The 57671-nt window shown below is 71.7% G+C and carries 30 protein-coding genes (1 of these 30 running past the window's edge); 11 read left to right on the top strand and 19 right to left on the bottom strand.

The genetic code is table 11. The features are described from left to right. A protein-coding gene (locus ABGB21_RS28700; RefSeq protein WP_347680420.1) for a cellulose binding domain-containing protein crosses the window boundary here: on the top strand, window positions 1-113 show its final stretch. 1603 nt of this gene lie to the left of the window's left edge; the window shows 113 of its 1716 coding nt (coding positions 1604-1716); its start codon lies beyond the left edge, outside the window; the stop codon is at window positions 111-113. 411 nt (window positions 114-524) lie between these two features. On the opposite strand, the gene ABGB21_RS28695 is transcribed toward ABGB21_RS28700, so the two are convergent. Next, window positions 525-3065: a tetratricopeptide repeat protein gene (locus tag ABGB21_RS28695; protein WP_347655691.1), complete on the bottom strand. Its 2541-nt coding sequence runs from the start codon at window positions 3063-3065 to the stop codon at window positions 525-527. A gap of 311 nt (window positions 3066-3376) precedes the next feature. On the opposite strand from ABGB21_RS28695, the gene ABGB21_RS28690 reads away from it, so the two are divergent. Further along, the gene (locus ABGB21_RS28690; protein WP_347680418.1) at window positions 3377-5617 is read left to right on the top strand and encodes a S8 family serine peptidase; all 2241 of its coding nucleotides are present in this window, start codon (window positions 3377-3379) and stop codon (window positions 5615-5617) included. Between the two features lie 191 nt (window positions 5618-5808). Continuing rightward, window positions 5809-6270 (top strand): hypothetical protein, encoded by a 462-nt coding sequence (locus ABGB21_RS28685; protein WP_347680416.1) that lies wholly within the window; start codon window positions 5809-5811, stop codon window positions 6268-6270. Window positions 6271-6347: 77 nt separating this feature from the next. Here the strand turns inward: ABGB21_RS28685 and ABGB21_RS28680 are convergent, their stop codons facing one another. Next, window positions 6348-7532 (bottom strand): benzoate/H(+) symporter BenE family transporter, encoded by a 1185-nt coding sequence (locus ABGB21_RS28680; protein ID WP_347655690.1) that lies wholly within the window; start codon window positions 7530-7532, stop codon window positions 6348-6350. Window positions 7533-7589: 57 nt separating this feature from the next. Here ABGB21_RS28680 and ABGB21_RS28675 point away from each other — a divergent pair, with 57 nt between their 5' ends. The 3 genes from ABGB21_RS28675 (at window position 7590) to ABGB21_RS28665 (ending at window position 14196) form a co-directional block, all read left to right on the top strand. Beyond that, the gene (locus ABGB21_RS28675) at window positions 7590-8150 is read left to right on the top strand and encodes a helix-turn-helix domain-containing protein (protein WP_347655689.1); all 561 of its coding nucleotides are present in this window, start codon (window positions 7590-7592) and stop codon (window positions 8148-8150) included. 242 nt (window positions 8151-8392) lie between these two features. Beyond that, window positions 8393-9679 carry a hypothetical protein gene (locus ABGB21_RS28670; RefSeq protein ID WP_347655688.1) on the top strand — a complete coding sequence of 429 codons (1287 nt, stop codon included), beginning with the start codon at window positions 8393-8395 and terminating at the stop codon, window positions 9677-9679. Beyond that, window positions 9679-14196, top strand: coding sequence for an FtsK/SpoIIIE domain-containing protein (locus tag ABGB21_RS28665; RefSeq protein WP_347655687.1), 4518 nt, complete (start codon window positions 9679-9681; stop codon window positions 14194-14196). The genes ABGB21_RS28670 and ABGB21_RS28665 overlap by 1 nt, the downstream gene beginning before the upstream one ends. 157 nt (window positions 14197-14353) lie before the next feature. Here ABGB21_RS28665 and ABGB21_RS28660 read toward each other — a convergent pair whose 3' ends face one another. The 3 genes from ABGB21_RS28660 to ABGB21_RS28650 are packed head-to-tail and all read right to left on the bottom strand — an operon-like array spanning window position 14354 to window position 16024. Then, window positions 14354-14659 (bottom strand): hypothetical protein, encoded by a 306-nt coding sequence (locus tag ABGB21_RS28660; RefSeq protein WP_347655686.1) that lies wholly within the window; start codon window positions 14657-14659, stop codon window positions 14354-14356. 22 nt (window positions 14660-14681) lie between these two features. Then, window positions 14682-14987 (bottom strand): hypothetical protein, encoded by a 306-nt coding sequence (locus ABGB21_RS28655; protein ID WP_347655685.1) that lies wholly within the window; start codon window positions 14985-14987, stop codon window positions 14682-14684. A gap of 23 nt (window positions 14988-15010) precedes the next feature. Beyond that, on the bottom strand, window positions 15011-16024 hold the full coding sequence (locus ABGB21_RS28650; RefSeq protein ID WP_347655684.1) for a hypothetical protein: 1014 nt from the start codon (window positions 16022-16024) through the stop codon (window positions 15011-15013). A gap of 142 nt (window positions 16025-16166) precedes the next feature. Between ABGB21_RS28650 and ABGB21_RS28645 the strand changes: the two genes are divergently transcribed. Next, window positions 16167-31511, top strand: a complete 15345-nt coding sequence (locus tag ABGB21_RS28645) for a hypothetical protein (RefSeq protein ID WP_347680414.1) — start codon at window positions 16167-16169, stop codon at window positions 31509-31511. Window positions 31512-31542: 31 nt separating this feature from the next. Here ABGB21_RS28645 and ABGB21_RS28640 read toward each other — a convergent pair whose 3' ends face one another. The 12 genes from ABGB21_RS28640 to ABGB21_RS28585 form a co-directional block, all read right to left on the bottom strand. Beyond that, window positions 31543-32103: a sigma-70 family RNA polymerase sigma factor gene (locus ABGB21_RS28640; protein ID WP_347655682.1), complete on the bottom strand. Its 561-nt coding sequence runs from the start codon at window positions 32101-32103 to the stop codon at window positions 31543-31545. A 32-nt stretch (window positions 32104-32135) separates the two neighbouring features. Continuing rightward, window positions 32136-34748, bottom strand: coding sequence for a right-handed parallel beta-helix repeat-containing protein (locus ABGB21_RS28635; RefSeq protein ID WP_347680412.1), 2613 nt, complete (start codon window positions 34746-34748; stop codon window positions 32136-32138). 34 nt (window positions 34749-34782) lie between these two features. Beyond that, the gene (locus ABGB21_RS28630; RefSeq protein ID WP_347680410.1) at window positions 34783-36390 is read right to left on the bottom strand and encodes a S8 family serine peptidase; all 1608 of its coding nucleotides are present in this window, start codon (window positions 36388-36390) and stop codon (window positions 34783-34785) included. Beyond that, entirely contained in the window at window positions 36387-38069 is a 1683-nt protein-coding gene (locus ABGB21_RS28625; protein ID WP_347680408.1) for an RICIN domain-containing protein, read from the bottom strand. Before ABGB21_RS28625 ends, ABGB21_RS28630 begins: the two co-directional genes overlap by 4 nt. A gap of 194 nt (window positions 38070-38263) precedes the next feature. Next, complete coding sequence (locus ABGB21_RS28620) at window positions 38264-39001, bottom strand: SDR family oxidoreductase (RefSeq protein ID WP_347655678.1); 738 nt, start codon at window positions 38999-39001, stop codon at window positions 38264-38266. Between the two features lie 94 nt (window positions 39002-39095). Continuing rightward, complete coding sequence (locus tag ABGB21_RS28615; protein ID WP_347680406.1) at window positions 39096-39725, bottom strand: helix-turn-helix domain-containing protein; 630 nt, start codon at window positions 39723-39725, stop codon at window positions 39096-39098. Window positions 39726-39867: 142 nt separating this feature from the next. Next, entirely contained in the window at window positions 39868-40920 is a 1053-nt protein-coding gene (locus ABGB21_RS28610; RefSeq protein WP_347655676.1) for a branched-chain amino acid ABC transporter permease, read from the bottom strand. After that, window positions 40917-41789: a branched-chain amino acid ABC transporter permease gene (locus ABGB21_RS28605; RefSeq protein ID WP_347680404.1), complete on the bottom strand. Its 873-nt coding sequence runs from the start codon at window positions 41787-41789 to the stop codon at window positions 40917-40919. The genes ABGB21_RS28610 and ABGB21_RS28605 overlap by 4 nt, the downstream gene beginning before the upstream one ends. Before the next feature lie 71 nt (window positions 41790-41860). Beyond that, entirely contained in the window at window positions 41861-43105 is a 1245-nt protein-coding gene (locus tag ABGB21_RS28600; RefSeq protein ID WP_347680402.1) for an ABC transporter substrate-binding protein, read from the bottom strand. Between the two features lie 54 nt (window positions 43106-43159). Beyond that, the gene (locus tag ABGB21_RS28595) at window positions 43160-43852 is read right to left on the bottom strand and encodes an ABC transporter ATP-binding protein (protein ID WP_347655673.1); all 693 of its coding nucleotides are present in this window, start codon (window positions 43850-43852) and stop codon (window positions 43160-43162) included. Continuing rightward, window positions 43845-44561 (bottom strand): ABC transporter ATP-binding protein, encoded by a 717-nt coding sequence (locus ABGB21_RS28590; protein WP_347680431.1) that lies wholly within the window; start codon window positions 44559-44561, stop codon window positions 43845-43847. Before ABGB21_RS28590 ends, ABGB21_RS28595 begins: the two co-directional genes overlap by 8 nt. 131 nt (window positions 44562-44692) lie before the next feature. After that, window positions 44693-46369, bottom strand: a complete 1677-nt coding sequence (locus tag ABGB21_RS28585; RefSeq protein ID WP_347655671.1) for a tannase/feruloyl esterase family alpha/beta hydrolase — start codon at window positions 46367-46369, stop codon at window positions 44693-44695. 405 nt (window positions 46370-46774) lie between these two features. On the opposite strand from ABGB21_RS28585, the gene ABGB21_RS28580 reads away from it, so the two are divergent. Together ABGB21_RS28580 and ABGB21_RS28575 are read left to right on the top strand one after the other, a co-directional pair. Next, on the top strand, window positions 46775-48478 hold the full coding sequence (locus tag ABGB21_RS28580; RefSeq protein ID WP_347655670.1) for a carboxylesterase family protein: 1704 nt from the start codon (window positions 46775-46777) through the stop codon (window positions 48476-48478). Between the two features lie 151 nt (window positions 48479-48629). Then, window positions 48630-50255 (top strand): long-chain fatty acid--CoA ligase, encoded by a 1626-nt coding sequence (locus ABGB21_RS28575; RefSeq protein WP_347680400.1) that lies wholly within the window; start codon window positions 48630-48632, stop codon window positions 50253-50255. A 123-nt stretch (window positions 50256-50378) separates the two neighbouring features. On the opposite strand, the gene ABGB21_RS28570 is transcribed toward ABGB21_RS28575, so the two are convergent. Then, complete coding sequence (locus ABGB21_RS28570; RefSeq protein ID WP_347680398.1) at window positions 50379-54101, bottom strand: carbohydrate-binding protein; 3723 nt, start codon at window positions 54099-54101, stop codon at window positions 50379-50381. Between the two features lie 313 nt (window positions 54102-54414). On the opposite strand from ABGB21_RS28570, the gene ABGB21_RS28565 reads away from it, so the two are divergent. Both ABGB21_RS28565 and ABGB21_RS28560 read left to right on the top strand, forming a co-directional pair. Further along, a complete protein-coding gene (locus ABGB21_RS28565; protein ID WP_347655667.1) occupies window positions 54415-55260 on the top strand; it encodes an SAM-dependent methyltransferase in 846 nt (281 codons plus the stop codon). A gap of 152 nt (window positions 55261-55412) precedes the next feature. Then, a complete protein-coding gene (locus ABGB21_RS28560; protein WP_347655666.1) occupies window positions 55413-56447 on the top strand; it encodes a DUF808 domain-containing protein in 1035 nt (344 codons plus the stop codon). Window positions 56448-56560: 113 nt separating this feature from the next. Here the strand turns inward: ABGB21_RS28560 and ABGB21_RS28555 are convergent, their stop codons facing one another. Next, a complete protein-coding gene (locus ABGB21_RS28555) occupies window positions 56561-57469 on the bottom strand; it encodes a phosphatase PAP2 family protein (RefSeq protein ID WP_347680396.1) in 909 nt (302 codons plus the stop codon). Window positions 57470-57671 lie beyond the last annotated feature (202 nt).

Here is a 57671-nt window from a genome sequence, read left to right as displayed (position 1 = left end):
ACAACGCCGCCATACCGCCGGGGCGCTCCACCACCATCGGCTTCCAGGCCAGCCACAGCGGCAACAACGCCGCACCCCGTGACTTCACCCTCAACGGCATCGGCTGCACCTGAGCCACCGGGAGTCGGCCGGCGCCCGGCAGGACTTTCGCGCTGGCCGGGTCGGCAGCCCGCCGGACCCGGCCGTTCGCCGGCCGCCGGGTGTCCGTACCGCGCCTTCCCCGGTTCAACCGGTCCGGTCGGGCTCGGCACGTCTCAGTCTCGACCGAGCAGAACTCCCGCAACTGTTGGCTCCTGGTGGCCGTGGCGACGCCGGCGACGGTGACCCGGCACACGTCGGTCATCGGGTCGGCCGTCCGGACGTCCCCGACCCGGGTCTGGACCGCCGAACACCCGGATGCCCCGGTCGGGCGGCTCCAGATGTAGGCCGTCTGGGTCACCCGGTTGTCACGCGGCCGGGCGGACGCGGCCGATCCGGCATCAGCTCCTTCACCGCCCGGTCGCCGGTGCGACCACGAACCGCGATCAGCGGTGCCACCGCCTGTGGCCGGCGCCCTCCGTACCCGCCGCGCGCCCGGTGGCACGGACCAGCCGGTCCCGGGCCCGGTCCGCGTCGGGATGGCCGAGATCGTCGAGGATGTGCAGGGCCCGCCGCCAGGTACGCACGGCGCCCGCCCGGTCTCCGGAGGAGGACCGGCTGTCACCGAGCCGGGTCAGGGTGTCGGCCTCGTCGAACCGGTCGCCGATCTGCGCGAACAGGCCCAGCGCCCGGTGGTAGCAGAAAGCCGCCCGACCGTGCTGGCCGAGCCGGTCGTGGATGAAGCCGAGACTGTCCCAGGTGTTCGCCTCGCCGTGCCGGTCGTCGGTCCGGCGCAGCAGCGCCAGCGCCTGCCGGCAGTGGTCGAGCGCCGGCCCGTACTGGCCGAGCTGGGCGTGTGCCCAGCCCACCCCGTTACGCGCGCTGGCCTCCCCGGCCAGGTGACCGGCGGTCCGGTACAGCTCGAGGGCCCGCGTCGCGTGGTGCAGCACCTCGGTGTGCCGGCCCAGTCGGTCCAGCAACGCGCCGAACGCCCGGTGGGTCCGCGCCTGCCCGGTGTGGTCACCGAGTTCGCCGAAGAGCGCGAGCGCCGCGTGGTAGTGGCCCTCCGCCTCGTCCGGACGTCCCAGCCGGACCAGCACCCGGGCGAGATCGCGGTGCGCGTTCGCCTGCCCGGTCCGGTCGTCCGTCCGCCGGGCCGCGGCCAGGGCGGTCCGCTGGGCGTCGCCCAGGTCCGGCCAGTGGCCCCGACGTTGGAGGAAATCCACCAGGGTCCGGGCCAGCCGCCAGGTGTGTCCCTCGAACCCGGAGCGCTCGGCGTGGGCGATCGCCGCGAGCAGCACCCGGTGCTCGGCGTCGAACCAGGCCAGCGCGTGACCGTGGTCGGCGATCTCCTCCGGTTCGACCCCGGGTGGCACGTCGGACAGGGCGATCGGGTCCCAGCCGGGCTGCAACAGCAGTGCGGCCGCGTTGGCCGTGTGCAGGTAGTGGTCCAGACCGCGCCGGATCGCCGCTCGTCGGGTCTCCGCCGCCTCGACGCTCTCGGCCAGCTCGGCCGCGTACCCGCGCAGCAGGTCGTGGGCCCCGAACCGGCCCGGTGCCGGTTCGCTGATCAGGTGGGCGTGCGCCAGCTCGGCGAGCAGCCGGCGTACCTGGTCGCGGGGCAGCCCGGCCAGGCTGGCCGCGGCGGGGATGCCGATCTCCGGCCCCGGATGACAGCCGAGGAGCCGAAACAGGCGTGCGGCCGGCGGGGTCAGACTCTGGTAGGACCAGGAGAAGACCGCCTGTACGTCGGTGCCGGCGTCACCGCCGTCGAAGGCGTCGAGCAGCCGGGGCGTCCTCCGCAGTTCGGCGGCGAGGGTGGCGAGCGGAAACGTGGGATGTGTCATGCCCCGGGCGGCGACCACGGCCAGCGCCAGCGGCAGCCGGGCGCACCGCTCGATCATCTCGTGTACGGCCTGTGGTTCGCCCGTCAACCGGTCCGCGCCGAGGCGCCGGGCCAGCAGCTGCCACGCCTCGTCGGGGCTGAGCAGGTCGACGGTGAGCGGTCGGGCGCCCTCGGTGGCGACCAGGCCGGCAAGGCGGTTGCGACTGGTCACCAGCACCAGACAACTCGGGCTGCCGGGCAGCAGCGGACGGACCTGTTCGACGTCACGGGCGTTGTCCAGCACGATCAGCATCCGACGGCCGGCGAGCAGGCTCCGGTAGAGCCCCACCTGGGCGGGCAGGTGGGTGGGGATGCGGTCGGGTGGTACGTCGAGGGCCTCCAGGAAGCCCCGTACCGCCTCGGAGGGGGTCACCGTCGAACCGGTGGGGTCGAATCCCCGCAGGTTGACGTAGAGCTGGCCGTCCGGGTACCGGTCGGTGGCCCGGTGCGCCCAGTACACGGCCAGGGTCGTCTTGCCGACCCCGGCGGTGCCCGACAGCACCACCGGGGTCGCGGCCGGCTCACCCGGGCCGTCCGCCCCGTCGGCGGTGGACGGGCCGCCGCAGGCGGCGTCGAGCTGGGCGAGCTGCGCGGCACGGCCGACAAAGCCGGTCAGCGCCGGCGGTAGCTGGTGCGGCACGGGAATCCAGGTCCGGACCGCATCGGCGCCCGGGGCGCGGTCCGGAGCCGGCGCGACGGCGGACCCGGCGTCCCCGGTGGCCTCGTCGGCGGGCTCCAGCTGACGGCGACGCTCCTCGACCCGGTCCCGCGCGGTGGCCAGCGCCCCCTGCTCGGCGCCGGTGGCCCCGAGCAGCCGGATCAGGACGTCGAACCGCTCGGTCGACGGCAGGATGTTCCCCGCGAAGTACTCCCCGATGACCCCGTGCGACCAGCCCGTCCTCGCCGCCAACTGCCGGTACGTCAGCGGCGTGTCGCCCCGCTGGCGGGCATGGCGGCGTCGTAGCTGACGCAGCAGCAGGGCCAGTTCCTTTGTCGTCCGCACCTCGGCGGCCCCGGGCACGACCGCGACCTCGGAACGGTTCGTCCCGGGTGCCGGATGGAACGTTCGTCGGGTGTCCGGACGGACGCGTTGGTCGGTCATGACCTCTCCTCGCTGCGCTCGTCGAGGCCATGACCTGGTCGCCTGTGCTGGATGATGACCTCGCTCCGCTCGGTCATACGGCCTCCGCCTGCTGGCCGCCCGGCACCTCCGGGCACTGACATCCGGAGGGTAGTCGGCATTCTCCCCTATCAATACGACGTCGCCGGATATCCGTCAGTCCGGAACTCTAAGAATCCATTGAGATCGATGACCCATGGTGTCGGTGGTACGGCTGTCGGGAGATCCAACCCACCGTACCGCCGGACGCGTCCGGGCCCCCGACGCGTCACCCACGTTCCGGGGAGGCGACCATGGCATCGACAGGACATCGCAGGACCTCCTTACCCCGGTCCGGCATCCTGGCCGCGGCGACCCTGCTGGCCCTCGTCACGACCGCCACGCCCGTGATGGCCGCCCCGGCCGAGGGGGTGGTTCACGCCGCCGGCGGTCCGACCGCCGTGGCCGGCTCCTACATCGTCGTCCTGCGGGACTCCGCCGTCACGGCCGACGCCGTGGACGGCACGGCACGGTCCCTCGCGTCGCGGCAGGGCGGCGGCGTCGGTCTGGTCTACCGGCACGCCCTACGCGGCTTCGAGGCCCGGCTCTCCGAACGCGGCGCCCGCCGGCTGGCGGCCAACCCGGCGGTGGCCTCGGTGACGCAGAACCACTTCGTGTCCACCGCGGACACCCAGAGCCCGGTGCCGTCCTGGGGCCTCGACCGGGTCGACCAGCGCACGCTGCCGGTCGACAACTCGTTCACTTACCCGGACGTCTCGCCGGCGGTCCGGGCGTACGTCATCGACACCGGGATCAACCTGACCCACACCGACTTCGCCGGTCGGGCGGTGTCCGGCTGGGACTTCGTCGACAACGACGCCGACGCCACCGACTGCGAGGGCCACGGTACCCACGTCGCCGGCACGCTGGGCGGCTCCTCCTTCGGAGTGGCCAAGAACGTGCAGCTGGTGGCGGTACGCGTGCTCGACTGTGCCGGACGCGGGCACATCGGGCAGGTGATCGCCGGTATCGACTGGGTGACCGCCGACCACGACCCCGGCGAGCTGGCGGTCGCGAACGTCAGCCTCGGCGGCCCGTCGTACCCGCCCGTCATCGAGGCCGTGACGCGGTCCATCGCCGACGGTGTCACGTACGCGGTGGCCGCGGGCAACGACAACGGCGCCGACGCGTGCCAGACCACCCCGGCCGCCGTCCCGGCCGCGATCACGGTGGCCGCCACCGGTCCCGACGACGCCCGCGCGCCGTTCTCGAACGTCGGTACCTGCGTGGACCTGTTCGCGCCGGGTGTCGGCATCACGTCGGCGTACGTCGGCGGCGACACGGCCACCCGCACGGCCTCCGGGACGTCGATGGCCACCCCGCACGTGGCCGGGGCGGCCGCGTTGATCCTGGCCGACCACCCGACCTACCCGCCCGCGCAGGTGACCGCGGAACTCCTGGCCGACGCCACGCCGGGCGTGGTGACCGACGCGGGCGCCGGCTCGCCGAACCGACTGCTCCACGTCGACCACGTCACCCCGGCCGACGACTTCGCACTGGCGGCCACCCCGGCGAGCGGCACGGTGACGGCCGGTGGCACCGTCTCCACCACGATCACCGGCACCGTCACGCGGGGGTCGACGCAGCCGGTCTCCCTGGTCGCCACCGGCCTGCCCGACGGCGTCACGGCGACGTTCCGGCCGGCGACCATCTCCTCGGACGGGACGACCACACTCACGATCAGCACGGGTCCGGAAACGATGGCCGGCGACTACACCGTCACGGTGATCGGAACGGGTACCGGCGCGACCCGTCCGACGCTGTTCCGGCTGCGCGTCGACGGCGTCCCCGGCTGTGTCGCCGCGAACGGCACCGACACGACACTGTCCGGGAACTGGGCCGCCGAGGTCCCGATCACGATCAGCGGCTGCGCCGGCGCCGCCGCCCGCAACAGCACGGTGGAGGTGCACATCGACCACAACGCCATCGAGGACCTCGACGTCCGGCTGATCGCGCCCGACGGCACCTGGTACTACCTGTTCTTCCGTACCGGCGGCACGACCGACGACGTCGACTACACGTTCACCTACGACCTGTCGTCCGAGACGGCGAACGGCACCTGGCTGCTGTGGGTCAACGACTCCGGACCGATGGGTTCCGGTTTCCTCGACTCGTGGAAGCTCAACCTGGCCGGTGCCGACCTGCCGGCACCGGCGTGCGGCGGCCTCGCCACCGCCGACGTGCGGATTCCGGACGAGGGCAGGGCCGATTCACCGATGAACGTGGCCGCCTGTGGCCGGGCACCGTCGGCCACCAGCTACGTCGAGGTCAAGGTCCGTCACCCGTGGGCCTGGGAGCTCCGCGTCTCCCTGCTCGCACCGGACGGACAGGAGTTCGTGCTCCAGAACTCCAACGGGATGGGGGTGTCGAACGTCTACCAGACCTTCATCCTGGACCTGTCGGCGAAGCGGACCCAGGGCGTCTGGCGGCTGCGGGTCCAGGACCAGTACGGAGGCAACGAGGGTGTGATCGAGGGCTGGAAGCTGACCCTCTGACGGCCGTCTGAAGCTCCGGGTCGGCAGCGTCCCGACCGGCCTCGCCGGTCGGGACGCTCGCGTAGGGACCGCCGTCGGCACGGCGAACAGTTCGGAACACGACCGAACGCCGTACGCCTTGCCGGCATCCGACCCCGACCCGAATCCTTGGGATCGACAGTCATCGGCAACGGGGAACAGGGGGAACACGGATGCGGGTATTCGCTCGTAGGCGGGGCGTGGTGCTGGCGGCGGCCGTACTCATGGGTGTCGCCGGTCTGCCCGTGGCGACGCCGGCGGCAGCGGCGCCACCGCCGCTGGAGTGGGAATGGAACGACGCGGTCCAGGTCGGCGGTTTCCCCGGCGCCCCGGACCTGTTGTGCTCACAGATCGACTACGGCACGGCGTGCTTCCTTCCCTACGGCGACCAGTTCTACGTCCAGGACGGGCTGGCCGACGGTGCGTCGGTGGTCGCCGAGTGGCGGGTGTACGTCGACGGCAGCGTCTACCGCCGGGGCCGTTGCCGAATCAGCCTCGGCGCCGGGAAGGTGGGCGTCTGCAACAAGGACCTGCCGGAAAACCGGGAGATGGAGATCCGGGTACGCCGCTACGACGGTGACACCGGGCTGTTCGTCAGCCCCGACGGCGTCTGGTGGCACGGGTCCACGAGCTGAACTGATCGAATCGGTCTTCTCGTCGCCCGCCCCCGCACCGCCCGAGGCCGGAACAGCCCCCCGTCGGCCGGTCGGGGTCAGTCACCCGGGAGGGCGGCGGCGTTCATCGTGGCGGGACGGCGGGGCGTCACCAGTAGGGTGGCCAGCCCGGCGAGCAGACCCCAGAACGCGGCGCCGACGCCGAGCACGGCGATCCCCGACGCGGTGACGACAAACGTCACCACGGCGGGCAGCAGCCCGGCCGGGTCGGAGACGGCGTTACCCAGTGCCGTGCCGAGTGCCGGCAGCAGCGCCAGGCCGGCGACGGCGATCACCAGCACCGGCGGGGAGAGCAGTACGAGCGCGGTGGCGAGGCCCGCCCCGAGCCCGAGCAGCACCTGGCCACCCGCCAGGGCCAGGGTGGCGAGCCAGCGCCGGCCCGGGTCGGGGTGTGCCTCGGGGCCCGCGGTCAGGGCGGCGGTGATGGCGGCGAGGTTGACCTGGTGGCCGCCGAACGGGGCCGCCGCCGCACTGACCAGCCCGGTCGTGACCAGTGCGGGCCGCAGTGGCGCCTCGTACCCGTAGCTGGACAGGACGGCGGCACCCGGGACGTTCTGGCCGGCCATGGTGACCAGGAACAACGGGAGCGCGATGCCCACCACGGCGCCGAGGTCGGCGGTCGGCACGGTCCAGGCCAGGGCGGGTCGCAGCGTGGCATCGGCCAGCGCGCTGTCCGGCCCGGTCAGGGCGATCGCCGCCACGGCCGCGACCAGCGCGCCCGGCACCGCCCAGCCGCGGGCGAAGCGCAGCAGCACCGCCCACGTCACGACCACCGGCAGGGCCAGCGCCGGGACGTCCACCAGGGCCCGGACCGGAGCCGTGCACAGCGGCACGAGGATGCCCGCGAGCATCGCGCCGGCCACCGGTCGCGGGATGGCGGCGATCGCCCGGGCCAGCCACGGCACCAGGCCCGCGACCACGGTCAGCGCCGCGCAGACGAGGAAGGCGCCGACGGCCGAGGAGAAGCCGCCCGCCACCGGTCCGGCCCCGACCAGCAGGGCCGCGCCCGGCGTGGACCACGCGATGGCGATGGGCATCCGGTGGCGCACGGCCAACACCGCACCCGCGACTCCGATGCCGAGGCAGGTGGCGAGCAGGCCCGAGGCGGCCTGGGCCGGGCTGGCGCCCACGGCCTGCAACCCGGCGAGCACCAGCGTGAACGAACTCGCGTAACCCACGATCGCGCTCAGCAGGCCGGCGACGACCGGTCGTGCCCAACCCATCAGCACTCCTCCCAGCGTTCCGTAAACGGAACGGACGCCGGGTGGCACGATACGCAGATGACCGCGCACCAGACAAGCCCTCACCACCACGGGTCGGCAGTCGGTCGGCGGCTGCGCGAGTTGCGTGAGGCGCGTGGCCTCACCCTCTCCGAACTGGCCCGGATGGCCGGCGTGGGAAAGGCGACCCTCTCGGGGCTGGAGAACGGCAGCCGCGATCCCCGGCTCGAAACCCTCTACGCGATCGCCGCCGCGCTCGGCGTGCCGATGAGCGCGCTGACGTTGGACCGCGGCGCCCCGGTCTCCACCGCCGCACCGGTACGGGGCGAGGCGGTGGTGTCGACGTTGCTGGAGGTCTTCGAGGAGCCGGCCGCCACCTACGAGTTGTTCGCCCTGCGCATCGTCGACGGCGTCGAGCAGGTCTCGCCCGCCCACCCGGCCGGCGTGACCGAGCACCTCACCGTCTTCAGCGGCCACGCCCGGGTCGGGCCGGTCGACGCGCCCGTCCCGGTGGGCCCGGGTGAGCACGTCTCCTGGGCCGCCGACACCCCCCACCTCTACGCCGCGGCCGGGCCGGACGAGGTCCGGGCGACCCTGCTGATCCGTACCCCCCGCCGCTGAGCCGGCTGCGGGCTCGCTATCCGCACCTGGCGGACCGTCGAGAGCTCGCCGGTCGGGCGAATGTCACCAGGAGTTCATCGACTGGACGACCTGCCGGGGACAGGCCCCGGTCGGGCGGCTTGAACTGCGGATCTGCTGTCCCCGGCCGGACGTCGGCAGCCAGAACGGCCATCGGCCCGTGGTTACCATCGGGGCACGGCTGTGCCGCACCTGGGCGCGCTACGGGCGAAGGAGAACCACGGTTGAATCCGCCGTCCTTCAGCGGCCTCGGCCGCTTCCTGGACACCAACCGGCAGACGCTGCTGGCCGTACTCACGGTACTGGAGCTGCTGATCCTGCTGGTGGTGCTGCTGCGGTGGTTCGACCGCCGGTATGGCCTGTGGGGCACCGGACGGCGTGTCCGGCGAGCCATCGTCGGCGCGGCCAGGGATCTGGTGGCGCCGGTCGTCGGTTTCCTGCGCCGTCGGCGAGGGATGCGGGTGGTCGGCCGACACCTCGCCGGATCGGGGCCGGTGCCGGCGGCCCGGGCCGGGATCGTGTCGGCCCGATCGGCGCTGGCCGAACGGGACGACTTCTGGCCGTACCTGGTGCTGTTGGGCCCGGGCGAGATCAGCGTACGACTCGCCGGTCCGGGGGCGGAGGCGGACGTGCCACCACCGGCAGCGGAATCGCCCTGGCAGGCCACCACACCGCGCAGTTGGCGGGCCCACGTGCCGCTGCCCCCGGCCCACGGACCGGTGACCGGCGACCTGTTGCCGCTCGCCGTGGGCGTCCGGGCCAGCACGCTGGTTCTGCTGGATTTCGCCCGCTGCCCCGGCATCGTGTCGGTGCACGGTGCCCCGACGCCGGCGGAGCGGCTGGTGTCCGCGTTGGTCGTCCAGCTGGCCGCCCTGCTCGACGGGCACGGCGTGCAGCGTCTGATCGTCGCGACGGAACCCGGCGACGGTCTCGAGGCGACCGACGCCGACCGGATGCCGCTGGCCGAGGCGCTGACGACTCTCGCACGGCGTGCGGAAGAGCCGGCCGGCCGTACCGTCCTGGTCTGCCGGCGGCCTGATCCGCAGACGGCGGCGCAACTCGCCACGCTGGTCGCCGACGATCCCGGGCTGCTGGTGCTGGTCGACGGCTACCTGCCGGGCTCACGCTGGCGACTGCGGGTCGACCTGGCGGGTCGGGTGATCGCGCCGGAACTGCGACTCGACGCGGATTCCGCGCCGCTGACCCGCCGCCTGCGACCCGCCCACCGGTCCGCGCCCGTCGTCACACCGGCACCGGCCTGGGCCGAGGAGGCCCCCTCCGGGTCCACAGCCCTCGGCGCCGCCTCCTCCGTTCCGGCGGAACCGGCGGTGCCCGGTCGTGCCCGGCCGACCCGTGTGCCGTCACCCGCCACGCTGCCGGCCGTCCCGCCACGGCCCGTCCCGCCGGTCCCACCCGTCGCCAACGACGACCTGATCGAGCAGGCACACGACGAGCGGCGAGCGATGGTCCACTCCGGTGTCGAGCCTGCCGAACGAACCGGAGACCGCTGATGCGCCTGCTGCTGACCCTCGTCTCCGCCGGAGCCGAGCGGGACGTCGCGATGGACGTCGGGGTGGACACGCCGGTGGGTGCGCTCGCCGAGCAGGACGGCGCCCCTGGTGACTGGTATCTCGACGGGGCACGCCTGGATCCGACCTGGACGGTGAGCCGTGCCGGGCTGGTCTCCGGGGTCCGGCTCGGTGCCGGTACGTCGGTGCCGACCGGCGGCGTACGGGACCTGCCGGGCGACCGGCGGACCCACTGGCTGGAGGTGCACGGCGTCGGCGGTCCCGGCGCCGGACGGATCTGGCCGGTCGGCCTGGGCTGTCACGACATCGGCTCGGCAGCGGGGTCCGCGATCGACCCGGGCGGCACCAGGGTGCCCGCGCACGCCGCCCGGCTCACCGTCGACGAGCAGGGCCGCGCCTGGGTCGCCGCCGGTGAGGGGGCGGTACGCCTGGCGCTGCCGCAACTACCGCCGCAGACCGATCCGGTGGATCCACCCGGCTACCCGGATTATCCGGAGCAACCACGCGCGTCGGATCCTCCCGCCGGACAGCACGGCGGGCCGGAGCCCTGGGAGCAACAGCGGGACGGTTCCCGCCGCTGGCCGCCCGGGGTGGATCTGGCGGTAGGTGGGAGCCTGCTGCGGCTGGTGTCGCGCCCGGCACCGGACGCCGCGGTGACCCCGGCCGTGGATGTGCCGATGCTGGACTTCAACCGGCCGCCGCGGATCGTGCCGCCGCTGCTCTTCGCCCGGCGACGGCTGCCGACCCCACCGACCCGGCCGACCCGCCGCCCGATCCCGCTGTTGATGATCCTCGCGCCGATGGTGCTGGGCCTGGCGTTCGTCTTCCTCTTCAAGTCGTACTTCTTTCTGCTGATCATGGTGCTCAGTCCGGTGCTGGCCTTGGCGAACTGGTTCACCGACCGGCGCAGCGGCCGCAAGCGGTACCGCAAGGATCTCGCCGAGTACCGCCGCAAACACACCCGGATGATGCGGGAGCTGACCGCGGCGGTAGCCGAGGAACGGCTGGCTCGGTGCGAGGCGTCCCCCGATCCGGCGACCGTGCTGCACACCGCGGTCGGTCCGGGTCGACGGCTCTGGGAACGGCGCCGCCGCGATCCCGACCACCTCGTGTTGCGGGTCGGCACCATGGACCAGCCGTCACTGATCGAGGTGGAGGATCCGGCCCGCAGCGAGGTGGACCGCCAGCTGCGGTGGATCGTGCCGGACGTGCCGGTCACCGTGGACCTGGTCGACCGTCTGGTGGTCGGTCTGGCCGGCGCGGCGGAGACCAGGTACGCGACGGCACGCTGGCTCGTCCTCCAGGCCGCCGCCCTGCACAGCCCCCGCGACCTGCGCATCCACGTGTTGACCGAGCCGAACGGGAAGGATCGGTGGAGCTGGGTCCGGTGGCTGCCGCACACCCGGCCGCCCGAGGACGGCGTCCCGCCCGGACGGCCCTACACGCTGGTCGGCAACGACCCGGAGACCGTGGCGAACCGGGTCGGCGAGCTGGTGTCACTGGTCACCGCGCGGACCAGGGCCCGCGGCTCGCAGCTCGGTCAGGTCCTGTTCAGCGAACCCGACGTGGTGCTGGTCGTCGACGGGGCGCGCCGGCTGCGCGACGTGCCCGGCATGGTGCAGGTGCTCACCGAGGGACCGGCGGTGCGGGTCTTCGCGATCTGCATCGACGCCGAGGAACGGTTGCTGCCGGAGGAGTGCACCGCGGTGCTGCGCGCCGACGCGGACGGGCTGACCGTACGGCAGACCGGCATACCCGAGGCCACCGGAGTACGCCCCGACACCGTCACCCCACGGTGGTGTGACGGGGTGGCCCGGGCGATGGCACCACTGCGGGACGTCACCCCGGACGAGACGGCCGGGCTGCCCGACCGCAGCCGGCTGCTGGAACTGCTGGACACCGTCCCACCGGACGGCACCGAACTGGCCGAGCGCTGGTCCCGACAACCCGCGTCCACGAGCTTTGTCATCGGCAGTGGCTTCGACGGGACGGTCGCGCTCGACCTGGTCCGCGACGGGCCGCACGCCTTGATCGCGGGCACCACCGGCGCCGGCAAGTCCGAGCTGCTGCAGAGCATGGTGGTGTCGCTGGCGGCGGTCAACCGCCCGGACGAGTTGACCTTCGTGCTGGTCGACTACAAGGGCGGCAGCGCGTTCCACAGTTGCGTACGGTTGCCGCACACCCTCGGCATGGTCACCGACCTGGACAGCGCGCTGGTGGTCCGGGCGTTGGAGTCGCTCGCCGCGGAGCTGCGCCGCCGCGAGGAGATCCTTGCCGAGGTCGCCGCCAAGGACCTCGTCCAGTACCGGACGATGCGGGGCCGCGACCCCTCGCTGCCGGCGGTGCCCCGACTGGTGCTGGTCATCGACGAGTTCGCCACGCTCGCCCGAGAGGTCCCGGACTTCATCCCCGGCCTGGTCAGCATCGCCCAGCGGGGCCGGTCGCTGGGCATCCATCTGATCCTGGCCACCCAGCGCCCGGCCGGCGTGGTGACCACCGACATCCGCGCCAACACCAACCTTCGCATCGCGCTGCGGGTCACCGATCCGATGGAAAGCTCCGACGTGATCGACGTGCCGGATGCCGCGATGATCCCGGTGGCCACCCCCGGACGCGCACTCGCCCGGCTCGCCCACCGGTCCACCCTGCCCTTCCAGACCGGGTACGTCGGTGCCGTGTTCCGGGGTGCCGACGCCGATGCGGCGCAACCCCGGCCGACCTCGCCGGTGCACGGTACCGAGTTGCCCTGGTCCCGGCTGGGCCGGGCGCTGCCGCCGCCGGTGGAACCGACACACGGGAGCGCCGCGCCGGACGAGTTGGCCGCCACCGACCTGGACGTACTGGTGGACGCCATCGACGCGGCCGCCCGGGAGGTGGGCTGCGCGCGACAGCCGAGTCCGTGGCTGCCGCCGCTGCCACCGGTCGTGCTGCTGGACGACCTGACCCCGCCGAAGCCCGGAGCCGGCCCCGGTCTGCCGCCGGTGCCGTACGCACTGGCTGACCTGCCGGATCAGCAGAGCCAGCCGGTGCTGACCTGTGACCTGTCCGCGCTCGGACATCTCTACGTGCTGGGCGCCTCCCGTACCGGCCGGTCACAGCTGCTGCGTACGCTGGCCGCGTCACTGGCCCGGTCGCTGTCCTGCGCCGACGTGCACCTGTACGCGGTCGATGCGGCCGGCGGGTCGATGGTGGTGTTGTCAGAGCTTCCGCACTGCGGCGCGGTGGTGCCCCGAGCCGACCTGGAGCGACTGGAGCGGCTGGTTGGCCGGCTGCAGGGCGAGCTGGCCCGGCGGCACGAACTGCTGGCCCGGCACTCCTGCGCCGGGCTCGACGAGTTACGGGCGGCGCTGCCGCCGGCGGAGCGTCCGGCGCACCTGATGCTGCTGGTGGACGGCTGGGATTCGCTGGCTGCCGTCCTGGCCGACCACGACGGCGGCCGGCTGCTGGACCAGTTCCTCGGCCTGCTGCGGGAGGGGCCGGCCGCCGGGCTGCACCTGGTGATGTCCTCCGAGCGGTCGCTGTTGACCGGACGGGTGGCGAACCTCAACGATCACCGGATCATGCTGCGGATGACCGACCGCACCGACTACTCGGCGATCGGCGTCAACCACCGCCGGATACCGGAGGTGGTGCCGCCCGGACGTGGCTGGCGTTCGGCGGACCAGGCGGAGATCCAGATCGCTCTGCTGGATCCGGACCCGTCCGGTGCGGCGCAGGTCGAGGCGATCCGCCGGATCGCCGCCCGGGCCACGGCCCGGGACACCGGGGTGCCGACGCAGCGCCGACCGTTCCCGGTCGCCGGACTCCCCGCGTCGGTCACCTTCGCCGAGGCGTTCGCGCAGGTCCCGGAGGAGCAGCGGCGGCCACTACGGGCGCTGCTCGGGATCGGTGGTGACGCCGCCGCACCGGTTTACGTGGACTTCGCCGGTCAGCAGGCGACCTTCCTGGTCGCCGGTCCGCCCGGTTCGGGCCGCAGCAACACCCTGGCCACGCTGGCGGTGTCGCTGCTGGCGGGGGGCAGTGCCCTGGTGATCCTGACCCCCCGCGAGTCGGTGTTGCGCCGGCTGGCGGTACACGGCCGGGTACGCGCGATCGAGGGAGCGGCCCCGGACCCGACGCACCTGACCGCCGCGGTCGAGGAACTGGGGGGCCCGTTGGTGGTGCTGGTCGACGACGTCGACCTGTTCGGCTTCGCCAACCCGGTGGAGGCGGTGCTGCGCCAGGTGGTGGCCACCGGCCGGGATCGTGCTCTCGGTCTGGCGTACGCGGGGACGGCCGAGACCCTGACCCAGTCGTTGGGCGGGTGGATCGCCGAGGCCCGGCGCTCCCGGCAGGGTGTGCTGCTCGCACCACAGTCGGCGATCGAGGGTGACCTGGTCGGTGCCCGGGTGCCGCCCGGCCTGCTGCGCGCCGGCAGCCGCCCCGGACGCGGCTATCTGCCGGACCCGGCAACCGCCGCACTGACCACGGTCACCATCCCGCACACCGCCCTCCGCTGACGCCCCACCTTTCCGGTCCGTCGATCATGAGGTAGCCGCCGTTCGGAGATCGACATCCGCCGCCCACCTCCTGATCGATGCCGGAAGGAAGCTCGACTCACCGGCACTCGACGCTGGGCGCGGCCCGGGTGCCGGTCACGGCCCCCGGGCCGCGTGGTCACTGTGCGGGCGGCGGCGTGGACAGCGCCTGGTCCATGTCGCTGAGGTTCTTCACGATCGCCGCGAAGCTCGCCGCGAAGGTCTCCAGGTTGCTGACCGCCTTGGTCAGCGAGGCGGTGAACTCGGTGTACTGGCTGCTCATAACCGGGCTGGACTGCTGCATCCAGAGGCCGCCCTGGCTGGTCAGCAGCTCGGTGACGCTGGTGTTCAAGCCCTTGAGCACGTCGGCGATCTCCGCGCCCTCGGTGGTCAGCCGCCCGGAGACGGTGTGGATCCGGTCGTAATCGACGTTGACTTCTGCCATCGGATGCCTCCGGTTCGGCGGATCAGGCGGAGCTGCTGGACGCGGTGATCTGCTCGTCCATGGTGCGCAGCTGAACGGTGATGTTGTGGAACTGCTGGGCGAACGACCGGATGCTCTCGATCGCCGCGGTCAACTCGGTGTTGAAGGTCTGGTACTGCCCACTGAGCGTGGGGCTGGACTTCTGCAACCACAGGCCACCGTCGCTGGTGAGCAACTGGGACACCGCGGCGAGCAGATCCTCCAACCGGGGCACGGTCTGCGTGACGGCCAGGTTGAGCTGTTCGTTGACCGTCTGCACCTTGGCGAAGTCGACGGTGATGTTGGGCATGGCGCTGCTCCAGACGAGGTTGGTCAGATGGTGACGGTGGTGTACGGCATGGAGTCGTCCTCGGGTGCCTCCTCCGACACGAGGCTCCACTCCCCGGTCTTCGGGTTGCCGTGGTAGACCTTGGTGCCGTCCGGGCCCACCACCGTCTTGGTGCCGCTGTCCGGCCCGGTCACCACGATGTCGGTCGTGGTGGTCCCACCCTCGTGGTCGACGGTGACCTGATGCGATCCGCCGTCGGCCCCCGGGGTGACGGTGCTCGTGGTGGTGCCCTCGCTGGTGGTGGAGGTCACCACGAACGAGCCGTCGTCGTTGGTCTTCTTCTCGATCTTTTCCTCGGTTCCGTCGGCATGGGTGATGGTGGAGGTGTAGTCGATGACGTCGGTCCGCCCGTCGCCGTCGGTGTCGCGGTACGTGAACTCGGTCTTCTCGGTGTAGGTCAGCCCGTCACCTGAGGTGACCGTGGTGGTTTCGGAGATGACGTTGCCGTCGTCGTCCAGGACCGCCGTGGTGGTGTTGCTGCCCACCGGTGAGGTGCCGTCGACGGAGGTGGGTGCGTCTCCCGGTTCTGGCACCGGGTCTCCGCTCCACACCGGCACCGAACCGTCGACCAGGTTGCCGTCCTTGTCGTAGTACTGGAAGGTGATCTCCCGGTCCTTCAGGTCGAGGTATCGCTCGTACGCGGCGGTGTCGGCCTGCCAGCCGCTGATGTTCGCCCGCAGCCGGTCCAGGTTGACCTTGCCGGCGATGTCGGCGTCCAGGTCGAAGTAGGCCTTGGCGATGCCGTCGAAGGTGTTGGCCAGCTCGTCGAGCAACTCCATGGAGTCCTTGAACGGGGTGTGGCAGGCGGAGAAGAAGGCACTCAGCGTCGCGTACAACGTCGAGTTGCCGACCTGGCTGGAGTCGACGACGGCCCCGTCGGAGGTGACGATCGCCCGACGCGAGCCGGTCTCCACGTCAAACTGGATCTTTCCCTTCAGCTCGCGCAGGCTGCCCGCGAGCTTGTGCAGCAACGCGTAGTCGAGCACCAGGTCGGCCATCGTGCACCCCTCCGCCAGCTCGTCGACATGTGCCGTCTGTGAGGTTCGACGCGGCCGGGGCGGTGAGCGGTTCACCGTGAACCTCCGCGCGGGTGCGTCGCGTCGAACAGGACGAGGTGTCCGGGGCGGCGGGAGGGGTGCGGTGGCGGTACGGCCCGGTGACTGGTCGGCACTCACGCTGTCCGGTGACCCCACACCCGGCGATCCGGACGTGCTGCTGCGGGTCGCCGGCTACCTGGACGTCATGGCCGGCCATGCCCAGACCGCCGACGACGGGCTCGCCGCGGTGTTGCGGCAGAGCGGTGAGGGTGCGTTCGTCGGCAAAACCGCGGACTGGCTGCGCGAGCAGGTCAGCAAGGAGATGAGCGGCTTCATCGCCGGGGTCCGTACCGCCTTCTCCGCCGCCGGGCCGGCCATCCGCACGTACGCCGAGGCGTTGCGCGAGGCGCAGGCCAAGGCGGACCGGGCACTGAGTGAAGCGGCCGGGGCCGGCGACGACGAGGAACGAATCAAAGCCCTCAGGACGGAGGCGGAGAACGCCGCGGCGGACGTGACAACCGCGGCGGGTACGGCCCGGCAGGCCATTCTCGACGCCACCGGACACATCAGGTCCCCGGTGACGCCCAAGTCCGCCTGCGAGATCTTCTGGGAGATCTTCACCTGGCTGACCCTCGTCATCACCGTGGTCGCCATCTTCGTCGGCGGGCCGCTCGGCCTGCTCGCCTTCGCGATGAACGCCGCCCTGGCGGTGAAGGCGACCCTGGACTTCGCGACGGGCAAGACGAACGCACTGGGTCTGGCGCTCGGCCTGCTCGGTCTGCTCGGCCCCAGTACCCGGCCACTGATCGCCCTCGGCGACCTGACCAAGCTGGCCGGCAGCGCCTGGCGCAGCATCACCCAGATCAGCCGAAACAGCTTCACCCTGGCCCGGACCGGCATCAACGACTTCTGGCGGACCGTGTCGACGCTGAGCATCAGCGGCATCATGCGCGGCATCGGGGACCTCGGCGTCACCGTGGCCAACTCGGTGAAGGTCGGCGTGCTGTCGATCCCGCGGATCGTCGGTTCCCTCGATGGCCTGGCCGTCCGGGGGTTCGTGACTCTGGAGAAGTTCACCCTGGTCACCGTTCCGACGGCGGTCACCAGGCTGGGCAACATCGCCAATCAGGGCCTGACCAGACTCGCCGGTCTGACGGTCGACGCCGGCCGGTTCGTCGCCGCCAACGCCGTCAGGTTCGGCAACCTGATGGTGCGGGAGTTCGGCGGCTGGAAGTGGCTGCGGATCTTCCTGCCGCTGGCCGGTCACGAGATCGGCGCCGTCGGCGTTTCCGGGGCGTTCAAACTCGGCGTGCTGGGTCGCGGGCTCGGGATGACCCGATTCGACGGACTGGCCGCGCTCGGCGGTGGCGTCCGGCTCGCCGACGGCCTCACCACGGTGAATGTCGTCAAGCCCGGGAGCCCGCCGCCCGCCGGCGGAATCAACTTCAGCCCGGGCGGGCTGCACCTGCCCGACCTGGTCGAGAAACCACTGATCGGTGCGCCGTCGATGCCGGAACTCAGCTTCTCGGCCCGCGGTATCGACCTGTCCGCGACGCGTGGTGTGCTCGGCGCGCACGACCTGGCGGGGCTGCGCGGTGCCGCGCACGCGGTCGACCTCGGCGCGCTCGCTCGGCTCGACGTACCGACAGGCAACCCGACGGCGGCACTGAACCAGGTCACCATGCCCACAGTGGGCATGCCCGGCTCGGTGACCCTGCCGAACATGCAGATCGGCAACCTCAGCACCACGCTGCAGCGGACCGTCGGCGGCGTGGACGGGCTGGCGAACTTCGGTCATGCCGAGCTGCGCAACCTGCACATGGGTGAGGTCAGTGCGGTCCGGGTCTCGGAGACCGGGGTGGCGTTCAACCTGGGGGCCCCGGAGAAGGCGTTCGGCGCCGCCCCCCTGGCCACCCCCACCCCCACCCTTACGTCCGCGCCGTCGGTCTCCGTCTCCCAGCCGGCGCCGACGAGCGCCGCAGGGCCGGACGTCGTCGCACCGGCACCCACGCAGCTCGGTAAGATCGCCGACCCGACCACCGTCCACCAGGCACTGAATCTGCTCGACGGGCCGAAACCGAGCGCACTCACCGCCCTGACCCGGTTGGATCCGCCGTCGTCCACCGCGCCCACCGGTCTGAGCCGTGATCTTTCGGTGCCCGCACCGCCCCGCGTGGAGTCGGTCGGCGGCCCGTCACCGCAGCAGCTCAGTCACCTGCACGCGCTCGCACAGCTGAAGCAGGCACATCACGCGCTGGCCAACGCCTCCGGGGACGCGCTGGCGGTGGCCCGCGCCGAGAAGGACGTCCGAGTCGCCGAGGCGCTGGTGCGTCGGGCCGAGAGTGGGCTCAAAATCGAAGCCCGGGAACTCTCCCTCAGTGTCGACCCCCCACCGACCCACCCGACCGGTGTGGTCGCGCCAGACCTCGCGGCGGCCAAGGCAGCGACGGCCCCCGACCTTGCGGCGGCCAGTCCCGCTGCGGCGGCGGACGAAGCGATACGGGCTCTGCAGATCCGCTTGGACAACCTGCGCGGACCCGACGCCCCCCGCGCCGACCTGGCCGCGCTGGAGCTGGAGGCCCGGTTCGCGCAGCTGCGCCCGTCGACCTCGGCCGACCTCGCCGACCTGCCTGCGGTGCCCACCCACCAGCCCGGCACCAGCATCGCCGAACTGGAGAGCCGGCTGGCCGGACTACGCGGCACCGACGTATCCGCCCCCGCAGCCCGCCAACTGGAGTGGGAACACCGCCTCAACCAGCTCCGTCCGGGCGGGGCGGCCGAGAACCGCCCGGTCGATCCGGCGATGTTCCCGGACGTCCCGTCCATCTCCCCGATGGAGGCCACCGCCCGGGCCACCGCCGCCGAACGCCTCACCGACCTGGAAACGCAGTTGGCCGACGTCCGCGCCGAGGAGGTCTCCTCCGGCGCCGGGCCGGGGCGGTTCGACGACGCCGGGGCACCGGCCACACCGCGCGCCGACATCCCGGGTCGGTCGGAAACCCCTGACCAGGTGGGTACGCCAGGGCGAACGGAGGGGGGCATCGGCGGCGACGGAGTGCTCGACCTGCCCAGCGTGCCGCGGACCGACCCGGCGGCCACTCCAGGCCCGGAGGCACTCAGCCGACGGTTGACCGAACTCACCGCCGACGCCCGCGGTGTCAAGCTACCCGAGCAGGAACTGAGGGTGCTCAGCACCGAGGTCCGTACCGCGATCGAGCAGGGGCGGCACGGCGACGCGGCCCGAGGACTGAACACGCTGCACGACCGGATCGACCGACAGGCACTGTTCCAGCGGCTCGACTCGTACCGGGCGCATGTCGACGCCGGGCACCACCGCGCAGCGCAGCTGGGCATGGACAAGTCGACCTGGTTGCGCCACGCCATCGACATCGAGCGCGCGACCGCGGCCGGGCACACCGACGAACTGCACCGGCTGCTCAACGCCTACGAGAACGGCCTCGCCGGCAAGCTGGCCGAGCAGAAGCTGAACGACCAGGTCGTACCCGATGTCACTCCCGGCCGTGCCTCCGACGGAGCCGGGTCCGCGGGCGACCTGGACGGATTGCTGGCCCGGCTCGACGTGCTCCGTGGCGACCGTGTTCCCGACCCGCGACTCGCCGGTCTGGAGCTGGAGCTACGCTTCGCCGGCCTGCGCGGCGCCGACGGCCCCGATGGGCCGCTCCCCCAGCTGCCCGACGCACCGACGCTGCCGCCCGGCGCGCTCGACGACCTGACCGACCGGCTCGACGCCCTGCGCACCCATCGGGACGAGTTGATCGGCATGCCGGCGGCCGAGCGTGCCGGGTGGAACGCCGAGTTCGCCCGGGCCGGCGACGCAGCCGCCGACGCGGACGTGTTGGCCCGGTACGAGGCGCGCGTCGCGGCCCTGGAGCGGGAGGCCCGCCTCGCGGAGCTGCGGGGCGGCAGCGGTCCGCTCTCCGCCGACGAGTACCGGAGTTGGCAGGACGCGCTCACCCGGGCCGGCGACAATCCGGCCGCCGTCGACGATGTGCTGTCCCGGTACGTCACCCGGTTGGACGAGCACCGGCTGGACAGCACCGCCCAGATCAACGCGGCGCTCACCTCCCCCGACCATCTCCGCCCGCTCGACTCCCGGCTCGACGAGGCACTCGGCGGTCTGTCTGAGAGCCTGCGGGACACGACCGCGGCGCGGCACACCACCCTCGGGGACCGGTTGGCGCAGCTGCGGGGACCGGACGGCGCGTCGGTACCCGGGCGGGCCGCCGACAACCTACCGACGTCCGGGCCGCGGGCCGGGGACCCGACGATCAGCCACCAGCTCGATCAGCTGCCGAGCGTGCCCCGCGACCTGCCGACGACCCGCACCGACTCCGCCGGCACCGCACCGGCCCGGACCGACCCGTCCGCGTCGACCCGCCCCGGTGCGTCCAGGTCGGACACGACGACTGTCACCGGACCGGCGGACACCCAGTCGCCGACAAAACCGGCGGCGACGTCGCCGGTCACGAAACCGGCGGACTCCCCGACCGGGACCACGCCGGTCGACCGGCCCACCGTGACGCGGCCGACCTCGGCGAAACCGGCGGACGGCCCCTCGGTACGGCCGACACCGACCGGCGGCGGCGAGGTTCTCGAACTACCGGCGCCCCGCCGCCCTGCCGACGACGCGGCCACCGCGCCGCCCGCCGAGAAGATGACAATGCCGCCGCGTGACCTGCTCGGCGACGGCAGACCCGGCGGCCCGACCCGGGTGGTCGAGGTGGACACCGAGCGGTGGAGGCCGCTGAAGGACGCGTTCCGCATCGAACCACCGACCACCGGCGGCCAGCCACCAAAGGTCACCCGACCGCCGGCCAGCGGCGAGCGGGTCGGCGTCGGCTATCGACTCACCGTCACCGAGCAGGACATGCACTTCGAGCTGAAGCTGCGCCTCGACGCCGCGCCCGGCGTCACGGCGCAGGAAATCGCCGAGGTGAAAGCCCGCACCGTCGAAGGGTTGCGGCGCTACGTCAACGCGCCCCGGCAACAGCTGCCCGGGTGGGATGTCCCGATCCGGGTGACCGTGGACTTCGACGACCCGGTCCATGCGCGGGGCGTCATCACGGTTGCCCCTGCCGGCGCCCAGATGTCCCAGCAGACCTGGGCGGCCGGCGCGTCGCCCGCCAAGTACGCCCACGAGATCGTGCACCAACTCGGCGTGACGGACACCGGCTCACCCTCGAACGCCCTGCTGCGCAGCACCCACCAGGCAGAGCACGGCGACCTGATGGGCAGCCACCCGCACGACGTCGAGGATTTTGTGCTGACTCCTCGGGCGCTCCGCCAGATCGCCGAGGTGCTGTCGCCGTACTTCTCGGGTTCCACCGCACCGCGTCCGGTGCCGGCAGCGCTCGCCGGCAACGTCGCCGAGGAGTTCTGGGCCTCCGGCCTGGACATCGCTCCCCCGGTCACCACCGGCGAAGCCACGGTGCCCGCCCCGGCCGGGACGGTGTCGACGCCGTCGGCCACCGCGCCGGCCCCGCTACCGACCGTCATCGGAAGCGGCACGACACCCACGATCACGGTGACCGCGCCGGGTGAGACCATCCAGATGACGGTCCTGGAAGCGACGACGACGGTCGACAGCCCGTTGCCCGGCCTCTACAAAACCCGGCCCGACCTGCTGTACACACCCGACTCCATCGACGACCTCGACAGCCTGATTCGCGGCGTCGAGCAGAGCGTCGCCGACGCGGTACGCACCCGGGTGGCGGAGAACCTGCCGCTGGTGCCGGGGCTGTCCAACCTCTCGGTGCAGACCGGCGAGATCGGGCAGGCGCTACGCGATGATCCGAAGTCCTTCTTCGTCACCGGTGGACGCAGTTTCTCCGTTCGGGACGGGCTGTTCGGTTGGCACCGGGTCACCGTCGCGCCGACCTGGTCGCCGGCCGCGGCCCAGGTCATCGACCAGTCCGTGGACAACGCGAAGTTCGACACCCGCAGTGACCAGTCCGCCGGGGTCAAGCATGCCGCCACCACCGGCGGCTCCGGTTCGCTCGGCGCCGGCACGATGTTCCCCCAGCGGGTCGGCTACGGTGCCGGCGGCGCCGTCGACCTCGCCCTCTCCCGGCCGCTGGAGTCGCTCGAGGACGGCGTCAAGCTGACCGACTCGCACAACGTACGCAGCGGGTCCGGTTCTCACCTGGTGTCCGCGCCGGTCAGTTTCGGGGTCGTCGTGACAGACCCGACCGCTCCGCTCACCGGCCCGAAGGCGGCCGTACGGACTCTCGGCGAGTCCGTTCCGGCCGACGTGACGTTCCGGACTGTCGACGACATCGCCAACGCCGGACCCCGCGAACCCGACTGGCTCACGGTCGACCCGAGCAGGCACACGTCGATGCTGGTGGAGAACTTCACGCCGGTACGCATTCTGCGCGCCGGCATCGGTCTCGCCCACGGCACCGACCCGGTCGGTACCTGGAACGACGTGGTCGAGGACGCACTCGTCCTGCTCCGGCCCACCAAGACCGTCGGGCCGGGCACGCTGGGGGCAGGACAGGCCCGCAGCCTGTTCGAGGAGCCTTCCATGATCGGCAACCTCATGCCGGCCCTGGACACGGTGGTCCACCCACCGACGATCACCAGCACGCACGGCGCGCACGCGCTGTCGCTGGAACTCACCGCGACCATGCCGAAGCTGTCCATCCTGGCCGACGTCGCCAAGACCTCCTTCCGCTGGCAGCCGGGGCAGAGCGAAACGACGAAGCTGTCCCACTCGAGCCGGGTCGGCACCGGTCTCTCCCTGATCCCCGCCCGCTGGGCGTTCGGCCCCGGATACGTGCAGGCGCGGCTCTTCTGGGGCTTCCTGCGCTCGATGACCGCCTCCGCCACCCAGGGCGGCACGTCCCGGATCGGCACCGAGTTCAAGGACATTGCCAATGTCCTGGTGGAGGCGCACTTCCGGGTCACCGTCAATGCCGGGCTACGCGAGGTGCCGGGCAGCCGGTTGTTCGGCGAGGGCACGGTCGAACCGATCACCGTCGATGTGGTGGTGCTCGGTCACCTGCCGGCGGCCCGGGTGGCCCAACTGCTCAGCGACAGCAGCGTGCTCGTCCCCTCCCCGAGGCAGTGGTACGTGCCGCCGTACGCGCTCGGCGGCGGACGGTCCGTGACCTACGGACTCAGCGGGTTCCAGCAGCTCTACCTGGACGTGACCGGGCTGATCCGGAACATCGAGGGCGGCTTCCTGCCCAGGTTCGGCACGTCCGGCAAGGTCGGCCGGATGGCCACCAGCCGCGCGGCGATCGAACGGCAGGCCAACCAGGACGCGCTGGACCGGGTGCTGTCCGCGGCCGGGTTGCGTCAGGGCCGCAGCAGTCTGCTCAAGACCGGCCTGATCGCCAAGCTCAGTCGTACCAAGAAGTTCGGCACCCGGCACGTTGTCGTGCACGTCACGGCCAGCTACACCGATGCCTTCCGGCACCTCGGCACCAGCCGGGGCGACGCGGTGCGGACCACCCACGCCGACACCTTCCAGGAGAAGATCAGCGCTGGCAGCCAGTGGCGAGGTGCCGTGGCGTTCGAGGGCGGCGGCGTGTTCCGGCTGACCGGGAGCACGGCTGGCGCGTTCGTACCCGGAGGCGCGGTGGAACTGCGTGGTCGGTTCGACCGGCAGAGCGGCGCGCAGCTCGGCGGCCAGGAGAGCCGGCTCAGCGGCGGTACGCCGGACTCCCAGGCCTTCGGCAACGACCTTCGGATCACCGTGCAGGTGTACGCGTACACGAAGCGCCTCGGTCCGGACCCGAAGTCCCGCGTCAGGTTCGGTCGGGTGATGCACCAGCGCTCCCCCCGGCCGGTCACCGACTCGGCCACCCGGGTGGTGAAAGCCACCCGCGAGCCGGCGGCCCTGGTCAACGGAAAGGAGTTCACCCGATTCCGGCTGGTCCAGACCCGCCCGGTCACCGTGCAGTTCGACAACGCCTCGGTGCTGGCCCAACCGATCAACCTGCCGACCACGATGACGCCGCGGCCCGATCCGCTGGCGATCGCGCGGCGGACCCAGCTCGAGCCGACCGCGCTGCGTGAGTGGGTCGACGCGGGGCCGAAGTCGACCGTCAACCGGTGGCTGTCGGTAGAGGACTTCCCGGGTAGCAGCGCCATCGTCGTACTCGCCGACGACGCCCTCCGAGCCGCCCAGGAATACCCCGACACGGTCTCCCGTACCAAGTTGGGCGGCCTACGCGGCGTCGACGGGTTGGCCGAGGGAATGCCGGTCTGGGCCAACATCATCGACCGGCTGGGCGAGTCGCGCCAGATCCACGGCCTCGCCTCGATGCTCGACGGCGTGTGGCACGTGGACCGGCTCACCTCCGCCGAGGACGGCGCGGCCACCGACCTGGCCATCGCGGTCGCGTTGACCAATCCGACGGTGCTGCCGGCGTACGCCACCATCACCAACGAGTCCGCCTCGGTGGGGTCGGTGGAGATCGATGCCGCGAAGACCGTCGAGAAGCAGCTCGCGCTGCGGGCCAACTTCTCGGCGAACGTCCGCCGCGCCGGGACCAGCAACGAGACCACCCACGGCGGTGGTGCCGTCTTCCCGGTCAGCTACGAGAAGGTGCTCTACGCCGGAGCCACGCGGAACACCGAGAGCGTCAGCGGCGCGATCGAACGCAACGCCAACAACCGCAAGGGCAGGCAGCGGTCCTTCCTGGTGGTCTTCGACATGCGGGTGTCGGTGGCCGCGGAGATCACCACCGACCCGGACCGGTACGCGGCCATCCCGCAGTCGCTGCGCACCGGCGAGTGGCTGCACCACCACAAGTCGGTGGCCCGGCACGGCACCATCACCAACGCGATATTCCTGCGGCTGTCCGCCGCAACCATGGTCAAGCTCGGCCTGCTGTCGAAGCTGGCCGGGGACCCCGGCATGATCGGGGCACCGTGGCTGCCGGCGGTGCCGCCGGCCCTGGGCCTGCCGCCCGGGCGCAGCCCCGGTCTGGGCCTCTACACCTTCGACGAGACCCCGACCCTGACCGAGCCGATGACCGCCGTGCTCCGGGCCGAGGCCGCCAAGCTCGGCCCGGACCGGGGAATGGTCAAGAGCCTCCTCGACGCGGTGCAGGGCCGGATCGTGAACCGGTCGATCGGCAAGGTCTCCGACTCGCTCTCCGGCCCCGGGCTCGACGACCCGATGCTGAACCGCCGCCGCCTGCTCTACCTGTTCACCCGCGAGGGACAGGCGCAGCACTGGCCCGCGATGGTCGACGGCGGGGTCTCGGTGCTGCACACGAAGCCCGGCCGGATGACACAACACTCCCGGGACGTACGTCTGCTCGCCGAGCCCATCGGCGAACCGAAGGTCCTCGGGTTCGTCGCCGACCACAACGACCTGGACATCAAGACCACCCACACCAGCGAGCAGGGCGTCACCAGGCAGCGGATGCACGGCGGTACCGTGACCGCCGGGGTCGCCGGCACCGGCGTCTCCAACCACCACGGTGAGAACCTCGCGGTCGGCATGGGAGACACCGTCGGGCGGGTGTCGCAGGTACTGAACGCGCAGAACGACGGGTTCACCACGGTCGACACGAACCTGAGCTCCGGTCGGGGCGTCAAGGCCAAGCTGGAGACGCGCGTCAAGTACACCCTGGCCATCTTCGACAAGGGCGAGCGCGTCGACGGCGACCTGCTGGTCGTACACGACAAGGTGGTCCAGGACAGGTGGGCCGACGACCTCCGGCCGCCGCGGTCCACACCGGCGGACCGGCCCACGCCCTACCGGATCGTCCCGCCGGAGACGTTGGCACCCGGCTGGCGGACGGTCAACGGAATGCCGCTGCCGCCGCGCTTCAGCGCCGAGGACCTCAGCCAGGTTGCGAAGGTGCAACGCGTCGTCGCGAGCCTGCTGAGCGACTCCGCCAAACGGCTGGGGACGACGGGGTACGCGGGGGCGCACCAGATCCACCAGAGCCTCACCCCGGAGATCCTGCTTCCCGGTATGTCAAAGCTGATCACCGCTGGGGGTTTCGACCTGCCGCCGGCGGTCAGCGCCCAGATCTTCGGGCAGAAGGCCGCGATCACCATCAGGCTGCGGCCCGAGAGTGCGTCGCTCGGCGGCGTCAGCTCCGGCGTCTTCCGCGAACACGCGCCGCAGCAGAGCGGTGGCTACAGCACCGGCACCAGCGTGGTGACCCAGAACCTGCGGATCCCCCGCATCCCACTGATCGGGCGGGGCTTCGCCGACGACCCGTACCAGGCGTTGGAGGCCGGTGGGCCCGGCGTCGCCGCCGGTGACACCCAGGCCGCCGCCGAGAGCGGCAGCAACGCCACCGGAGACATGGGCAACGTCAAGCCGGAGAGCCGCTCGGCCGCCGTCGACTACCTGAGCCGGGTCGAGGTCACCGTCTCGCTGTCGTACTCGCTGCGGCCAGCCAGGACGGTGACGAACGCCAGCCAGCCGGACGAACTGGTGAACGTGTCGTTGCGGATGGGCCTGCACGACGCGCGGACGGCGCTGCACATCCCGAAGGACACCACGGCGATAGCCAAGGACTCGCCCGGCCGGGTGGCCGCGTTCGACGAGATCGTCGATCACGAGGCGAAGCTGGCCACGGCGGCGGAGCGTTTCGTCTCCGCCGCCGACCGGCTCGACCAGGCCCGCTACGACGCGTACGCGATCCCGGAGGGCAGCACCGAACGCGTCGCCGCCGAGGCCGAACTGCCCGGGTTGCACCAGGAGTGGGATCAGGCCGGGCAGGCCTGGTGGGACCTGCTGCAACGGCACCACCAACTGCTCGACGACTTTCGGCACCGCTACCTCGGCGTGGCCGAGGGCGCGACGGACACCGACGCGGCGAACCTCGCCAAGCACATTCAGGAACAAACCACCAAGCCAACACCACACACCACCACCGCACCACCGGTCCAACAAGGCACCAGCACAGTGCCCACGTTGTCGACCGGGACGTCGCAGGTGCTGCCGACGCCGGGTGGTGGGCTCTGTCAGCTCTACGCCGCCGTCGGCAGCGCACCTGAGCTGGTGAGCGCTAGGCTGGCCGCCGCAGGACTCGGCACGCCGGCCCTGCACGCGTGGCTCGGCAACCCCGAGGCGGTCCGCGCCCAGATCACCGCCTGGGCTGCCCAGGCGCCTGGGCTGGTGCCGCCGACCACCCAGCTCGGTGAGGCCGCAGAGCTGCTGCGCCGCCTGGTCGAGCAACACCTGCGCACGGTGGGCCCGGACGGCGTGCCAACGGCAGCACTGGAGGGGTACCGGAACAACCGGGTGTTGCAGTTGCGTGCCGAGGTGGATGCGATGGACCGCGACACCCTGCTGGGCCGGCTACAGGAGGCGGGCATCACGAGGCTGCGCGACCCCGGTCTGCTACCGGCCCTGCACATGCGCCAGCTCTACCTCAACCAGCGAACCGCCGACCTGGTCGCCGCCGGGTGGGATCCGGCGGTGGCCCGCGCCCACGCGGAGAGCCGGGTGCCGCTCAAACCCACGCCGGACGGTTCGCCGCCCCGCGACCTGGCAAACGAGGCACTCTCGATGCGGGCCATGTTCGACTACCTCACCGCCAGCGGTCATCCCGTCGGCCTGCGGGCACTCTCCGACGAGACGCTGCGGGACCAGCTCATGACGCACCTGCTCAACCCGCTCCGGCCGGCCGACGCCAGCGAGTTCTCCGCCCTCACCGAGGCGGTCCAACGCTGGCCGGACCGCTGGCAGGACCCGGTCGGCGAGGCCTTCGCGGGGCTGTTGGCCGCCACGTTGGACGCCCGGGTACGCATCCACGCACCCGTTCACACCCAGATGCTCGGCCGCGAGGACGCGCCCCTGTTCGACGTGTACCGCCGCAGCGACCACTACCAGGCGATGGTCAACCAACAACCCCCGCCGGTGGAGTCGGCACCACCGAGCGAGCAGCCGGTGGCCGAGTTGGACCACACCAGAGGTCCTGCCGTCGATCCGAAGGGCGCCAAACCGTTCGAGATCGATCCGCCCGGACCCGCCGACGGAAAGACCATCAGCGGAGACGCGCTGCGAACCCAGCAGATGCGCGTCAACCCCGCCTGGATGCCACTGTCCGACTTCACCCCCGAGATCTACGCGGGCCGCCCCGACGCCCACTGGCACTACGTCGTCACCGAGTCGGACGGCATCATGATCGGCAGCGAGGAGATCCTCACCGTCGTCTCCGCCAAGCAACTCGACGACCTCCACGTCGCCATGCACACCAAAAACCCCGACCTCACCCTCGACCAACTCAGGAACAGCATCAACCAACAGGGGCACCCCACCATCGGCGTACGCTTCGACACCGACGGCCGCGCCTACGTGGGTAAGGGACGGATCAGCGGCGAGCTGCACCGCGACCCGGAAACCGACCGATGGGTCGTCGACGACAAGTCCGGCCGCTACATGAGCGAAAAAATCCGCCCCGGACTCGACCCCGTCGACGTCAAACGCTGGCTCGACGGTGTCGCCACGAGACTCAGCGAACAAATGGGCGTACCCGTCGAAGCCCGGCCGTACAAACACACCACCGCCCCACCACCAGCACCAACCACCCGAACCGCCCCCACCCAACAGCAACCCCCGGCCGACACCACCAAACCCACCGAGGCCACCACCACCGCCCCACCAGCGGAGGACCTGCGCGCGCGGTGGGTGGCGTTCACGGCACAGCGTCTGCAGGCCGAGGGCACCGATCCGACGGCGGCCGAGATCCTCGCCAACGGCCTGACTGCCGACCGCGACACCATGCTCGCCGACCTGGCGACGCAGCAGGCCATGCCTGCTGGCCCAGCCACGACCGCCACCGCTGACCTGAGCACCGCCGCGCCTGCGCCGAACGTCCAGACGGCGACCACGACAGCGACGGCGACGGCAGCCACGACCGCCACAGCCACGACCACAGCAACGGACCCGACGGCAACGGACCCGACGGCAACGGACCCGACGGCAACGGACCCGACGGCGCCCACCGCACTGATGGGGCACATCCCGCCGCCCGGGCCGGACTACCGGATACTCCGCTCCGCCGGATCGGCGCACCTGGCGAAGCTGCACGACGAGGTGCGGCAGCTGATCGCCACGAAGACCGACGGCCAGGGACAGCTCGCGGCCGAAGTCTGGTGGGACATCGCCGGCTTCATCACCAGGGCCCTTGAAGCCCCACCGGTTCGAGCGATCGTCGGAGCCCGCGCCGGCCTCGAGGGCGCCTTCCGCCTCCAGCACTGGATCATGGAACTCGCGACGGACCGTCCGGTGGACGAAGTCATCACGTGCCTGGTGCATGAACTGGCACATCTCGAACAGTTCGCGGTGATCGCCCAGCTGCTGGCCACCCGGTCCGGCGATCCGGCGACGGCCGGCATGGTCACCGGTCAACCGGACGTCCAGCGGGAACTGTGGGATCGGCGGCTGCCCGACGATCCGAGATATCCGGCGATGCAACAGGTGTGGGACAGCCACATGGACCCCGCCGCCCGTCAACTCAACGATCTCTTCGTCCAGTTCAAGCTGCTGACCCGCGACGCGCAGCAACGACTGTCGGCCGCCGAGCGGATCTACGGGTTTGCACCCCGGGTTCTCGACCGGCTGCGACGCGGCCTGCAACTGCTGGATCTGCAGAACCAGATCGCGCCCCTGCGTTACAACACCCAGCCGGCCGAGATGCAGGCGTTCCTGACCCAGCTGCGGTACACGTCACTGGGCTCGGTACGCGACTGGAGCGGTACGCCCGTCACTGCGGTGGCGCCACCGGACGGCTACGAGGTGGTCGCCCTGGGTCGGGCCGGAGGTGTCCTCCGCCCGACGGGGGCGGCCACCGAACCGCCCCGGCGATTCGCGCACCCGGACCGGCCGCTGCTCGTCATCGAGCTTCCCGACCCGGCTCGGGCCGACCAGGTGCTCAACCAGTTGAGCACGCGGTTACCCGATCGCGCGCTGGTGGAACTGGTCGTCCCCGCCCCGATCAGCGCGGCCAGGGCGCTGGAGCTGTCCCGGCTGCTCGGTCCGGAGCAGCAGCTCGCGCTGGCGCCACACCTGATCGAACCGCCCGGGGTGGAGCTGTCCGACCAGTTCGTGTCGTACAGCCGGTTGCACACCGCGACGCTGCCGGCGTTCGCCCGGTACGTCACCGTGCACCACACGCCGCAGTACCCGCAGCTCGCCACCCCGGCAAGCGACCTGAACAACCTCGGCCGTGGCCGGTGGGCGGTCTTCGGCGAGGACTGGCAGGCCACGTCGGTGGGCGACCGGGTCTGGGTGGGGCCGAAGGACGCGACACCGGTGATCGAGGACGGCGACCCGCGGGTGGTCGTCGGGGTGCCATCCCGGGACACCCCCTGGCCGGCCTGGCAGAACGGCATGTGGCTGGCCCGGATGCTGGCCGGTCAGGAGGGCACCCCGGACGACCCGATCGCCCGGGTGCACCGACCCGAAACACAGCCGCCACCGCCGGTACGGCTCGACGGCAACCTCGTGCACGCCGTCACCGAGCAGGACGCCGAGCTGGCCCGACTGGTCACCGGCGAACAGGACCCCCTCGCCGCCTACGAGTACTCCTTCCCCACCCCGTACCCACCGCTCGGGGTCGTGCCGGGCCAGGACCTCTCGTTCACCGTGCACCACCTGATCGACGCGTTGCTCGACGCGACCGACGTGACGCCGACCGAACGGGACGTCGCGGTGCTCCTCGACGCGCTGACCGCGCTGGCCAGCAAGATCGGCTCCACCGACCCGGACGCCCTGCGGAACCTGCTCGCCGCCGGCTACCTGGCCGCGCGGGCGTACGGGATCGGTGGTTTCGGTCCCCGCCGACTCACCGCGGCCTACCGCGCGCTGCGGCTGCTGGAGCCCGACGGGCCCCTGCCCTCAGGACCGACGGCAGCGGCCGACCTGCTCTCCTGGATCGACGGCGTCAACGTGGACACCTGGGCCGCCGACCTTCCGGTGCGGCTCATCCAGGTGTTGGACCGGTTGCGGGAGCCGGGCGTCACGATGACTGCGCTGACCGCCGCCAACCAGGCGGACGCGGCACGGATCCGCCTCGCCCTCGACGGGCTCGCGCGGCTCGACGCCGGTGTCTGGGCCACCGCCGGCCTCGGCCCGCAGGTGGCGCCGATATCGGCCGACGGCGATCTGGTGCTGGTGTACCCGGCCGGCCCCCAGCTACAGCCGGTGCCGCCCGGCAGCACTCCGGTCGACACCGCCGACCAGGTTCCCACCGCGCTGCTGGCGCTCCTCGGAGACCAGGCCCGCGCCCGGCTCACGCCGGACGGGGGCCGAGGTGTCCAGGTACGACTGGTGCCGGTCACCGACACGCCGATCACCCGGAACGCCTTCTACCTCCTCCTGGATGATCTCGCGGACCTCAACGAGCGGCTTGGCTGGCGCGTCGTCCTGGGTGATCCGGTACGCCCCGACGGAAGCCCGGTCCCGTTCACCGAGACGACCCCGGAACCGTCGGCCGACTGAACCGGTGGCCGGGCCTGCCATCCCGGCGGGGTCAGTTCGGAGCGCTGCCGGTCACGCCGCGCCGACCCAACGCCCGCTGCAACTCACGGGTGGCGTTGTGGGTGCGTGACTTGACCGTGCCCGGCGGTACGCCGAGCAGCCCGGCCACCTCACGGTGCGTACGGTCCTGGTAGTAGACCAGGAGCAGGGCCTCACGGTGCACCGCCGAGAGGCTGCGCAGCGCCGGCCCCAACACGGCCCGGTCCAGGGCGGCGTCGTACAGGCTGTCCGCCGGCTCCCAGACCGTGGCCGTGACGTCCTCGGCGACCTCGGCGGGGCGGGCCGCCGTCCGCCGGGCCTGGTCGACGCAGAGGTTGTGGGCGACCCGGGAGAGCCAGGCCTGCGGCGACCGGGCGCTGGCCACCGAGGCCAGGTTGCGCCAGGCCCGCAGCAGTGTCTCCTGGACCAGATCCTCGGCGCGGTGCGGGTCGCCGGGCACCAGGCGCCGGACGTACCGGTGCAGCGCGGGGCGGCTCTGCGGCACCAGCACCCGCTCGTACCAGGTGGCCAGGTCGGTCTGGGGCGGCTGAGGATCACACTCGAGGGTCGTCATCGGATACCTCATCTCTGGCCGGACGGACCGCCTCAGGCAACCGAGGCGGCGGCGGGCACGTCGGACGCGGTCAGCCGCAGCAGGTCGTCCGTCGACGGGTCGGCGAGGTCGGCCACCCGCTGCGCCTGGTGTTCGGTCATCCGCTGGAAGACCTGCCGCGCGGCGCGACCGTTGCCGAAGCCGTGGCCGTGGTCCATCCCGGCGAAGAGGGCGTGTACGGCGGCCCGCGCATCGTCGGCGAGCTGGTACTCGTGCTGCCGGCACTGAACCTCGACGATGTCGGTCAACTCGGTGGGCCCGTAGTCCTCGAAGGTCAACGTCCGGGAGAATCGCGAGGCCAGACCCGGGTTCGACGCGACGAAGCGGCCCATCTCCAGCGGGTACCCGGCCACGATCACCACCACGTCGTCCCGGTGGTCCTCCATCAGCTTGACCAGGGTGGCGATGGCTTCCTGCCCGAAGTCGTTGGTGTGCCCGGGCGGGACCAGCGAGTAGGCCTCGTCGATGAAGAGCACGCCGCCGAGCGCCCGCCGGAAGACGGCCTGGGTACGGGGTCCGGTGTGCCCGACGTACTCGCCGACCATGCTGGTCCGGTCGGCCTCGACGAGATGGCCACGTTCCAGCATGCCCAACGCGGCGAGCAGCCGGCCGTAGAGCCGGGCGACGGTGGTCTTGCCGGTGCCGGGGTTGCCGGCGAAGACCAGGTGCCGGCTCAGCGGCGGCGACGCCAGCCCGGCCTCCTGCCGGCGGCGCACCGTCCGCATGAGTTTGATCTGGGCCTGCACGTCCTGCTTGACCCGGTCGAGGCCGACCAGCGAGTCCAGCTCGGCCAGCAGTTCCGGCAGGTCGGCCTCGGTGGGTACGGCCACCTCGGCCGTCGCGCCGGTCGCGGCCGGCGGGGTGCCGGCCAGCGCGGCGGCACCCGCTGCCGTCGGATCACCGGGGTGGCCGCCGGCGGCGAGCGCGGTCGGCGGCAGCAACGACCTGGTCACCCCGGTCAGCCGGATCTCCTCGAAGACCGGCTTGGCCTGCGGGTCCACGTCGACATCGAGTTCGGTGTCCCGGATCCGGGCGCGGACGACGGCCGGCGTCGCCCCGGCACCGACGTGGATCGCCGGGTACGCGCTGGCGGTGAACACACAGTCGACGTACCGGCCGCCGCCGCCCTCGGCGACGAACAGCGCGTTCTTCGCCCCGGCCGTGCACGACGTGGCCGTCACCCGCGGTTTCGCCCCGGTCCACACGACGATGCCGGAGCCCTCGGCGTCGCGCACCGCACACCGGTCGACGACGCCCCCGCTGTCCTGCTCGAAGACGATCCCGGCGGTGCCGGCACGGTCGATCCGGCAGTCGGTCAGCTCGACGGTGGCGCCGACGCCGACCTGCACCCCGGCCCGGCCGCTGGCGTCGACCACGCACCCGGTCAGCCGGGCTGGTCGGTCCGCGCCCACGACCACCCCGTTGCGGTTCGCTGCCAGCACCGTGCCGGTGGCCGTCACCTCGGCGCTGTCGGCGGTACTCACCCCGGCCAGCCCGCAGCCGTGCACCCGGGCCCCGACCAGTTCGGCGTGGCCAGCCCCGATGGCGTGCAGCCCGTGCTCCGCCGACGGCCCCAGCCAGACGCCGGTGGCGGTCAGCCGGCCGGCGCCGCCGACGTGCAGCACGCTGTAGGTCGAGTCCCCGAGTACGGTGTCGGTGAGCGTCACCGTGCCCTGGTCGGTGACGAGGACCCCGTTGCCGGCGCAGCCGCGCACCGATCCGGCGACGAGGCTGACCTCGGCCTCGTCCCGGCACACCAGGCCGGTCGCGCCCGCCCGGTCCACGTCGCAGCGGGTCAGCACCAGCTGCGCCCGGTCGGCGGCGACGACGCCCGCGGCGGCCGGCGCGGTCAGCCGGCAGCCGGTCAGGTCCACGATCGCGGTACCGGAGGCGAAGACCGAGTCGCCGCCGCTGCCGGAGACCGCGACGTCCCGCCCGGTGACCGACGCCGACTCCTCGGCGAGGATCCCGTTGCGGCCGGCCCCGACGACCGTGCCGCCGGCCAGCTCGAACCGGGCGCTACCGCGTGCCCGTACGCCGGAGCCGGTGACCGGGCCGATCCAGGTGTCGCGCAGCGTGGCCTGCGCCGACTCGCCGGCCACCACGCCGATGCCGTCGACGTCGGTGACGACACAGCGCTCGACCAGGACGACGGCGTCGCCGGTGGCGTACAGGCCGGCGAGCCGGGCACCGGTCAACCGACAGTCGCGCAGCACCGGGCGGGCCTGTCCGGTGACCTCGACCCGGCCGCCGTGCAGGCCGCAGCCGACGAGTTCGGCGCCGCCGTCCTCGATCCGCAGCAGCGGCTCCGCGGGGTCGGTACCGGCCAGCGTCAGGTCGGCCAGGGTCGCCGCGGCGGTGATCCGCACCGGGGTGCGCGGCACCAGCGACACGCTGCCCGGCCCCCGCTCGGCCCGCAACCGCACCGCGCTGTCGACGAGCAGTTCCTCGTGGTAGAGACCCGGCGCCACCAGCACGGTCTGCCCGTCCGAGGCCGCGCGCAGCCCGGCCGCGATGCTCTGCGCGGCACCTCGTTGTCCGGGTGACACCCGGACGACGTCCGAACCGGCGCCGGCCCGTCGGCCCCCGAGTACGCCCCGTACCATCAGCCGCCCCCCGCGGGCACCGTCGGTCCGGTGCTCACGGCTGCCCGCTGCGTACCAGGTGGTCCGCGTCATCGGGGCGGCCGGCGAACGGGTCGTCGGCCTGTTCCACGGCCAACCGACGCCGCGCGCGTGCCGCCCGGTAGCGGCCCCAGAGCCACCCGGCCGCGAGCAGCGCCCCGATCGCGGCGAGCACCGCCAGCACCGCCGGCCAGGAGACCGGCTGGCTCCGCCCGCTCCGATCGACGACCGTGCCGGGCCGCCCGCCGTCGAGCAGCGGGCCGGTCACCGCGGCGTACGGGTCGAGCCGCCCGACGCTCCCCTGACCGGCGTCGGCTCCCCGGGCGGCGGTGCTGACGAGCTGCCGGCCGATCTGTCCTGCGGAGAGTCCCGGGTGGGCGGAGCGGACCAGGGCTGCCGCGCCCGCGACGAAGGCGGCGGCGTACTCCGTACCGGTGCCGACGTAGGACCCGGTACCGGCCGCTCCGATGCTGCGGACACCGGTTGCCGGCGCGAGCAGGTCCACCGATCCGTCCGGATAGTCGCTGGTCGGCCGCTGGTCGCGACGGAGGCCCCCGACGCGGAGCAGGCCCTCCGCCGGGGCCACGGTGGACTTCCCGGTCGGGACCGGCGCCACCACGAGTACACCCCGGCCGATCGCCTCGTCGACCGCCGAGCGGACCGTGCGGTCGGTGACGTCGACGGACGCGCCGAGCAGGATCACCTTCGCCCCGGTGGCCACCGCGACCTGGACGGCGGTCACGGCCGCCGGTGGGCTCGCCGCGACGCCCCGGTCCACCAGCCGCACCGGAATGATCACGGCCTTCGGCGCCACCCCGACCTGTTTGCCGCCGGCCCCGTCGTCGGCGGCGACGATGCCCGCCAGTGCGGTACCCGAGCCGACGCAGTCGGTGTCGCCCAGGCCGTTGCCGGAGACGATGTCCGCGCCCCGTCCGAGCCGGTCGCCGAGTTCCGGCCGACCCGCCGCCACACCTGAGTCGATGACCGCCACCCGGACGCCGGCACCGGTGGTGGTCCGCCACACCCGCTCCGGAGCCACCAGGCGTTGGCCCCAGGTCGAGGTGGCCGGTGGGGTGGCGACAGTGGTCGGCCGGCAGCGGGAGCGGTCGGAGACCGGGGAGCCGGAACCCGTCGGCCGGCCGGCGCCCGGTTGCGGACCTGCGGGGGCGAGGGGCACCTCGCCCCGCCCGGGTCCGCCACCCGGGTCGGCCGCCGTGGCCGGGCTGGACGGCGCAACCGTCGTACCGGGCAGCACCCCGTGCCGCAGGCCGGCGCCGATCGCGTCCCAGGGCAGCACGAGGTGCCAGCCCTCTTTCAGCCGCCCGGGATCGGTCAGTCGGCCACCGTCCGGCTGTCGCCGCCCGGTGTTGAGTTCCAGGATCTCGCCGGCCCGTTCGGCATCGCCGAGGAACCGGGCGGCGATGGTCCAGAGGGTCTCCGGCTTACCCTGGTACGACGCCGGCACCGTGTAGTAGAGGACGTAGGGCTCGACCTCCGGACCAGCCGGCGCGGCCTGGGCGGCCCGGGTGGCCGGGAACCCGGTCACCGCGAGCGTGCTGGCCGCCGTCACCGCGGTGAGCGCCGCCAGCCCGGTCAGGGCCACCCGCGCCAGTGGCCCGGTCACCAGTTGGCCCTTCGGATCAGCGCCCAGTCGTGGTCGTCGTTGGCCCGGCAGCCGAACACCTCGATCCTGGCCTCCAGTCCACCGGTCCCGTATCCGCCGGTGACGTCCAGGCAGAGGTTCGCGGCGGTGTTGATGACCCGGTAGAACTGGCCCTTGCCGGACTTGACCGTCGGCTGCAGCCGCCAGTACTGGTTCTCGTCGTCGAAGCAGCCGGTCTCGTACACCCCCGTCCCCGGCGAGACCGAGCCGGTGCCGGGCAGGTCAAGGCAGTACTGGGAGGTGACGCTGCGGATCCAGTACAACTGGTTGCCGGCGCCGTCGACCCGACGCGGGACGAAGGCGTACTCCTGGTTGTCGGGGGTGTGCGGATAGCAGAGGTTCTGGTGGACCGTCCCGTCGCGCGGCCCCGGGCCGGTCCCCGGAATGTCCAGGCACATCTCGGTGGCGAGGTTGTAGATGAAGTACGGCCCGTACGAACGGTTGTCCGTGGCGACGTCCCTGGCCTTGACCGGTGGCTGGTCGGAACTCGCCGGGGTGCTCGCTTTCGTCGGCTTCGACGACGGCGGCCTGGCCGGCGCGGTCGTCGAACCGGGGGTCCGCTCAGGCTCGGCGGTCGGGCTCTTCGCCGGGCCGGCGGGCGGGGTCAGCCGCGGGTCCTTGGCGTACTCGGCCTCGAAGCGGCCCACCTGCTCCGTCAGTGCGCTGATCCGTTCGCCGCCCGGCACGTCGGCCAGCGAACGGATCGTCGGGTCACCGCGCAGGAACGCCGCCAGCGCAAGCGGGTAGTCGTCCGCGCCGGTGCCGGGTACGGCCTCCAACAGCGCGCACATCGTCTCGCCGAGGGCCGGCACCGCCGAAGCGGGCGTCCACGGCGAGGCCTCCGCCGACGGCCGCACGTAGGACACCCACACCTGGGGCAGGAACTGCGCGATGCCCTGCTCGCCGGTCGGGCCGAGCCGCTGCGGGTCGAACGCGGAGGTGGCCATCAGCTGGGCGGCTACCCGGGCCGGCGGCAGCTGCGGGCAGACGGCCCCAGCGGCCCGGACCAGTTGCAGGTACTCGTCGGGCACCGGCAGCGGCGTCGCCGCTTCGGCGACCCGCTCCGCCACCAGCGGCGGGGTGGTCTCGGGCGCGGCGTCACCGCTGCCGCCGAAGGCCGGCTGCAACGCATACCAGATGGCGTACCGTTCCACGGTGTCGACGTACTCGAGGGCGCCAGTCGGCACGTCGCCGGCCTCGACGACCGGCTCCACGCCGACCCGGTGCGCCGCCAGCGCCAGCTGCCACCGGTCGCCGTCGAGCTTGAGCACCCGGATCTGGCCGACCAGTTGGCACATGTGGTGGGCGAGCGCGGTGACGCTGGCCTCCCGGTCGCTTGGGCGCGCGCCGTCCCACGGCGCCCATTTCTGCCACACGGTCGGCACGAGCCCGGCGGTGCCCTGCGCTCCGACGGCCTGCACCGCCTCGACCGGGGTGGCGGAGAACCGGGAGGCGGCCATCACCTGGCCGGCCAGCCGCGCCGGAGTCAGGGTGGGGCACGCCGTGGCCGCCTCGGTCAGCAGCCGGACATCGGCGTCGGAGACCCGGGCGCCGGGCAGCGGCTGCCCGGCGTCGGCCGGGCGAGGGGCCACGGACGCGGTCAGTGTGACCATCGCGGCCAGCCCCAGGGCTGTTCCCACGAGCAGCCTGTGGCCGGTCCTTCCTGACATGCTGATCCGGGTCGTTCTGCTCGGCACCGGCCCCCACACCCTCCCCAGGAATGTCCGTAATGGACTCACTGCAAGCTAGATGCCGACAGCACGGAGCACAGGCGACCGAAAGAGACATCACCGTGAATATTGGGTAAATGATTCTGGCGCCCGGACCCGCAGACTCAGATCGAGATCCCGCCGTCCACGGGAAGGACCACCCCGGTGATGTATCCGGCCTCCTCGGAGGCGAGGAAGGCCGTGGCCGCGGCGATCTCACTGGGCGCCGCGAACCGGCCGAGTGGGATGGCCGCGGCGAGCTCCTGGCGCTTCTCCTCGGGAATCGAGCCGATCATCCGCGTCTCGGCGTTGGGTGAGATGGCGTTGACGGTGACGCCGAACGCCGCGAGTTCCTTGGCCGCGGTCTTGGTGAAGCCGATGATCCCCGCCTTGGCCGCGCCGTAGTTCGCCTGCCCGACGTTGCCGCGCAGTCCCGTGTACGACGTCACGTTGATGACCCGGCCGTACCCCTGTGCCCGGAACACCGGCACCGCGGCGCGGGTCAGCCGGAAGGTTCCGCCAACGTGGACGTCCAACACCTCGGTCCAGTCCTGGTCCGAAAGCTTCCACAGTCGGCGGTCCCGGAGAATGCCGGCGTTGTTGACGACGATGTCCAAGCGGCCGGCCGCCGCGACCACCTGGTCCACCAGGGACTCGACGGCCTCGGTGCTGGTGACGTCACAGGCCACGCCGACCGCGCCCACCTCGTCCGCCGCCAGCAACACCGCGTCGGCGTCGGCGTCGACCAGGAACACCGTCGCCCCGGACTTGTGGAAGAGGCGGGCGAACTCGAGTCCGAGTCCGCGCGCCGCTCCGGTCACGATCGCGGTCCTGCCCGCGAAGTCGAACGTCAGGTTCGGCAACGTCCGCTCCTCCTCACACTTCTCGTGGTGATCCCGCCGGGGAGTGCCGACCCGGGCGCGCTGCCCGGTACCGGCCGCACGACCCCCGCGACGGCTAGCGCAACTCCTCCGCCGCGTCCCGCAACGACGTCAGGACGCGGCGGGTCTGCGGCGTGTCCGGAAGCAACGCGAGGAGCAGCGGGGAGGTGGAGAACGTCGACTGGTGGGCCATCAGGGCGCGGACCCAGTCCATGCCCGCCGTCAACTCGCCGACGGCGTCGGTCGTGCCGCCGCCGCGTACCCAGTTCCCGAGCGCCGACCGGTGGATCGCGTCGATGAGGGCCGCCAGGGCCGTCGCCTGGAAGGGCGGAGCGTCGGCCGGGAGGTGGTCGCGCAGGAACGAACGGGTGAGCGCCACGTACCGCTCGTGCTCGATGACCTCACGTTTTCGCAGCTCAGGGACGACGCGCGTCAGTTTGTACCGCCGGAGGACAAGCTCGGGCCGACTGAGGAAGTCACGCAGGGACTCCTCCGTGGCGGCGATGACGGCCTCCACCGGATCCGTGCCGGCGGCGGACTCGACGAGGCACCGCTCGACAAGTCCGATGCGTTCGGTGTGGTCCGGGAACGCGAGTTCGTCCTTGCTCTCGAAGTGCCGGAAAACGGTACGGCGAGACACGCTCGACGCCTCCGCGACGGCCTCGACGGTGACGTTCGCGTACCCCTCCTCGAGAAACAGGGCCATCGCCGTCTCCGAGATCCGGTACTTGGTCTCGAGTATTCTCCGCGACGTCACCGACAGGTGCCCTCTCCTGGTCTGGTGTTGCGCGATGTGCGGTTACCGCGCATCGTGAGGTTTGCCGAACTTCGGGACTGCCCGCGATGGTTCACGGTCCTCGCCTCGACGGGTCGGCACCGGCCGACGTCCGACCCGGCGACGTACGGCGCCGCTGCCAGGTGAGCCACCGGTGACGGACGGTACCCCAGAGGCCACGGCGGAACAGCAGCACCACCAGGACGAAGACCGAGCCGGTGACCAGGTCGATACCGTCGAAGCCGGACGAGGCGAGGTAGTCGGCGAGCATCACGGCCAGGAAGGCGCCCAGGACTCCTCCCCAGAGTGTGCCGATGCCGCCCAGCACCGTCATCAGCACGACCTCGCCGGAGGTGCTCCAGTGCAGCTCGGTGAGCGCGACGAAACCGTGGTTGATGGCGAACACCCCACCGGCCAGGCCGGTCAGTCCAGCGGAGAGCACGAAGGCGATGACCTTGTACTTCTCCACCTCGTAGCCGAGCGCCCGGGCGCGCTGGGTGTTGTCGCGGATCGACACCAGGACCCGTCCGAACGGCGAGTGCACGATCCGCCAGGCCGCCCACATGCCGAGCAGGAGGATCGGCAGGGCCGCGTAGTAGAAGTAGAACGAGTCGGTCTCCACCGGCTCGATGCCGAAGAACTCCCGAGGTACGCCCTGCAGCCCGTTTTCGCCACCGGTCAGGTCGCTCCACTGGTACCCGACGAAGTAGACCAGCTGCGCGAAGGCGAGGGTCACCATCGCGAAGTAGATCCCGGACCGGCGCACCGACAGGTAACCGGCGGGCAGGGCCAGGACCATCGCGAACAGTGCGCCGCCGACGACGGCCACCGGAAACGGCACCCCGTAGTGCGTCGCGATCAGGCCCGTCACGTAGGCCGAGCTGCCCCAGAACGCCGCGTGCCCGAAGGACAGCAGGCCCGTGTAGCCGAGCAGGATGTCCAGCGCGATCGCGAACAGCGCCATCGCGACGATGTCCATCGCCACCGGCGGATAGACGAACCAGGGCAGCGCCAGGGCAGTCACCAGGCCGGCGGCCAGCAGCACCCAGCGCAGCCCCGGGGCGCCCGTCGCGGCGGCCGGGGGTGCCTCGGCGACCGGGGCCGGGGTAACCACGGACTGCGTCATGCCGTCGCCTCCTTGCGTCCGAACAACCCCGCGGGGCGGACCAGGATGATCAGGGCCATCAGGACGAAGATCAGGATCTGTGCGAACGTCGGGGCGTAGGCCTGGCCGAACGCCTCCACCAGGCCGACCAGGAAACCCGCGACGACGGCGCCGACGATGGAACCGAGCCCGCCGATGACCACGACGGCGAAGAGGATGATCGCGAAGTTGTTGCCCATGTCGGCGGTGATCGCGCGGAACGGCGCGGCGAGGACGCCGGCCAGGCCGGCGAGCGCGACACCGAAGCCGAAGACCGGCGTCACCCAGCGGCCGACGTTGATCCCCAGGGCGCGGGCGAGTTCGGGCTTCTCCGTCGACGCCCGGACGATCATGCCCACCCTGGTCCGTGTCATCACCAGCCAGACGAGCACACAGATCGCCACGGAGAACAGGAAGACGAAGAGCTGGTAGCGCGGCAGCACGACGCCGGCCAGGTCGACCCGTCCCTGTAGCGCCTCCGGAGCCCGGTACGGCAGCCCGGAGACGCCGTACCTCTGCTTGACGAGCTCGACGAGAACCAGCGTGAGGCCGAAGGTGAGCAGGAAGTTGTAGAGCGGGTCGAGCCGGAGCAGCCACCGGACGAGCAGCCGCTCCACCGCGACGCCGAAGACGAACATCAGCACCGGCACCACCAGCAGCGACCACCACAGGGTGAGATCGAGGGTGTCGAGCAGGACGGCCGTGGTGACCGCACCGAGCATGTAGAACGCGCCGTGGGCGAAGTTCACCACGCCCAGGACGCCGAAGATGACCGCCAGGCCCAGGGCGGCCAGCGCGTAGAAGCTGCCGGCCGCCAGCCCCTGTACGGCGTACTGCAGCACTGCGTTCACGGGTTCCCCTCCCGGTGCCGCCCCGGGGCGCGCAGCGGCGCCCGGGGCCCTGGAAAACCGGACCACTCCGGTCACAGCGAGCAGGTGGACGCCTCGGCCGGAGCGAAGGCCTCCGCCGCGGGAATGGTGGTCACGATCTCCTCGTAGTCCCAGGGCTCCCTCACCTCCGACGGCTCCTTGACCCGGGCCAGGTACGCGTCGTGGATGACGAGGTGGTCCTTGGCGCGGACCTCGCCGTTGCGGAGGAACACGTCGTTGATCTTCTTGCCCTCGAGCTTGCCGACGACCGCGTCGGCGTTGTCGGTGCCGGCCTCCTGGACCGCCTCCAGGTACTGCAGCGCCGCGGAGTAGTTGCCGGCATGTTCGAACGTCGGGCGGGTCCCGGTCTCGTCGTGGAACCGGTCCGCCCACGCCCGCGCCTGCGCGTCCATGTTCCAGTACCAGGCGTCGGTGAACAGCGTGCCGGCGAACTGGTCGACGCCCAGGGAGTGGATGTCGGTGATCAGCATCAACCCGACGGCCAGGTCGACGCCCCGCTCCTTCAACCCCGACTCGTTGAACTGCTTGACCACGTTGATCAGGTCACCGCCCGCCTGCATCGTCCCGATCACGTCGGGATTGGTGCTGCCGGCCTTGGTGAGGAAGGTGGCGAAGTTGTCGTTCGGGAACGGCGTCGGAATGGTGCCCTGCACCGTGCCGCCCGCCTTCGTGATCGCTTCGGTGAAGGACTTGGTCATGTCCTGGCCGAACTGGTAGTCGGGGTAGATGATGTGCCAGTTCCTGTCACCGTTGCGGGTGACCGTGGTGCCGGTGCCGTTGGCCAGCATGTAGGTGTTGTACGCCCACTGGAAGGTGTACTTGTTGCACTGGGCCCCGGTCAGTTCGGTGGTCGCCGCGCTGACGTCCAGGAACAGCTTTTTGTGGCTCTTCGCCTGGTTGGCGACGGCCAACGCCGCGGACGAGGTCGGCACGTCGAGGATGACGTCCGCGCCGCCGCGCTCGTACAGCTCCTTCGCCTTGGTGTTGGCGATGTCCGGCTTGTTCTGGTGGTCGGTCGACGTCACCTCGATGTCGTCGACGACCGCCTGGTCGCCGTACTTCTTCTGGTAGTCGGCCACCGCCATCCTGACCGCCTTGACGGAGTTGGGCCCGGACGCGTCCTTGTAGACGCCGGACTGGTCGTTGAGCACCGCGAGCACCAGTTTGCCGTCGGTGAAATCGCCGTCCGACCCTGCGGGACCGCCGCGACCGCAGGCGCCGAGGAGCAGTATTCCGGTGATGGCCGCGGCACCGGCGCGGATCCGCTTGCTCTTCATGGTGGTTCTCCTCGTGTGGTGGTGTCAGGTGTGTCGCGTCGTCGGGTCGACCGGTCAGATGCCGAGGTGCTCGAGCAGTTCGCCCTCGCGCCGCCGGAACTCGGCGTTGTCGAAGGTCTCGACGATGCGGCCCTGGCTGAGCAGGTAGTGCCGGTCGGCCACGGTGGCGGCGAACTTGACGTTCTGTTCGATGAGCAGCACGCCGACACCGGTGGCCTTGATCTGGTGGATGATCTCCCGGATCCGGGCGACGACCACCGGGGCCAGGCCCTCGGAGGGCTCGTCCATCAGCAGCAGCCGGGCGCCGGTCCGGAGCGCCCTGGCGATGGCCAGCATCTGCTGTTCCCCGCCCGACAGCGTGGTGCCGCCCGCCCTGCGGCGGTCAGCGAGCTCCGGGAACGCCTCGTAGACCCGGTCGAGCGTCCAGGCCCGTTCGGAGACCCGGGGCGGGAGCAGCAGGTTCTCCTCCACGGTGAGGCTCGCGTAGATGCCGCGGTCGTCCTGGACCCAGCCCATGCCGGCGCGGGCCCGCTGGTGGGCCGGCATCCGGCTGACGTCCCGGCCGAGGAACGAGACGGTGCCGCTGACCTGCCGGTGCAGGCCGATCAGGCACCGCACCAGGGTGGTCTTGCCGGCGCCGTTGCGGCCGACCAGGGTGACGACCTCGCCCTCGCCCACCCGAAGGCTCACCTCGTGCAGTGCCCGCGCCTCGCCGTACCACGCCCGCAGGCCGGTGACCTCAAGCATGGTCGGCCTCGCCCAGGTAGGCGGTGATCACCCGTTCGTCGTTGCGGACCTCGTCGTAGGCGCCCTCCGCGAGGATCCTGCCCTGCTGCAGCACCGTCACCCGGTCGGCGAGGCTGCCGACGACGTGCATGTTGTGGTCGACGAGCACCACGGTACGGCCGGCCGCGATGCGCCGGACCAGTTCGATGGTGCGGTCGACGTCCTCGATCCCCATCCCGGCCGTCGGCTCGTCGAGCAGCATCACCCGGGGATCCAGTGCCAGCGCCAGCGCCAGCTCCAGCGCGCGCTTCTGGCCGTAGGCGAGCAGTCCGACCGGCTTCTCCGCCAACGGCGTCAGCCCCACCTGCCCGAGCAGTTCGTCCACCCGGGCACGGTTTCTGCCGAGCAGCTTCGCCGACCGCCAGAACCGGAACCCCTGCCTGGTGAGTCCCTGGAGAGCGAGCTCCACGTGCTCGCGGCTGGTCAGGCTCTCGAAGAGGCTGGTGATCTGGAACGACCTGGCCACGCCGCGCCGCGCGACCTGCTCGGGCGGTTGCCCGGTGACGTCCTCATCGAAGACCGCGATCGCCCCGGAGGTCGGGGAGACGAATCCGGTCAGGAGGTTGAACAGGGTGGTCTTCCCGGCACCGTTGGGACCCACCAGCGCGTGCACACTGCCCTCGCCGACCACGAGGTCCACCGAGTCGACCGCGCGGAAGCCGCGGAACATCTTCGTCAGGGCCCGGGTACGTAGCGCCACCCGACCACTCGTCGTCACAGGGCCTCCCTCCAGGCGACCTGCGGTCACCGAGCCTCCCTCCAGGCGACCTGCGGTCACCGGCGGACCGTCGTCGGTGCCCGTCACCGCGCGCACACGAAGCTCTGGGCGTTGTCGGGGTCGCCCGAGCGGTACCGTGGCCAGCGCGGGTACTCGCAGAGCGGGCGTGTCCTGCCGTTCCTGCCGTCGGTGACCACGGGCCTGACCGGCGGCTGTCCGTCCTCGACCCACCGTTCGAGCGCGGAGAGCGAGTCCCAGGTGGCGGCGAACGCGGGCGCGCCGACGTTGGCGTGGTTCGCGCCGGGCACGAGGTAGTACCGCATGAACTCCGGCGTCTGCCGGGTCCCCACCGTGTCGAGCACCCGACGGTAGTAGTCGTTCGTCGAGCGGTGGGAGACCAACTCGTCCGCGGCGCCGTGCAGGAGGAGGAGTTTTCCGCCGGAGCGCGCGAAGGGGCGCAGGTCCGGGTCGTTGCGGTCCTGGATGGTGGAGAGGTAACTGATCCGCGGTAGCCACTTCCCCGGTCGGCTCGGGTCGACGTCGAGGGAGTTGTGGCCGGGGTCCCTGGTCAGGAAGTACTTCACCCACTGGTCCCAGTACTGGGCCCCGTATCCGCTGGTCACCGGCATCGGGTTGGCGGGCGCCGAGTAACCGAAGCCGAGTACCGGCGTCCGCATGTCCGCTCCGGAGAGCAGCGGAAAGCCGGGATAGTGGCGCTCGCCGCTGGCGATCCGGTACGGCCAGCGGAACGGCCCGGACGCGGCGTTGACCGAGTCGATCTGCGGGTCGGAGAGACAGCTCGGACCGGCGTCGGCACCCTCGGGGCAGCGGAGCGCCCGGGGGTCGAACTCACAGCCGTCGGGGTTCGAGATGATCCCGTCCTCGAGACCGTCCCGCCCGTCACACGCCGCGATGACGCTGTCGTAGAGGAGGGTCTGCTTCTCCGGCCCGGGGAACGCGCCGGGACGGGACATCACCCGCGCGAGGTGTCCGAGGTGCAGGACTTCGGCGGTGTTGTTCCAGGCGGGGTAGGCGGAGATGACGCCGTCGAAGGCGTCCGGCCACCGTTGCGCGACGACGAGCGCCTCCCGACCGCCGGTCGAGCCGCCCGCGAAGTACGTGCGGACGGGCCCGGTGCCGTAGCCGCGACGGATGAGGTACAGGGCGGCATCACGGGTCTTCTTCAGCGCATCGCCGGCGGCGAAGTTGCGCAGCGCCTCGTCGTTCATGCCGAAGGAGCCGTCCAGGGACCCGGCGGGACCCGCCTGGTGGCCGGAGTCGCTCGCGAACGTCACGTACCGACGGGCCAGGGGTGCCGGTTGGTCGGGACGCCCGAACGGCACGTTCTGCGCGAGGTTGGGGATCGTCCCGTTGTATCCGCCGCCACCGAACATCATCGCGTCGCGGTTCCAGTCGACCGGCATGGCGACCTGCAGCCTGATCTCCGGCGCGGCGGGATCGACGGGGAACAGCGCCGCGCCGACGCTGCAGTACTCGATCGTCTGGCCACTCACGATCTGCGTCACCGGGGACGCCGTCCCGACGCGGCCGCCCCTGGTCGGCAGACTGATCGCCGATGCCGGGATCGCCGTCCCCGCCAACTCCGCGCAGCCGCGGACCGGGCCCGCCGCGGCGGTGGCAGACGCGGCGGTGGCAGACGCGGGCCCGAGGACCGCCGTCGCACCCACCAGCGTGGTGGCGAGCGCCATCCCGGCGGCGAACTGTCTCGATCTGCCACGAACTCGCAGCATCTGGCTCATCGCGGACCTCCTGACTAAGCACGCTGTGCCGCCAGGCCGCTTATAGACGGCACTGAGTGCCACTCACTGTGCCACGGGTCACAGTGGACCCGCAAGGGTCGGCCGCGGAAACGTCCGGGCGCCGATAGACCACCCGGACTCCCCCGGTCTGAGCCGCGAATCAAGGCCGCGACAGCGCCGAGCGGCGGCAACGGCGGGCCGGGCATCGGGTACGGGGCAATCGCGTCAGGCGCCGAGACGCCGGCCGGGCAGCGGCGCCGCCGCACGGGCCGACGGCGTACGCGGGCGGACAGCCGGCTCTTGCCACCCGTCAGTGACGCATGTAACAGTGATGGCACGCGATGGCAATAAAGGCGCGGTAGAGCGACACCGCGTGCCACGTTCAACCCCAGGGAGGCAGTGCCGATGCCTGCTGTGCCGTCCGAGGCCGCCATCGTCCGCGAACCGGGCGGGCCTCGTCGTCCGACGTCCTCGCTACTCCGGCCGATCCTCGGCATCATCCTCGCGAGCGCGGTCCTGATCCCGGTGCCGTTCACCGGTGCGGCCGCCCACGCCGCCCCGCCTCGGAAGGACCCGACCCTCGTCCGGACGACACTCGGGCCGATCGCCGGACGCGACGACGGCAGGTCGACCGGGACGTACTCCTGGCTGGGGATCCCGTACGCCGAGCCGCCGGTGGGTGACCTCCGCTGGCGTCCGCCGAAACCCCACCGGTCCTGGACGGAGGTCCGGCACACCCGGCAGTACGGATCGGGGTGCACGCAGCCGGGCCGCTTCTTCAGCCCGTCCCCGAACGGACCGTTCTACGACCTGGCGGTACGCGACGGGCTACGGCAGCCCGTCGGCGAGGAGGACTGCCTGACGCTGAACGTCTTCCGCCCGTCGACACCCAGGCGCGACCTGCCCGTCGTGTTCTTCATCCACGGCGGCAGCAACGTCGTCGGTTACTCGGCGGATCCGATGTACGACGGCCGGGAGCTGGCCAGACGCGCCCAGGCCGTCGTGGTCACGGTCAACTACCGGGTGGGAGTCTTCGGCTGGCTCAACGCCGAGGGCACCGACGGCAGCGACCCGCTGGCGGCGTCCGGCAACTTCGGCACTCTCGACCTGGTCAGCGCGCTCCACTTCGTCGACCGCAACGCCCGGAGCTTCGGTGGCGACGCCGACAACATCAGCGTCATGGGCCAGTCGGCGGGGGCGGTGAACGTCTGGTCCCTGCTCGTCTCCCCGCTGGCGCGTGGGATGGTCGACAAGATCATTCCGCTCAGTGGCGGCCTGAGCACCCGGAGCGTGGCCGACGCGAGGGCGTACGCCGACCGGGTGATGCGGGCCGCGGAGAGCGACCACCCCGACGCGGGACGGACCGGCATCGACCTGCTCCGTTCACTCCCCGCCGACGAGCTGGTACGGGTGCTGGTCAGGCACCAACTCGACGCCACCCCGGCGGTCATCGCCGACGGCACGGTGATCCCCGCCGACCCGTACGCCGTGCTGGCCTCCGGAGTCGTCCGCGACGTGCCCGTCCTGGCCGGGAACACCCTGGAGGAAGGGAAGCTGTTCGGCAGCGCCATCAACGCGCACAAACCGAGCGACTACGAGCGGTTCACCATGCAGTACCTGTTCGACCCCGACAAAGCCGGCACCCTGACCGCCGCCGATCTGCTCCGGGACGAGTACCTTCCGGTGGACAAGCCCCAGGGCTGGAACGACGCCGCCGCGGCCCTGACCGATCTAGTCTTCACCGGCATCAACCGGGACTCGCTTGATGCCATGGCGCGGGGCGGGAACCGGTCGCTCTACCACTACAGGTTCGACTGGAACCAGGAGCCCGCACCGTTCGACCAGGTGTACGGCGCGGTGCACGCGATCGACCTGCCGTTCGTGTTCGGCACCTTCGGGCGCACCGTCTTCTCGTACGCCTTCAGTCAGCGCAACGAGCCCGGCCGGCTGAGGTTGTCCGACCTGATGATCGACAGCGTCCGCAGTTTCGTCTACAGGGGATCGCCGCAGCACCGGGGGCTCGGGCGCAGCTGGGAGCAGTGGCCGACAAGCCTGGTGCTGGACGCCGACGACCGGCACGTCCACCTGGCGTCGACAACCAACCGGTGAGGAGGGTCTCCGCCGGCCGATGGCGGTCCGGCCGATGGCGGTCCGGTCCCCGGCGGCCCGCTCGATCGCGGCGGGACCGGCCCACCGCAGGCACCGCCACGCACGCCCGGAACGTCGACGGCGGGGACATTCTCACGGAAGAGGAGGCACTGTGCGCGGGCTGATGCAGGACAGGTCGCTCGACGTCGGTCTGTTGATGCGACGGGTGGACCTGGGATTCCGCCACAAGCGCGTGGTGACGGCGACCGCCTCCGGCGAGACGGTCGCGACCTGGGGTGACGTGGTCGACCGGGCACGGCGGCTCTCCGCCGTGCTCGACGTCCTGGCGGTCCCGGAATCGGCACGGGTCGGCACCTTCGGCTGGAACAGCCAGCGCCACCTCGAGCTCTACCTGGGTGTCCCGTCGGCCGGCCGAGTCCTGCACACGCTCAACCACCGGCTCTTCGCCCACGACCTGATCCACATCATGTCCGACGCGGCCGACGACGTCGTCTTCGTCGACCGGTCGCTGCTCGGCACGGTCTGGGACGTCATCCGCGCCGTCGCCACGGTTCGCTGGATCGTCGTGATGGACGACGGCGGTGACCAGGAGATCCCCGCCGACCCGCGGGTCGTCGACTACGAGGCGCTGCTCGCCCGCTGCCCGGAGCCGGCGGCGGCGACGTACGTCGACGAGAACGACGCGGCGAGCCTGTGCTACACCTCGGGCACGACCGGGCGGCCGAGGGGCGTGCTCTACAGCCACCGCTCCATCGTCCTGCACGCGATGCTGCTGCTGGGCGTCGACAGCTTCGCCATCTCGGAGCGGGACGTGGTGATGCCCATCGTGCCGATGTTCCACGTCAACGCCTGGGGGCTGCCCTATGCGGCCGCCCTCGCCGGAGCCGAACTGGTGCTTCCCGGTCCGGCGATGGCCCCGACGGACCTCATCCAGCGTCTCTCCCGGCACCGCGTGACGTTCTCCGCCGGTGTGCCGGCGATCTGGCGCGGCCTGGAGCCACTGCTCGGCACCGTGGACCTCTCCTCGCTGCGCACGGTGGTCAGCGGTGGGAGCGCCCTGCCGGAGGCGCTGTCCGAGTCGTGGGAGCGGGCGACCGGCGTACCCATCACCAGCTCGTGGGGGATGACGGAGACGAGTCCGCTCGTCGCGTGCGGGCGGGTGTCGTCGGTACACGACGCACTGCCGGCGGACGCTCGCCGACGGGTGCTCGGCCAGCCGGGGCCGACGGTGCCGGTGGTCGACGTACGGGTCGTGGACGGCGAGGGTCGACCCGTCGCGCGGGACGGCACCACGTCGGGCGAACTGCAGGTGGCCGGGCCGACGGTCGCGGCCCGCTACTTCGGCGCCGATCCGGGCGCGTCGTCCTTCACCGATGACGGCTGGCTGCGGACCGGTGACGTCGCGACCGTCGACGAGTTCGGCTACCTCCGCATCGTCGACCGCAGCAAGGACATCATCAAGTCCGGCGGGGAGTGGATCTCCTCGGTCACGCTCGAGAACGAGCTGATGGCACACCCGGCGGTGCGGGAGGCGGCGGTGGTCGGCGTCGTCGACGACCGCTGGGGAGAGCGACCGTGGGCGTACGTCGTACCCGCGGCCGGGGCCAGGATCGACGAGCCGGGTCTGCGCGAGTACCTGCGCGAACGGGTCGCCTCGTGGTGGGTTCCCGATCGTTTTGTCGTCCTCGACGAGATTCCCAAGACGGCGACGGGCAAGTTCTCGAAGGTGGTGTTGCGGGACCTCGCCGGGTCCGCGACCCGGTCGCAGCCGGCGTGACACCCCCGCACCGCCCCGGGCCGGTGGGCGGCGGCCCGCCCCCGGACGCATGCCGGTGGCTCGTGGCCTGGTAGGCCAGGGAGGGCCGGCCCGGACGGACCGACCCTCCCTGGCCTCGGTTCGTCAGTACGCCCCGAGGTCCTGCCACGGGCCGTTGGGCTCGCCCGGCTGCTGGTCCCGGGACCACCACCTGGCCTTCCAGGTGTGGCCGTCGTGCTCGACGACCTCGCCACCGGGGTAGACCCAGGACGGGGTCCAGGACCGCACGTCGGCCCCGGCCGCCGGGACGGGGGCACCCTGCTCCATCCACGAGCCGGTCGGGGTGCTGCCGGGCTTCTCGTTCTGGGTCCACCACTGCGCGACGTAGACCGCGCCGTCATGGGAGACCCGGTCGCCGGTGCGGTACGCCTGCTTCGGGTCCCAGGCCGGCGCCGCCGGGGACGGCGCGACGAGCGTGAAGGCCAGGGTCGTGACGTTGCCCGCCACGTCGTACACCGTCAGCTCGTTCGCCCCGAGTACCGCCCCGGACACACCGGGCCTCACCCCGTTGAGATCCGACCAGGCGTTGTCGGTCAGGTCCTTCCCGACCCCGTTCAGGCTGAGCCGGTCGACCCGGTACTCGTCGAACAGCTTGAAGGACACCTGCTCGTACCCGGTGGCGGGGGTGCCGACCGTCTCGGTCGCCCCGTCCTTCACGGTCACCGTCGGGCCGGTGACATCCAGCGTGAAGGTCAGGGTCGTGACGTTGCCCGCCACGTCGTACACCTTCAGCTCGTTGCTACCGGCCTTGCCGCCGAACGCGCCGGGCTTCACCCCGTTGAGATCCGACCAGGTGTTGTCGGCCAGGTCCTTCCCGACCCCGTTCAGGGTGAGCCGGTCGACCTTGCCGGCGTCGGCGAGCCTGAAGGAGACATCGCGGTACACCCCGTCCCTGCCCTTCGACTCCGGCTTCACCGTGACCGTCGGAGCGGTCGTGTCGGGCCCGGCCGGGACGGCGATGTCGGTCCGCATCGACGGCAGCCTCGCCTCGTCGCCCAGATAGAAGCTGGCGAACCCGAACTGGTCGTAGCCGGTGTTCTTGTTCGCCACGCCGTTGCGGTACATCGGGTCGTGCATCAGCGTCCGGATGCCGTACTCGGTCGGCGACAGGGTGGTGACGATGGCCAGACGGTTGTCGCTGGCCCGCAGGACGAGCTCCTCACGCCAGTCGCCCAGCAGGTCGGCCTTGAGCGTGGGGGTGCTCTTGTTGCCGGTCGACGTCAGGCCGGTCGCCAGGTACGGGGTGGGCGCGAAGGTCAGGTCGTCGACCGTGCTGATGGTGGCACCGCTGACGGCCATGGCCGTCAGGCCGCCGCCGAACCAGATGGCGTACTGGCCGCTGCGCAGGTTGTTGCTGCCGTTCAGGAGCTCGCCGGTGACCATGCTCCGGGCACCGTTCTGGGAGAACCCCTGCGCGCCGGGCCAGCGGTTGGAGAAGTTTCCGGCCACCGCACCCTCGGCGTCGGTGCCGGCGTAGACACCGAAGACCATCGAGTTCTCCCGGACGACCTCGCCCCGGTCGTCGCGCCGCATGCCCTTCAACGGATCGTGGGCCTCCGGACCGGGCAGCCAACCGTGTTGCCGGCCGGTACGGATGTCGTCGTACAGGTTCTCCTCGCTGCCGGACCAGACGCGGATGTTGTTGTCCTTGTCGACCGGAAGCAGCGCGCTGCGGTCGCCGTGCCGCAGCGGCGCCCACGTGTTCAGCGGGTTGGTCCGGACCGCGTCGGTGGCGAACTCGAAGCTGTTGGCCACCGGAGGCACGCTGTTCTGGCCCTCGATCGTCGGCATGGTGTCGCCGTTGATCACCTTGGGCAGGATCTTGGTGCCGTCCGCGTTCAGGCCGAGGACCATGGCCTTCATGACGATCTCGTCCCGGCCGTCGCCGTCGAGATCGGCGGAGTCGGTGAAGTGGTTGCCCCGGTTCTGGTAGTCGTAGGCGGTGCCGCCCAGCGACCAGTACCGCGGGTCGGCCGAGTCGAAGCTGGCCTTCAGCCTGACCTTGCCGTCCACCAGGGTGAACGCGGCGAAGGTCGTCCGCGCGTAGTAGCCGCGCTGGGAGACCGCGTAGGTGTGCTTGCCGTCCAGGGCCGCCACGACGCCGAGGTAGCGGTTGGCGCGGTTGCCCTGGGCGTCGCCCCACGAGGCCGCCTTCCAGGGATTCTCCAGCCAGTAGGCCTCCGAGGGAGCCATCATCTGCGACTTGTAGTCGGCCGGGCCGCTGCCGGCGCCGGGGCCGGGGAAGGCCAGGTAGGAGAAGTTGCCGCGCTGGGTGGCCGGCGTCATGGCCCAGTTGTCGCCGTCGACGCTACCCCGGTAGGTGAACGGGTACCGGGCGCTGTCCACGAGCACACCCCGGCCGGCGCCGGCGTCCCACTCGAAGGCCGAGAAGAACTCCTGGTCGTCCTTGGCCGGTCCGATCGGGCCGACGTGGTACGTCTTGATCCAGCGCTTGACCGCCGGGTCGTTGACCCCGTCGTTGCCGTTTCCGGCCACCGGGCTGCGGTAGCTGATGGCGAAGCTGTTGAGCAGCGACCAGTAGGTGTCGAGCGCAGCGGTGTCGCCGGTGGCGAAGTACTCCTTGAACCTGTCCGTGGTCGCGTGCAGGCCGTCCTCGCCGCCCACCACGGTGTTGCGCGTGTCCGGGTAGACGACGGACTGCGACGCCTCGTCCCAGTTGCCGATCCGGGTGCCGAGCGCGGTCTTGAGCATCAGCTCGGCCTTGCCGTCACCGTCGAAGTCCTCGGCGAACAGGGTCGTCTCGTGGTCGTTGCCCGCCCGGACGTTGTAGCCCATGTCGACCCGGAACAGCAGGGTCCCGTCCAGTTTGTAGGCGTCGACGTACTCGGGGGCGGTGGTGGTGTTACTGCCGTTGAAGATCGGCTCGGAGTACATGGGGTCCTGCTGGGTGCTGCGCCACTTGACGACGATCTCGTACTCGCCGTCGCCGTCGAAGTCGGCCACCGTGATGTCGTGCGTGGCGTAGGCGCTGCTCTGCGAGGTGTGGACCGCACCGGCGCTGGTCTTCGCGTAGGGCAGCGACGTGCCGGAGTCCAGGTTCTTCACGTACGTGACGAACTCGGCTTCGAGCTCGTCGTACAGCGCCCTGGTGATTTTGCCGTCCACGAGGGAGTTGGTCAGCGGCCGGGCGCTGGGGTAGGTGGCGACGCCGAGCGCGTTGGGTGTCGTGTTGTACTCGTTGAGCTTGGCGACCCAACCGTCGAGCTGCTCCTGGGTCACGGTCGCCTGGTCGTGGTACGCCACCCGGAACCCTCTCAACAGGTTCATGTCGACGACGTACCAGTTCTGGTTACCCGTACCCGGGACGACCATGTCGGCCGCGTTCAGGTTGGTGCCGGGACCGAACCGCTGCCCTCGGTAGGTGAAGTGCGCGAGCGGCACCGGAGCCGGCGCCGGCTTGAGCGGAATGTAGGTGGCCGCACCCCGGTTGGCCTGGCCGGCCTGACCGGGCAGGGCCGACAGCATGGGCACGCTCATGCCCTGCCGCCGGCCCTCGACGCCGCCGACGACCGGAGCGACCTCGTAGACGGAGGTGAGGACGCCGTCCGGGTCGGTGTAGTTCGACGGGGTGACGTTCTCCTTCACGATGCCGGGGTTCGTGTCGTAGTCGCTCTCGGGCTGCACGTTCCTGGGCGCGATCGTGGTGATCTTCACGAAGTCCGCGTCGCCGTCTTTGCGATAGACGTTCCAGGAGATGCCGTCCGGCTCGTCGCCCAGGAAGCGCCAACTCAGGAATATGCCGTCCGCGGTCTGGGCGGCGACCAGGCCGCGGGTCAGGTACTCCATCTGGCGCGGGCCGGGGGCAGGGGCAGCGCTCGCGGCCGGAGGGCTGAAGCCGAACAGGGAGACGCCCACGGCAAGCGTCAGGGGTAAGGGTACGAATCTACGTAGTGTCTTTCGCACAATGTTCTCCATCTCGCATCGCCCTCCGTTGGGCAAGCGCTTTCCCGCATCCTCCGCCCCCCGCTTCCGTCACGCAAGATCCGAGGGCCGCGACCCGGCCGGGCGCCGGATTCGGCCACGGACCGCCCCTGCGCCCACCGTCGCCGGTGTCGGCACATAGGATGGTGCCGGCTTCGAGGTAGCTCTGGAGGTGTCGGTGTCCGACCCTGGTTCTCAGTCCCTGTCGGTCGAGGATCTCGCGACCCGGATCGACACCACGGTGCCGCACCCGGCCCGTCGCTACGACTACCTGCTCGGCGGCAAGGACAACTTCGCCGCCGACCGGGAGTCGGCCGAGGCGATGCTGAAGGTCTACCCGAGCGCCCGGACCGCCGTGCAGGAGAACCGCCGGTTCCTCCACCGGGCGGTGACCTACCTGGTCCGGGAGGCCGGGATCCGGCAGTTCCTCGACATCGGCACCGGTATCCCCTCCGTGGACAACACCCACGAGGTGGCACAGGCGATCGCTCCCGAGTCGCGGATCGTCTACGTCGACAACGACCCGATCGTGCTGGTGCACGCCCGGGCGCTGCTGACCAGCACCACGCAGGGGCGTACCGCCTATCTGGACGCCGACCTGCGGCGGCCGCAGGAGATCCTCCACCACCCGGACCTGCGCGCCACACTCGACCTGACGCAGCCGGTCGCGGTGCTGCTGGTGGCGATCATGCACTTCATCGTCGACGAGGACAACCCGTACGGCCTGGTCGAGGAACTGCTCGCACCGCTGGCCCCCGGCAGCGCGCTGGTGATGACCCACTTCACCAACGACTTCCTGCCACCGGAACTCGCCGCCAAGATCGAGGCGGCCTGGCGGGAGAATCCGGCGAACGGACAGGGCCGGGCCCGCAGCGCCGAGGAGATCGGTCGGTTCTACACCAACCTGGAGTTGGTGCCGCCGGGAATCGTGCCGCTCGCCGAGTGGCGGGCGGAGTCGGAGCCGCAACCCCGGCCCACCGCCCGCGACGTCACCGCCTACGGCGTGGTCGGCCACAAACCCTGACCGATCCCGGCCGACGCCGGCCGGCCGGCGAGGACGCGTCCAGCCCAGCGGCTGTCCGCTGGGCGACCGGTCCCTGCCCGGGCATGCCCCGGGCAGGGAGCTGAGCGAGAATGGGCTACCCCGGACTCTGCTCAACCCAGGAAGGACCTCCCTTGGCCAGTGGACTCGTAGCCCTGCTGGATGACGTGGCGGCGCTGGCTCGCGCCGCTGCCGCGTCGGTCGACGACATCGGGGCGGCCGCCGCGAAGGCCGGCGCCAAGGCCGCCGGCGTCGTCGTCGACGATGCCGCCGTGACCCCGCAGTACGTGCGGAGCCTGGCGTCCGAGCGCGAGTTGCCGATCGTCAAGCGGATCGCCCTGGGTTCGCTGCGCAACAAGTTCCTCATCATCCTGCCGGTGGTGCTGCTGCTCAGTCAGTTCGTGCCCTGGCTGCTCACTCCGATCCTCATGCTCGGCGGCGCCTTCCTGTGTTACGAGGGCGCGGAGAAGGTGTGGGCGAAGATCGCCCACCACGACGCGCACAGCGCGGGCGAGGAGCAGATGCAGGACGAGACGACGCTGGTGTCCGGGGCGGTGCGGACCGACCTGATCCTCTCGGCGGAGATCATGGTCATCGCCCTCAACGAGGTGATCGACCAGGCATTCTGGTCCCGCCTGACGATCCTGGCTGTCGTCGCCGTCGTCATCACCGTCCTGGTGTACGGCGTTGTGGCCCTGATCGTGCGGATGGACGACGCCGGGCTGCGCCTGGCGCAACTCTCCGGCGCCACCGCCGCGTTCGGTCGCGGTCTGGTGAAGGCGATGCCGGTGGTGCTCACCGTGCTGACGGTGGTCGGCACCGCCGCGATGCTCTGGGTGGGCGGACACATCCTGCTGGTCGGCGCGGACGAGTTGGGCCTGCACGTGCTGTACGACGCCGTGCACCACGTGGAGGAGGCCGCCCACGACGCCACGGGTGTGCTCGGCGGTCTCGTCGGCTGGCTCGTCAACACGGTGGCCAGCGCGATCCTCGGGCTGGTCGTCGGTGCGCTGGTCGTCCTGGTCATGACCTTCACGCTGCACCGTCGTAAGCCCGCCGAGACCACCACCGTGACGGACCCGACCCACACCGCTGACGGTGTCACCCCCGCGACGCAGCGCCGTGCGGATCAGCCTCGCGACGCTTCGGACGGCGTGCCGCACGCCTGACCGCAGGTGTCGCCGGACAGCTCCCCGGGAAGCCCCGGCCTCCCGGCCTGTCATCTCGGCCGCCCCCCTGGCCGGCCGGACGTCACCGGTTCACCGCGGCGTCTGTCAACCGGTCAGGGCCCGCGGCGGCCGATGGGCATCAGACAGACCAGCAGAACCGTGACGAGCAGCACGATGCTGCCCTCCGCCAGGATCGCGACAAGCGGCCCCTTGCGGATGTCGAAAACCGCGGTCGGGGCGACCAGTAGCCCGACCTCCAGGCCCGCCAGTCCGACGCCGAGAGCCAGGATCCGGTGCCGCACCGTCCGGCGGTCCGGTTCCGAGGCCTGGCGACAGGCCGCCAGCACGGCGTTGGAGAGACAGCAGGCCGCTGCCGCCAGAAGTACGGAACCCAGCACGTCGCTGAACCGGTGCCAGCCGGTGACCATCGTGGCCGCGGCGACAACCGCGACGGCGGCAGCGCCGGGTACGGCGAGCCACCACCTCAACCGGTCGGGCAGCACCAACAGGAACGCCAGCAGCAGGGCCATCGCCGCGGTCACGTGCCCGCTGGGAAAGCTGTTGTGCGTCGTGGAGGTCGACACGGCGAGATCAGGGCGCGGTAGCAGGGTCTTGGTCGCCGCCGCCAGAGCCGCCGCGCCGGATACGGTCGCGACACCCGCCACCCCCATCCAGGTCCGGCGGGTGAGCACCGCCACCGTCAGCAGCACGACGAGCAGCACGCCGATGGTGAACGGGTGACCGAAGACGGCGAGCAGGTCCCGTGCGGGAACGGTCAGGGCCGTACGCTGTTCGTATCCGCCGCCCCGCTCGGCGCGGGGCAGGAGCAGACCGTCCAGGTGCTGGCCGTACCGGGTCCGGACGAAGAACAGACCGGTCAGCCCGAAGGCGAGCAGACCCACGAGGGCGGCGGCGAGCAGCCGGCCGACGAGGGCCCGACCGGCCATCGGCGGCACCGGCCGGACGACCGGCGTGCCGTCCCTCGGCTGGTGGGCCGCCTCCGGGTGCAGTTGTGACAGCATTCGTCGATGATCGGTTGTACCGATGAAGAAGCTGTCCCGACCGGATTCTGATCCGGTGAAGGCTCGGCGGGCGGCCTCAGCCGGCCTCGACGATCATGCCGGCGCCGACCGTGCGGTTCGTGGTCTCGTCGATGATGATGAAACCGCCGGTGGTGCGGTTGCGTCGGTACTCGTCGGCGAGCAGTGGCACGGTGGTCCGTAG

It is taken from the genome of Plantactinospora sp. B24E8, from assembly GCF_039871735.1.
Taxonomy (GTDB): domain Bacteria; phylum Actinomycetota; class Actinomycetes; order Mycobacteriales; family Micromonosporaceae; genus Plantactinospora.
Note: the sequence above shows the minus strand (reverse complement) of the source record. Positions and strands in the feature narration are given on the sequence as shown.

What these genes read in the sequence shown, in the direction of transcription:
- ABGB21_RS28650 (WP_347655684.1), bottom strand. Translation starts at nt 16,024, where the DNA reads ATGGCCGACCTGGTGCTCGACTACGCGTTGCTGCACAAGCTCGCGGGC.
- ABGB21_RS28555 (WP_347680396.1), bottom strand. Translation starts at nt 57,469, where the DNA reads ATGCTGTCACAACTGCACCCGGAGGCGGCCCACCAGCCGAGGGACGGC.
- ABGB21_RS28695 (WP_347655691.1), bottom strand. Translation starts at nt 3,065, where the DNA reads ATGACCGACCAACGCGTCCGTCCGGACACCCGACGAACGTTCCATCCG.
- ABGB21_RS28655 (WP_347655685.1), bottom strand. Translation starts at nt 14,987, where the DNA reads ATGCCCAACATCACCGTCGACTTCGCCAAGGTGCAGACGGTCAACGAA.
- ABGB21_RS28585 (WP_347655671.1), bottom strand. Translation starts at nt 46,369, where the DNA reads ATGAGCCAGATGCTGCGAGTTCGTGGCAGATCGAGACAGTTCGCCGCC.
- ABGB21_RS28615 (WP_347680406.1), bottom strand. Translation starts at nt 39,725, where the DNA reads ATGGCCCTGTTTCTCGAGGAGGGGTACGCGAACGTCACCGTCGAGGCC.
- ABGB21_RS28680 (WP_347655690.1), bottom strand. Translation starts at nt 7,532, where the DNA reads ATGGGTTGGGCACGACCGGTCGTCGCCGGCCTGCTGAGCGCGATCGTG.
- ABGB21_RS28665 (WP_347655687.1), top strand. Translation starts at nt 9,679, where the DNA reads ATGCGCCTGCTGCTGACCCTCGTCTCCGCCGGAGCCGAGCGGGACGTC.
- ABGB21_RS28580 (WP_347655670.1), top strand. Translation starts at nt 46,775, where the DNA reads ATGCCTGCTGTGCCGTCCGAGGCCGCCATCGTCCGCGAACCGGGCGGG.
- ABGB21_RS28660 (WP_347655686.1), bottom strand. Translation starts at nt 14,659, where the DNA reads ATGGCAGAAGTCAACGTCGATTACGACCGGATCCACACCGTCTCCGGG.
- ABGB21_RS28590 (WP_347680431.1), bottom strand. Translation starts at nt 44,561, where the DNA reads ATGTTCCGCGGCTTCCGCGCGGTCGACTCGGTGGACCTCGTGGTCGGC.
- ABGB21_RS28600 (WP_347680402.1), bottom strand. Translation starts at nt 43,105, where the DNA reads ATGAAGAGCAAGCGGATCCGCGCCGGTGCCGCGGCCATCACCGGAATA.
- ABGB21_RS28685 (WP_347680416.1), top strand. Translation starts at nt 5,809, where the DNA reads ATGCGGGTATTCGCTCGTAGGCGGGGCGTGGTGCTGGCGGCGGCCGTA.
- ABGB21_RS28635 (WP_347680412.1), bottom strand. Translation starts at nt 34,748, where the DNA reads ATGGTACGGGGCGTACTCGGGGGCCGACGGGCCGGCGCCGGTTCGGAC.
- ABGB21_RS28675 (WP_347655689.1), top strand. Translation starts at nt 7,590, where the DNA reads ATGACCGCGCACCAGACAAGCCCTCACCACCACGGGTCGGCAGTCGGT.
- ABGB21_RS28595 (WP_347655673.1), bottom strand. Translation starts at nt 43,852, where the DNA reads ATGCTTGAGGTCACCGGCCTGCGGGCGTGGTACGGCGAGGCGCGGGCA.
- ABGB21_RS28690 (WP_347680418.1), top strand. Translation starts at nt 3,377, where the DNA reads ATGGCATCGACAGGACATCGCAGGACCTCCTTACCCCGGTCCGGCATC.
- ABGB21_RS28610 (WP_347655676.1), bottom strand. Translation starts at nt 40,920, where the DNA reads ATGACGCAGTCCGTGGTTACCCCGGCCCCGGTCGCCGAGGCACCCCCG.
- ABGB21_RS28640 (WP_347655682.1), bottom strand. Translation starts at nt 32,103, where the DNA reads ATGACGACCCTCGAGTGTGATCCTCAGCCGCCCCAGACCGACCTGGCC.
- ABGB21_RS28570 (WP_347680398.1), bottom strand. Translation starts at nt 54,101, where the DNA reads ATGGAGTACCTGACCCGCGGCCTGGTCGCCGCCCAGACCGCGGACGGC.